The 55,417-nt window shown below is 72.5% G+C and carries 57 protein-coding genes (2 of these 57 cut by a window edge); 23 read left to right on the forward strand and 34 right to left on the reverse strand.

The window, feature by feature from the left end; genetic code table 11:
* Positions 1-422: the start of a helix-turn-helix transcriptional regulator gene (locus tag AB0883_RS03815; RefSeq protein WP_366639210.1), read on the reverse strand. The gene continues 430 nt to the left of window position 1, outside the view; the window shows 422 of its 852 coding nt (coding positions 1-422); its start codon is at positions 420-422; the stop codon falls past the left edge of the window.
* Positions 423-526: 104 nt separating this feature from the next.
* Here AB0883_RS03815 and AB0883_RS03820 point away from each other — a divergent pair, with 104 nt between their 5' ends.
* The 4 genes from AB0883_RS03820 to AB0883_RS03835 all read left to right on the forward strand — a co-directional run bounded on the left by AB0883_RS03820 (position 527) and on the right by AB0883_RS03835 (position 3,349).
* Positions 527-1,186 carry an NAD(P)H-dependent oxidoreductase gene (locus AB0883_RS03820; RefSeq protein ID WP_366639212.1) on the forward strand — a complete coding sequence of 220 codons (660 nt, stop codon included), beginning with the start codon at positions 527-529 and terminating at the stop codon, positions 1,184-1,186.
* 2 nt (positions 1,187-1,188) lie between these two features.
* Positions 1,189-1,485, forward strand: a complete 297-nt coding sequence (locus AB0883_RS03825) for a hypothetical protein (RefSeq protein WP_366639213.1) — start codon at positions 1,189-1,191, stop codon at positions 1,483-1,485.
* A 233-nt stretch (positions 1,486-1,718) separates the two neighbouring features.
* On the forward strand, positions 1,719-2,468 hold the full coding sequence (locus tag AB0883_RS03830) for a YebC/PmpR family DNA-binding transcriptional regulator (RefSeq protein WP_366639215.1): 750 nt from the start codon (positions 1,719-1,721) through the stop codon (positions 2,466-2,468).
* A 194-nt stretch (positions 2,469-2,662) separates the two neighbouring features.
* Positions 2,663-3,349 (forward strand): DUF402 domain-containing protein, encoded by a 687-nt coding sequence (locus AB0883_RS03835; protein ID WP_366639217.1) that lies wholly within the window; start codon positions 2,663-2,665, stop codon positions 3,347-3,349.
* A 201-nt stretch (positions 3,350-3,550) separates the two neighbouring features.
* Here the strand turns inward: AB0883_RS03835 and AB0883_RS03840 are convergent, their stop codons facing one another.
* The 7 genes from AB0883_RS03840 to AB0883_RS03870 all read right to left on the reverse strand — a co-directional run bounded on the left by AB0883_RS03840 (position 3,551) and on the right by AB0883_RS03870 (position 9,779).
* Positions 3,551-4,615, reverse strand: a complete 1,065-nt coding sequence (locus AB0883_RS03840) for an ABC transporter permease (protein ID WP_366639218.1) — start codon at positions 4,613-4,615, stop codon at positions 3,551-3,553.
* A complete protein-coding gene (locus AB0883_RS03845) occupies positions 4,612-5,505 on the reverse strand; it encodes an ATP-binding cassette domain-containing protein (protein WP_366639219.1) in 894 nt (297 codons plus the stop codon). Before AB0883_RS03845 ends, AB0883_RS03840 begins: the two co-directional genes overlap by 4 nt.
* An 81-nt stretch (positions 5,506-5,586) precedes the next feature.
* On the reverse strand, positions 5,587-6,279 hold the full coding sequence (locus AB0883_RS03850; RefSeq protein ID WP_366640270.1) for a response regulator transcription factor: 693 nt from the start codon (positions 6,277-6,279) through the stop codon (positions 5,587-5,589).
* Positions 6,280-6,302: 23 nt separating this feature from the next.
* Positions 6,303-7,589 carry a sensor histidine kinase gene (locus AB0883_RS03855; protein ID WP_366639220.1) on the reverse strand — a complete coding sequence of 429 codons (1,287 nt, stop codon included), beginning with the start codon at positions 7,587-7,589 and terminating at the stop codon, positions 6,303-6,305.
* Positions 7,590-7,749: 160 nt separating this feature from the next.
* Positions 7,750-8,697 carry a permease prefix domain 1-containing protein gene (locus tag AB0883_RS03860; RefSeq protein WP_366639222.1) on the reverse strand — a complete coding sequence of 316 codons (948 nt, stop codon included), beginning with the start codon at positions 8,695-8,697 and terminating at the stop codon, positions 7,750-7,752.
* On the reverse strand, positions 8,694-9,035 hold the full coding sequence (locus AB0883_RS03865) for a PadR family transcriptional regulator (RefSeq protein WP_089001033.1): 342 nt from the start codon (positions 9,033-9,035) through the stop codon (positions 8,694-8,696). Before AB0883_RS03865 ends, AB0883_RS03860 begins: the two co-directional genes overlap by 4 nt.
* A gap of 132 nt (positions 9,036-9,167) precedes the next feature.
* Entirely contained in the window at positions 9,168-9,779 is a 612-nt protein-coding gene (locus tag AB0883_RS03870) for a hypothetical protein (protein WP_366639224.1), read from the reverse strand.
* 195 nt (positions 9,780-9,974) lie between these two features.
* Between AB0883_RS03870 and AB0883_RS03875 the strand changes: the two genes are divergently transcribed.
* Positions 9,975-11,411: a serine/threonine-protein kinase gene (locus AB0883_RS03875; protein ID WP_366639226.1), complete on the forward strand. Its 1,437-nt coding sequence runs from the start codon at positions 9,975-9,977 to the stop codon at positions 11,409-11,411.
* On the opposite strand, the gene AB0883_RS03880 is transcribed toward AB0883_RS03875, so the two are convergent.
* From AB0883_RS03880 to AB0883_RS03890, 3 genes are all read right to left on the reverse strand, one after another.
* Positions 11,333-12,304, reverse strand: coding sequence for an NmrA/HSCARG family protein (locus AB0883_RS03880; RefSeq protein ID WP_366639228.1), 972 nt, complete (start codon positions 12,302-12,304; stop codon positions 11,333-11,335). The two genes, AB0883_RS03875 and AB0883_RS03880, sit on opposite strands and share 79 nt — an antisense overlap.
* A gap of 98 nt (positions 12,305-12,402) precedes the next feature.
* Positions 12,403-13,095, reverse strand: coding sequence for a hypothetical protein (locus AB0883_RS03885; RefSeq protein WP_366639230.1), 693 nt, complete (start codon positions 13,093-13,095; stop codon positions 12,403-12,405).
* A 29-nt stretch (positions 13,096-13,124) separates the two neighbouring features.
* A complete protein-coding gene (locus tag AB0883_RS03890) occupies positions 13,125-13,688 on the reverse strand; it encodes an RNA polymerase sigma factor (RefSeq protein ID WP_366639232.1) in 564 nt (187 codons plus the stop codon).
* A gap of 270 nt (positions 13,689-13,958) precedes the next feature.
* On the opposite strand from AB0883_RS03890, the gene dnaE reads away from it, so the two are divergent.
* On the forward strand, positions 13,959-17,489 hold the full coding sequence (dnaE, locus tag AB0883_RS03895; RefSeq protein ID WP_366639233.1) for a DNA polymerase III subunit alpha: 3,531 nt from the start codon (positions 13,959-13,961) through the stop codon (positions 17,487-17,489).
* Positions 17,490-17,511: 22 nt separating this feature from the next.
* Here dnaE and AB0883_RS03900 read toward each other — a convergent pair whose 3' ends face one another.
* Positions 17,512-17,937, reverse strand: a complete 426-nt coding sequence (locus AB0883_RS03900; protein ID WP_366639235.1) for a hypothetical protein — start codon at positions 17,935-17,937, stop codon at positions 17,512-17,514.
* 150 nt (positions 17,938-18,087) lie between these two features.
* Between AB0883_RS03900 and AB0883_RS03905 the strand changes: the two genes are divergently transcribed.
* The 5 genes from AB0883_RS03905 to AB0883_RS03925 all read left to right on the forward strand — a co-directional run bounded on the left by AB0883_RS03905 (position 18,088) and on the right by AB0883_RS03925 (position 22,526).
* Positions 18,088-18,723 carry a DUF998 domain-containing protein gene (locus AB0883_RS03905; protein ID WP_366639236.1) on the forward strand — a complete coding sequence of 212 codons (636 nt, stop codon included), beginning with the start codon at positions 18,088-18,090 and terminating at the stop codon, positions 18,721-18,723.
* Positions 18,724-18,764: 41 nt separating this feature from the next.
* A complete protein-coding gene (locus tag AB0883_RS03910; RefSeq protein ID WP_366639237.1) occupies positions 18,765-19,136 on the forward strand; it encodes a YciI family protein in 372 nt (123 codons plus the stop codon).
* A 59-nt stretch (positions 19,137-19,195) separates the two neighbouring features.
* On the forward strand, positions 19,196-20,437 hold the full coding sequence (locus AB0883_RS03915) for a DUF6596 domain-containing protein (RefSeq protein ID WP_366639239.1): 1,242 nt from the start codon (positions 19,196-19,198) through the stop codon (positions 20,435-20,437).
* A 64-nt stretch (positions 20,438-20,501) separates the two neighbouring features.
* Positions 20,502-21,413 carry a hypothetical protein gene (locus AB0883_RS03920; protein ID WP_366639240.1) on the forward strand — a complete coding sequence of 304 codons (912 nt, stop codon included), beginning with the start codon at positions 20,502-20,504 and terminating at the stop codon, positions 21,411-21,413.
* 75 nt (positions 21,414-21,488) lie between these two features.
* On the forward strand, positions 21,489-22,526 hold the full coding sequence (locus AB0883_RS03925) for an aminotransferase class V-fold PLP-dependent enzyme (protein ID WP_366639241.1): 1,038 nt from the start codon (positions 21,489-21,491) through the stop codon (positions 22,524-22,526).
* Between the two features lie 30 nt (positions 22,527-22,556).
* Here the strand turns inward: AB0883_RS03925 and AB0883_RS03930 are convergent, their stop codons facing one another.
* Complete coding sequence (locus tag AB0883_RS03930; protein ID WP_366639243.1) at positions 22,557-23,417, reverse strand: SPFH domain-containing protein; 861 nt, start codon at positions 23,415-23,417, stop codon at positions 22,557-22,559.
* A 309-nt stretch (positions 23,418-23,726) separates the two neighbouring features.
* Here AB0883_RS03930 and AB0883_RS03935 point away from each other — a divergent pair, with 309 nt between their 5' ends.
* From AB0883_RS03935 to AB0883_RS03960, 6 genes are all read left to right on the forward strand, one after another.
* On the forward strand, positions 23,727-24,488 hold the full coding sequence (locus AB0883_RS03935; RefSeq protein WP_121395361.1) for an ABC transporter ATP-binding protein: 762 nt from the start codon (positions 23,727-23,729) through the stop codon (positions 24,486-24,488).
* Positions 24,475-25,167: an ABC transporter ATP-binding protein gene (locus AB0883_RS03940; RefSeq protein ID WP_366639245.1), complete on the forward strand. Its 693-nt coding sequence runs from the start codon at positions 24,475-24,477 to the stop codon at positions 25,165-25,167. The genes AB0883_RS03935 and AB0883_RS03940 overlap by 14 nt, the downstream gene beginning before the upstream one ends.
* A gap of 40 nt (positions 25,168-25,207) precedes the next feature.
* Positions 25,208-26,467, forward strand: coding sequence for an ABC transporter substrate-binding protein (locus AB0883_RS03945; RefSeq protein WP_366639247.1), 1,260 nt, complete (start codon positions 25,208-25,210; stop codon positions 26,465-26,467).
* Positions 26,464-27,345: a branched-chain amino acid ABC transporter permease gene (locus tag AB0883_RS03950; protein ID WP_121395354.1), complete on the forward strand. Its 882-nt coding sequence runs from the start codon at positions 26,464-26,466 to the stop codon at positions 27,343-27,345. The genes AB0883_RS03945 and AB0883_RS03950 overlap by 4 nt, the downstream gene beginning before the upstream one ends.
* Positions 27,342-28,358, forward strand: a complete 1,017-nt coding sequence (locus AB0883_RS03955; protein ID WP_366639249.1) for a branched-chain amino acid ABC transporter permease — start codon at positions 27,342-27,344, stop codon at positions 28,356-28,358. Before AB0883_RS03950 ends, AB0883_RS03955 begins: the two co-directional genes overlap by 4 nt.
* 76 nt (positions 28,359-28,434) lie before the next feature.
* Positions 28,435-29,079, forward strand: coding sequence for a transcriptional regulator (locus AB0883_RS03960; RefSeq protein ID WP_366639251.1), 645 nt, complete (start codon positions 28,435-28,437; stop codon positions 29,077-29,079).
* Here AB0883_RS03960 and AB0883_RS03965 read toward each other — a convergent pair.
* The 3 genes from AB0883_RS03965 to AB0883_RS03975 form a co-directional block, all read right to left on the reverse strand.
* Positions 29,076-29,708, reverse strand: a complete 633-nt coding sequence (locus AB0883_RS03965; RefSeq protein ID WP_366639252.1) for a DsbA family oxidoreductase — start codon at positions 29,706-29,708, stop codon at positions 29,076-29,078. The two genes, AB0883_RS03960 and AB0883_RS03965, sit on opposite strands and share 4 nt — an antisense overlap.
* A gap of 110 nt (positions 29,709-29,818) precedes the next feature.
* Positions 29,819-30,181: an antibiotic biosynthesis monooxygenase gene (locus AB0883_RS03970; protein WP_366639254.1), complete on the reverse strand. Its 363-nt coding sequence runs from the start codon at positions 30,179-30,181 to the stop codon at positions 29,819-29,821.
* A 190-nt stretch (positions 30,182-30,371) separates the two neighbouring features.
* A complete protein-coding gene (locus AB0883_RS03975; RefSeq protein ID WP_366639256.1) occupies positions 30,372-30,968 on the reverse strand; it encodes a hypothetical protein in 597 nt (198 codons plus the stop codon).
* A 1,037-nt stretch (positions 30,969-32,005) separates the two neighbouring features.
* Between AB0883_RS03975 and AB0883_RS03980 the strand changes: the two genes are divergently transcribed.
* Both AB0883_RS03980 and AB0883_RS03985 read left to right on the forward strand, forming a co-directional pair.
* Positions 32,006-32,935 (forward strand): polysaccharide deacetylase family protein, encoded by a 930-nt coding sequence (locus tag AB0883_RS03980; RefSeq protein WP_366639258.1) that lies wholly within the window; start codon positions 32,006-32,008, stop codon positions 32,933-32,935.
* 61 nt (positions 32,936-32,996) lie between these two features.
* Positions 32,997-33,299 carry a DUF1540 domain-containing protein gene (locus AB0883_RS03985; RefSeq protein ID WP_151454877.1) on the forward strand — a complete coding sequence of 101 codons (303 nt, stop codon included), beginning with the start codon at positions 32,997-32,999 and terminating at the stop codon, positions 33,297-33,299.
* 136 nt (positions 33,300-33,435) lie between these two features.
* Here AB0883_RS03985 and AB0883_RS03990 read toward each other — a convergent pair whose 3' ends face one another.
* Complete coding sequence (locus AB0883_RS03990) at positions 33,436-35,442, reverse strand: protein meaA (RefSeq protein WP_366639260.1); 2,007 nt, start codon at positions 35,440-35,442, stop codon at positions 33,436-33,438.
* A gap of 150 nt (positions 35,443-35,592) precedes the next feature.
* On the opposite strand from AB0883_RS03990, the gene AB0883_RS03995 reads away from it, so the two are divergent.
* Both AB0883_RS03995 and AB0883_RS04000 read left to right on the forward strand, forming a co-directional pair.
* Entirely contained in the window at positions 35,593-36,441 is an 849-nt protein-coding gene (locus AB0883_RS03995; RefSeq protein ID WP_366639262.1) for an ABC transporter ATP-binding protein, read from the forward strand.
* The gene (locus AB0883_RS04000) at positions 36,438-37,283 is read left to right on the forward strand and encodes an ABC transporter permease (RefSeq protein WP_366639264.1); all 846 of its coding nucleotides are present in this window, start codon (positions 36,438-36,440) and stop codon (positions 37,281-37,283) included. Before AB0883_RS03995 ends, AB0883_RS04000 begins: the two co-directional genes overlap by 4 nt.
* 43 nt (positions 37,284-37,326) lie before the next feature.
* Here the strand turns inward: AB0883_RS04000 and AB0883_RS04005 are convergent, their stop codons facing one another.
* Positions 37,327-38,175, reverse strand: coding sequence for a 3-hydroxyacyl-CoA dehydrogenase family protein (locus AB0883_RS04005; RefSeq protein WP_366639266.1), 849 nt, complete (start codon positions 38,173-38,175; stop codon positions 37,327-37,329).
* A gap of 140 nt (positions 38,176-38,315) precedes the next feature.
* Positions 38,316-39,758, reverse strand: coding sequence for a UDP-N-acetylglucosamine 1-carboxyvinyltransferase (gene murA / locus AB0883_RS04010; RefSeq protein WP_366639267.1), 1,443 nt, complete (start codon positions 39,756-39,758; stop codon positions 38,316-38,318).
* Here murA and AB0883_RS04015 point away from each other — a divergent pair.
* Entirely contained in the window at positions 39,757-40,329 is a 573-nt protein-coding gene (locus tag AB0883_RS04015) for a cob(I)yrinic acid a,c-diamide adenosyltransferase (protein ID WP_366639269.1), read from the forward strand. The two genes, murA and AB0883_RS04015, sit on opposite strands and share 2 nt — an antisense overlap.
* 185 nt (positions 40,330-40,514) lie before the next feature.
* Here AB0883_RS04015 and AB0883_RS04020 read toward each other — a convergent pair whose 3' ends face one another.
* The 13 genes from AB0883_RS04020 to glyA all read right to left on the reverse strand — a co-directional run bounded on the left by AB0883_RS04020 (position 40,515) and on the right by glyA (position 51,461).
* Positions 40,515-40,970, reverse strand: a complete 456-nt coding sequence (locus tag AB0883_RS04020) for a DUF2550 domain-containing protein (RefSeq protein ID WP_366639271.1) — start codon at positions 40,968-40,970, stop codon at positions 40,515-40,517.
* A 12-nt stretch (positions 40,971-40,982) separates the two neighbouring features.
* Positions 40,983-41,267, reverse strand: a complete 285-nt coding sequence (locus AB0883_RS04025; RefSeq protein ID WP_121399587.1) for a F0F1 ATP synthase subunit epsilon — start codon at positions 41,265-41,267, stop codon at positions 40,983-40,985.
* 89 nt (positions 41,268-41,356) lie between these two features.
* A complete protein-coding gene (locus AB0883_RS04030; RefSeq protein ID WP_366639272.1) occupies positions 41,357-42,499 on the reverse strand; it encodes an LCP family protein in 1,143 nt (380 codons plus the stop codon).
* Between the two features lie 210 nt (positions 42,500-42,709).
* Positions 42,710-44,146 carry a F0F1 ATP synthase subunit beta gene (atpD, locus tag AB0883_RS04035; protein ID WP_088998665.1) on the reverse strand — a complete coding sequence of 479 codons (1,437 nt, stop codon included), beginning with the start codon at positions 44,144-44,146 and terminating at the stop codon, positions 42,710-42,712.
* Positions 44,146-45,075: a F0F1 ATP synthase subunit gamma gene (locus tag AB0883_RS04040; RefSeq protein ID WP_366639273.1), complete on the reverse strand. Its 930-nt coding sequence runs from the start codon at positions 45,073-45,075 to the stop codon at positions 44,146-44,148. Before AB0883_RS04040 ends, atpD begins: the two co-directional genes overlap by 1 nt.
* Before the next feature lie 10 nt (positions 45,076-45,085).
* Positions 45,086-46,741: a F0F1 ATP synthase subunit alpha gene (atpA, locus tag AB0883_RS04045; RefSeq protein ID WP_366639275.1), complete on the reverse strand. Its 1,656-nt coding sequence runs from the start codon at positions 46,739-46,741 to the stop codon at positions 45,086-45,088.
* 93 nt (positions 46,742-46,834) lie between these two features.
* On the reverse strand, positions 46,835-47,656 hold the full coding sequence (locus AB0883_RS04050; protein ID WP_357870793.1) for a F0F1 ATP synthase subunit delta: 822 nt from the start codon (positions 47,654-47,656) through the stop codon (positions 46,835-46,837).
* Positions 47,656-48,186: a F0F1 ATP synthase subunit B gene (locus AB0883_RS04055; RefSeq protein ID WP_121399593.1), complete on the reverse strand. Its 531-nt coding sequence runs from the start codon at positions 48,184-48,186 to the stop codon at positions 47,656-47,658. Before AB0883_RS04055 ends, AB0883_RS04050 begins: the two co-directional genes overlap by 1 nt.
* 31 nt (positions 48,187-48,217) lie before the next feature.
* A complete protein-coding gene (gene atpE, locus AB0883_RS04060) occupies positions 48,218-48,445 on the reverse strand; it encodes an ATP synthase F0 subunit C (RefSeq protein ID WP_121399594.1) in 228 nt (75 codons plus the stop codon).
* A gap of 93 nt (positions 48,446-48,538) precedes the next feature.
* The gene (gene atpB, locus AB0883_RS04065) at positions 48,539-49,360 is read right to left on the reverse strand and encodes a F0F1 ATP synthase subunit A (RefSeq protein WP_357870797.1); all 822 of its coding nucleotides are present in this window, start codon (positions 49,358-49,360) and stop codon (positions 48,539-48,541) included.
* On the reverse strand, positions 49,361-49,582 hold the full coding sequence (locus AB0883_RS04070) for a hypothetical protein (protein ID WP_121399596.1): 222 nt from the start codon (positions 49,580-49,582) through the stop codon (positions 49,361-49,363).
* A 164-nt stretch (positions 49,583-49,746) separates the two neighbouring features.
* The gene (locus AB0883_RS04075; protein WP_121399597.1) at positions 49,747-50,178 is read right to left on the reverse strand and encodes a hypothetical protein; all 432 of its coding nucleotides are present in this window, start codon (positions 50,176-50,178) and stop codon (positions 49,747-49,749) included.
* A complete protein-coding gene (gene glyA / locus AB0883_RS04080) occupies positions 50,175-51,461 on the reverse strand; it encodes a serine hydroxymethyltransferase (RefSeq protein ID WP_366639278.1) in 1,287 nt (428 codons plus the stop codon). Before glyA ends, AB0883_RS04075 begins: the two co-directional genes overlap by 4 nt.
* A 35-nt stretch (positions 51,462-51,496) precedes the next feature.
* Between glyA and AB0883_RS04085 the strand changes: the two genes are divergently transcribed.
* A complete protein-coding gene (locus AB0883_RS04085; protein ID WP_366639280.1) occupies positions 51,497-52,990 on the forward strand; it encodes an SDR family oxidoreductase in 1,494 nt (497 codons plus the stop codon).
* A 122-nt stretch (positions 52,991-53,112) separates the two neighbouring features.
* Here AB0883_RS04085 and AB0883_RS04090 read toward each other — a convergent pair whose 3' ends face one another.
* A complete protein-coding gene (locus AB0883_RS04090) occupies positions 53,113-55,224 on the reverse strand; it encodes a transglycosylase domain-containing protein (RefSeq protein WP_366639282.1) in 2,112 nt (703 codons plus the stop codon).
* A 116-nt stretch (positions 55,225-55,340) separates the two neighbouring features.
* Positions 55,341-55,417, reverse strand: the end of a protein-coding gene (locus tag AB0883_RS04095; protein ID WP_366639284.1) for a phosphotyrosine protein phosphatase. 535 nt of this gene lie beyond the right edge of the window; 77 of the gene's 612 nt are visible here — the last part of the coding sequence; its start codon lies beyond the right edge, outside the window — the gene reads right to left on this strand; the stop codon is at positions 55,341-55,343.

Here is a 55,417-nt window from a genome sequence, read left to right on the forward strand (position 1 = left end):
CGGTCGAACGGATCGTTCCAGGCCAGCAGGTCGCCGAGCCGGTTCAGCACGTACGCGGGGGAGTCCCGCAGCGCGTCGAGCACCGCGCCGACGGTCGGCCGAACCGTGCGGGAGACCGTCTGCCGCTCACCCGCACACAGGCTCCGGCCGTGGTTCGCCGCCGCCAACTGCCGCAGATGCTCGCGGTCGGCGTCGTCGAGCAACAGGGCGTCGGCGAGTGCGGCGAGGATCTCGGGCGACGGATGGGTGTCACGGCCCTGTTCCAGGCGGGTCAGGTATTCGACGCTGACCTGTGCGAGCGTCGCCAGCTCGGCTCGACGCAGCCCGGGTGTGCGCCGCCGAAAGCCTGCGGCGAGGCCGACCTGGGCCGGCTGCACGGCTTCCCGGCGGCTACGCAGGAACGCGCCCAGTTCTCCGTCCATCACCCGGCCATCCTGGCAGTGTTCCGCCGACGGAGGGTGGCCCTGTCGGGGCCACCCTTGCGGCGGTCTCCCCACGCCGCCGGACCGGTCGCAGGCTCGTCGGCATGGAGAACGCACAGACAGCAGGGCCGGTCCGGATCGGCCTGATCGTGGGAAGCACCCGTCCCGGCCGGCGTGGCCCGGCGGTCGCGGGGTGGGCGACGGAGGTCGCGGCGGGGCACGACGCGGTGCGTTCCGGTGGGGCGACCGTGACGGTGCTGGACCTGGCGGAGCAGCAGTTGCCGCTGCTCGACGAGCCGGTGCCGGCGATGTTCGGCGACTACCGGAACCCGCACACCCGCCGCTGGTCCGCCCTGGTGGGGGCCTGTGACGCGTTCGTGTTCGTCACGCCGGAGTACAACCACTCCGTGCCGGCCGTGCTGAAGAACGCCGTCGACTACCTCCACGCCGAGTGGAACGGCAAGCCGGCCGGAATACTCAGCTACGGCGTGCGGGGCGGCACCCTGGCCGGCGAGCACCTACGGCAGATCCTGACCGAGGTGCGGGCGATGGTCGTGCCCACCGCGGTCTCGCTGACCGTCTTCACCGACTTCGACTTCTCCGGGGCGGATCCAAGCGATCCGACGGCACCGGGGCGGATCGCGCCGGCGACCGAGCGGGCGGAAGCCCTGTCGGCGATGCTGACGGAGATCGTCGCCCAGGCGCACGAGCCGCGCCCGGGTGACCCGGTGGCGGCCGACGCCGGCGCGGAGCGGGTGGGATGAGCATGGAAACGATCATCATCAGCTACCGGGTCCGGGCCGGGCACCTGTCGGAGCACCTGCGCCTGCTCGGGGCCGTACACGAGGAGGTGGCCCGGACCCAGCCGGCCGGGCTGCGGTTCGTGACGCTCCAACTGGACGACGAGCGGAGCTTCGTGGACATCGCCGTGGCGCCCGAGCTGCCGGGCCCGTTGCCGGAGCTGGAGTCGTTCCGCCGCTACCGGCCCGGCTTGGAGGACCGGTGTGAACAGCGGTCCACCTCCGGGTTCAGAGTGCTGGGCTCGTACGGCTTCGGGACCTGACCACAGCCGCGTTTTCGTCCCGTCTGTCCCGTTGCGGGCGGGCGGGGCGGGGCGGCGGCGCGCGGCGCGGTGACAGCGACCCGCCGGGCGTCGGTAGGATTGCCGAGATTCGGCGGGGCCAGCTGCCCGTCACGGCTTTCCCGCAGGGCTGACCGGCACCACCGCGTGCGCCGGCGGGAGCGGGGCGTGCGCGGTCGGTCGATGCAGACGGCGGGTAGCAACGGAGGTAGCAGATGTCCGGCCACTCAAAGTGGGCGACGACCAAGCACAAGAAGGCGGTCATCGACGCCAAGCGCGGCAAGATGTTCGCCAAGCTGATCAAGAACGTCGAGGTCGCCGCGCGGACCGGCGGCGGTGACCCGGCCGGCAACCCGACGCTCTACGACGCCATCCAGAAGGCGAAGAAGAACTCGGTCCCCAACGACAACATCGACCGGGCCGTCAAGCGCGGCTCGGGCCTCGAGGCCGGCGGCGCCGACTGGCAGACCATCATGTACGAGGGCTACGGCCCGAACGGCGTCGCGATGCTGATCGAGTGCCTGACCGACAACCGCAACCGCGCGGCGACCGAGGTGCGGACCGCGCTGACCCGTAACGGCGGCTCGCTCGCCGACGCGGGCTCGGTGTCGTACATGTTCTCCCGCAAGGGCGTGGTGATCGTCCCCAAGGGCGCGACGACCGAGGACGACGTGATGATGGCGGTCCTCGACGCCGGCGCCGAGGAGGTCAACGACCTGGGCGAGGCGTTCGAGGTGGTCTGCGAGCCGACCGACCTGATCGCCGTGCGGACCGCGCTCCAGGACGCCGGCATCGAGTACGAGTCGGCCGAGTCGTCGCTGATCCCGAGCGTCAACGTCCCCCTCGACGAGGACGGCGCCCGCAAGATCTTCAAGCTGATCGACGTCCTGGAGGACTGCGACGACGTGCAGAACGTCTACGCGAACTTCGACGTCAGCGACGAGGTGATGGAGGCCGTCGGCTGATCCCGACGTCCCCGGTGCGCGGGCCGGCGCCGCCGCGACCGCCGTCGACTCCCGAGCGGGAGCCGACGGCGGGAGGCGGTGGCCCGCGCGTCGCCCCCGAACCGGCGCGTTCTGTCCGACATGCGACCGATTTCGTCGGACGCGCGGGGTTCGTGCTCGGGGGTGTGCCGTCCCGCGCTGGCTAGGCTGCGGAAGTGGATCTTCCGGGCGAGGCGGGGCGAAGCGGTGGCCGGGCGGGCGACGGCGGCCGGTTCGCGCCGGGCGACGTCGTGGTCCGGCGCGAGATCCTGCGCGGCGAGGTGTGGTTCGGCTGCCCGACGATCTGCGTCGAGGACTCGCCCGACCTGCTCGTGCTCTACCTGCCTCCGGGCGCGGAGTTCGGCTTCCCCGAGGCCGGCCGCTTCCCGTGCGGGCGGCACCCGTGGCAGGCCGCCGGGCACCGGGCGTGGAGCGGGCACGGCAAGCTCATGCTGCACCGCCCGGGTGAGGCGCATTCCGTGGACGTCTTCTGGGCCGGCCCGCAGCGCGCCTTCGCCGGTTGGTACTTCAACCTCCAGGAGCCGTTTCGGCGTACGCCGATCGGGGTGGACACCCTCGACCACGAGCTGGACCTCTGGTGGGGCGCCGGCGACGACCGCTACGTCTGGAAGGACGTGGAGCTGTTCGCCCAGCGCCTCGACGAGGGGCGCTACCCGGGGATGGCCGAGGCGATCCGGGCCGAGGGCGACCGGATCGCCGCCCTGCTCGACGCGGGGGAGCGCTGGTGGGACGAGGCCTGGTCGGCCTGGCGCCCGGACCCGGCCTGGCCGGTGCCGACCCTGCCGTCCGGCTGGGACACCGTCCCACCGTCCGGCTGGGACACGGCCCCACCCTCCCGCTGACCGCGCGCCACGGTGGCCGACCCGGAACCCCACCGTCCCTGCTGCTCGCCGCGGGCCGGTGTCTCCGAAACGATGATCGTCGCCCGGCGCCTGACGCGTCGCGCCGGTGGCGTCCGCCGCCGACCGGCGACGCGGCATCCGCCGTCGACCCGCGCGTGCCACGGCGGCGCCGACGGGCCGGTGGCCCGCCGGCGCCGGCGCTCAGCCCAGCGTCTTCTCCCGCGACCGCCACGCCGTCCGCACCGAGGTGCGGCCGTTGGTGCGCAGCAGGGAGCCCTCGTACACCCGGGCCCCGGCGGCCACGAACGCGGCGGCCGCGACCAGCAGCAGGGCCAGGGACACCAGCGGCTCCCAGCCGGCCGCGTCCCCGGTGAACAGCCGCAACGGCATCGCCGTCGGCGCGGAGAACGGCAGGTAGGACAGCACCCGCATGGCCGTCGCGTTGTCGTTCAGGAAGATCACCGCGAAGAACGGCAGCATGACCGCGAGCTGTACCGGCGTCGACACGCCCGCGATGTCCTCCTGGCGGTTCACCAGTGCGCCGGCCGCCGCCCACATGGCCGCGACCAGCACGAAGCCGAGCAGGAAGAACGGCAGGAACCAACCGATCGCCGGGGCCAGCAGCGAGAGCAGCCCGCCGCTGTCGCCGAACTGCACCCCGACGAGGGCGACCAGGGCGACCAGCGCGATCTGCCCGAGGGCCAGCACCGTGCCGGCGATCATCTTGCCGGCCAGCAACGCCCGTACCGGCACCGCGGCCACCAGGATCTCCACGATCCTCGTCTGCTTCTCCTCGACGATGCTCTGCGCGATCTGCACGCCGAAGGTCTGCGAGGTGACGAAGAAGATGAACGCGAAGGCGAACGGCACCAGGAAGGCCACCACCGGGTCCACGGCGTCGGGGTCCAGCAGCCGGACCGCGGGCTGCGTGCTCAGCGCCGCCACCACGTCGTCGGGGGCCTCGTCCATGGCGAGCACCGCCGGCCCGGAGACCACCGCGGCGTCGACGTCGCCGTCGCGTACGGCCTGCTCGGCGGCGCGGTCGTCGGCGACGGTACGCACCTCCAGCCCGGCCTCGCGCAGCGGGCCGGCCGCCGCAGCGGTCACCGCCACGCTCGACGGGCCGCCGGAGAGCAGCGGCGGCAGGATGGTCGCGGCGGCGGCGATCAGCAGGAAGAACAGGGTGCTGAACAGGAAGGTGCGGTCGCGCAGCTTGACCCGGATCTCCCGGGCGGCGACCAGCCGGGTGGCCTGCGTGGTGTTCACTGGGCGACCTCTCGGAAGATCTCGGTGAGGGAGGGGCTGACCGGGCGGAACGCGCGGACGGGGCCGCGCGCCAGCGCCGCGTGCAGCACCGGCTGCTCGTCCGTGCCGGGCGCGAGGTCGAACACGGCGCGCGCGCCGTCCAGGTCGACGAGCGTCACCCCCGGCTGGTCCCGCAGCCAGCCGGCGTCGGTCTCCACCACCAGCTCGTACCGGGGCACGGTGTAGGTGGCGCGCAACTCCTCCCGGCTGCCGGCGGCCCGGATCACGCCGCCCCCGATGATCACCAGGTCGTCGCAGAGCCGCTCGACGACGTCCAGCTGGTGGCTGGAGAAGAGCACGGGCGCGCCCGCGGCGGCCCGCTCCCGCAGGACCGCCACGACCGTGTCCACGGCCAGCGGGTCGAGCCCGGAGAAGGGCTCGTCGAGCACCAGCACCTCGGGGTCGTGCACCAGGGCGGCGGCGATCTGCGCGCGCTGCTGGTTGCCCAGCGACAGCGTCTCCAGCAGGTCGTCGCCGCGCTCGGCGAGCCCGACCCGCTCCAGCAGCGCGTCCGTGTCGCGGCGCGCGGCGGCGGCGCTCATCCCGTGCAGCCGACCCAGGTAGGCGACCTGGTCCCGGACGCTCATCTTCGGGTAGAGGCCGCGTTCCTCCGGCATGTAGCCGAAGCGCCGGCGGGCCTGCCGGCTCAGCGGCGCTCCCTGCCAGGTGATCTCGCCGGCGTCGGGGGCGAGCACCCCGAGGATGATCCGCATGGTGGTGGTCTTGCCGGCGCCGTTGCCGCCCACGAAGCCGGTCATCCGGCCGGCGGCCACGTCGAAGGACACGTTCTGGAGCACCCGCCGGTCGCCGAAGCTTCGGTCGACGCCGTCGAGGCGGAGCACATTGGTCACGGCGCCCACGCTAGATCGTCGGCCGCCGCCCGCCGTCCGTCCCGAGATCGAGCAGGACGTCCCCCTCGTGGCGGAGCCGGGTCAGCCGCCGGGGCGCACCACCCCGTGCTCGTACGCGAACACCACCGCCTGCACCCGGTCGCGCAGGCCCAGCTTGGCGAGCACCCGGCTGACGTGCGTCTTCACCGTCGCCTCGCCCAGGTGCAGCTCGGCGGCGATCTCGGCGTTGCTGGCGCCGCCGGCGACCAGGACCAGGACCTCCCGTTCGCGGGGGGTGAGATCCCGCAGCGCCGCCTCGGGAGCCGTCCTCGGGCCGCCCGGCGTGACGGGCTCGCCGGGGCGGGCGAAGGTGGCGATCACCCGCCGGGTGAGTTCCGGGGCGAGCAGACCGTCGCCCCGGGCGAGCACCCGGATCGCCTCGATCAGGGCCTCCGGGGTGCCGTTCTTGAGCAGGAAGCCGCTGGCCCCGGCGCGCAGCGCGGCGAACAGGTAGTCGTCCCGGTCGAACGTGGTGAGGATCAGTACGGCCGGCCCGCCCGGCCCGTCCTCCTCGGCGGTGATCCGCCGGGTGGCCTCCAGCCCGTCGACCCCGGGCATCTCCACGTCCATCAGCACGACGTCCGGACGCAGCGCCCGGGTCATGCTGGCGGCGCGCTCCCCGTCGGCGGCCTCCCCGACGACCTCGATGTCGTCCTCCACCTCCAGGATGACCCGGAAGCCGGTGCGGACCAGGTGCTGGTCGTCGGCGAGCAGCACCCGGACCGGACGGTCGATCCCGGGCACCTCGTCCCCGGCGCTCACGCGGGCCGCCCCACCGGCAGCGGCAGCGGGAACCGGGCCCGTACCCGCCAGCCGCCGCCGGCGCGCGGGCCGACCTCCAGCGCGCCGCCGTGGGTGGCGACCCGCTCGCGCATCCCGACCAGGCCGAGCCCGTCGGCGTTCGGGGGGCGGGTGGCCCGTCCGTCATCGGTCACGTCGACCTCCACCTCGTGTGCCAGGTAGCGGATCCGCACGTCGAGCGCGGTCGCGCCCTCGGCGTGCTTGAGCGCGTTCGTCACGGCCTCCTGGGCCACCCGGTACGCGGCCTGCGAGACCGACTCCGGCAGCGGCGTCGGGTCCCCGTACACCCCCATGGTGGCCCGCAGCCCGGCCTCGCGGGCACGCTCGACCACGGCCGTGATCTGGTCTATCCCGGCGGGCCCCGGCTGGTCCGGGCGGTCCGGTCCGCCGTCGCGGGCGCGGAGCAGGCCGAGCATCCGGCGCAGCTCGTCGACGGCCGTGCGGGCGGTCTCCTCGATCGCGCTCAGCGCCGTGCGGGCCTTGACCGGGTCCTTGTCGAACACCCGGCGGGCGGCGGCCGCCTGCACCCCCATCACCGACACGTGGTGGGCGACCACGTCGTGCAGCTCGCGGGCGATGCGGACCCGCTCGCCCACCACCGCGTGCTCGCGGACCTCGGCCTGCGAACGGCGCAGCTCCTCGGCCCGTGCCTGCACCTCGTGCTGACGCCGGGCGGCCAGCCACGCGGTTTCCCCGAAGAAGTACGCGAACCCGAAGTAGAGGCCGTTGACCAGCACCCCGTTCACCATCGCCGCGAGCAACGGGGGCACGGGTCCGACCGCGCGGGCGAACGCGTCGGCGGGGATGTTGGTGTAGGAGGTCGCGTAGTAGAGCCCGAGCCACAGGAACATGGTGGCGATGACGCCGATCCGCAGCCGCCGGGACAGCCGCCGGTCCCGGCCCCACGCGCCCAGCGTGTAGAGGGCGGCGAACAGCGCCCACGAGGCGAGCTGCGTCTCCGGGGCGGAGCGGGCCTGCGCGGCGATGAACGCGACCGAGACCACCAGCGTGACGGCGGCGGGGAACCGGCGTCGCCAGATCAGCGGCAGGGTCACCGCGACGGTCCAGAAGATCTGCTCCGGGCCGGACGGCGGCGGGCCGAGCAGGAACGCGCCGGCGCTGCGGGCCAGGGTCAGGCTGAACAGCGCCAGAACGGTGGCGGCCAACCCGATGTAGACGTCCAGCCGGCGCTGCTCCGGGGTGGGCCCCGGGCGCCGCCAGCCCTCGTCGGTGTCGCTGTTCATCCAGGTCAGGATCTCATCCCGCCGGCCGCCGCCGGTCCGGCACCCGGCCGGCTTCCCCGCCACGGCCACCGCCGGCGCGCCGCGCCCCGTCGAGTGGCCGGCGTCGGCACGCGCCACGGCCCGGCACGCGGGGGCGCGCCGGGCCGTGGCCGTGGTGGGATCAGGTGCGGTTGCGGTACGTCTTGACGGCGCTGTCGAGGATGTCCCAGAGCGTCACCAGCACCGTGCCGGCGATCACGGCGGTCGCGACCAGGTTCAGGTTGTCGCCCTCGCCGAGCCACTCGAAGCGGGCCACCAACTCGGGGTTGAGCAGCCGGTCGGTCGACATCAGCCAGACCACCGGCACCGCGAACGTCAGGTCGAGCACCGCGTTCACCGCGACCAGCGGCCAGGTCCAGCGCCCGGCCCGGTACTTGGCGATCTCCAGGCCGATGGTGGCGACCAGCACCGCGATCAGGAACGGCAGCCAGAAGCTCCACAGCGCCGGGTCGAGGATCGGCAGGTTCTCACCGTCGGTGGGAACGAACGAGCGGAAGTGCTGCATCGGCAGGTAGATGATGATCAGTGCCAGGAAGGTGACCGAGGCGGCGATGTCGGTCAGGGTGATCTGCCGCCCGGCCGTGTCCTCCGGGAGCTGGTCGACGTTCCACTCGGGCAGGTGCAGGGGGGTCTTGGTGCGCTCCAGCACCGCGAAGACCACGGTCACCCAGAAGGCGATCTGGACCGCCACCTGGATGGCGGCGGAGATGCCGGCGCCGATCCCCTCACCCGCGTCGCCGCCGTCGGCGACCTCCAGCAGGCCGACCAGCACGCCGGCCATCGCCGGGATGAAGCTGAGCAGCAGCTTCATCAGCCGCGACCAGGCCAGGTAGTAGGCCGGGCCGATCAGCTGCAACCGGCGGTCGGCGTAGCGGGCGGCGAGCTTGTCCGGGTCGCCCAGCTCCGTGAGCACCTCCCGCTCGGCGGCGGCGGCGTCCTGCCCGCCGGCCGTGCGGCCCTCGACCATGTCCTCGATCGAGGCGCGCAGCTCGGTGGCGATCTCCTCGCGGCGCGCGACCGGCACCGAGCGCAGGGTCGCGGCGAGGTATCGGTCGGTCAGGGTGTTCATCGGTCGGCTCCTTCGATCAGCCCGGTCAGGGAGGTCTGCACTGTGGCGAGGTCGGTGAGGAGGCGGCCCAGCACCGACTCGCCCTCCTCGCTGGTCCGGTAGAACTTGCGTGGCCGGCTCTCCTCGGTGTTCCACTCGCTGGTCAGCAGCCCCTGTTCCTCCAGCCGCCGCAGCAGCGGGTAGAGCGTGTTGGCGTCGACCGGAAAGCCGTGGTCGGAGAGGCGTTGCAGCAACGCGTAGCCGTAGTCGGGACGGCGCAGCGCGACGAGGCTCGCCACCACCACGGTGCCCCGACGCAACTCCTGGAGGTGCGTTCGCAGGATCTCATCGCTCACCATGTGTCACACCATACTGTGTGGCACACACTATTGTCCAGCGACACATCATCGCGTCCGTCAACATCAGTGTGTTCGGGCGAAGCGGACGGCGGCGGACCCCCGGAGGGATCCGCCGCCGCGTGCGTCGGTCGCTCAGCAGGACCGGCCCTCCCGGAAGCCGCGCTCGACGACGGACGCCGGGCCGACCTGGAGGTAGCCGACCCCCGGCCGGATCGGGTGACCGGTGAACAGCTCCACCCGGGGGCCGACGCGTACCAGGTACGCCGAGGCGTCGCCCGCGTCGTTGCGGATCATCGAGCCCCGCGGGCCGTAGATCTCCTCCAGGGCGGCGAAGGACATGCCCACCGCCGCGCCGGCGGGGGTGCGCGGCGGCGCGGTGGCGGTGCCCACCCCCACCAGCCGCCCGTCGAGGAAGGTCAGCAGGACCTTCCCCGCCCAGGCCCCGGTGACGCCGGTGTGGACCGTGCCGTCGCAGTCCGGAGCCACCCAGTCGATGAGGCCGGCCGCCGACAGGCGCGCCAGGTCGGCCCCGATCCGGAACGGCCCGGCGCCCCGGACGCTGATGACCTCGACCTCGTCCCGCCCGGCGGCGGCAGGGCCGGGATCGACGCCGGGGCGGTCGGTCGGGTGCCCGGCGGCGACGGCCGGCCGGGGCGCGGCGGCGGCCGGGGCCGCCAGGGCGATCGGCACGAGCCCGGCCGTGGCCAGCAGGGCGGTGACGACGGTGTACGAGAGACGGTGCACGGGGATCTCCTCCTCGGTGGTGCGGATGTCCTCGTCCTCTTGGTCTCCCGGCCGACCGGATCGGTTCGTCGGGTTCCCGACCGACGCGCTGCGGGACGGCCCAGGCGCGCCGCCGAGGGCTGCCGCCGCACCGACGCGCCGTCTACTGTCGAGGCGGAACGGCGGCCGGCGGTGCCGGTGCCGGGGGGTGGTGCGGTGACCAGTCCGGAGCGGATCGGGCCATACCGGATCGAGCGACTGCTGGGCACGGGGTCGTTCGCGACGGTCTGGCTCGGCCACGACCCGGTGCTCGACTCCCGGGTGGCGATCAAGGTGCTGGCCGAGAACTGGCACCACGACCTGCGCGTACGGGAGCGGTTCCTCGACGAGGCCCGCCTGCTGCGCCGGCTCGACGACGAGCGGCTGATCCGCGTCCACGCCGCCGGCGAGCTGACCGACGGCCGGCCGTACTCGGTCATGGCCTGGGCCGACGGCGGCAGCCTGCACGACCGGCTGGCGGCCGGCCCGGTGCCCCCGACCGCCGCCCTGGCCCTGCTGACCGAGATCGCCGCCGGGGTCGCCGTCCTGCACCGCCACGGCGTGGTGCACCGCGACCTGACCCCGGGCAACGTCCTGTTCCGCTCCGGCCCGGACGGCGAGCGGGTGCTGATCGCCGATCTCGGGCTGGCCAAGGCCCTCGCCGCCGCCTCCGGTCTCACCGCCCGGGCCGGCACCCCCGGCTACATGGCCCCCGAACAGGACGACCCGCTCGCCGTCGTCGACACCCGCACCGACGTGTACGGCCTGGGCCGGCTCGGCCTGCGGCTCCTCGGCGCGGACGCGGAGCGCGTGGCGGGCGACCTGCCGCACCCGGGCGGGGCGGTCCGACTGCGGCAGGGCGTGCCGCCGCAGGTGGCGGCCGTGCTGCGCCGGGCCACCGCACCCCGGCCGGTGGACCGGTACCCGGACGCCACCGCCTTCCGCGCCGCCCTGCGGAGCGCCGCCACCGCGCCTGCCCGCGCGGATCCCGTCCCGCCCGGCCGGGCCGCCGCCCCACCGCCGCGCCCGTTCGCGGGCGGACCGGCGCGTGCGGGGGACCGGCGGCCGGGCCGACGGCGGTTCGGGGCGGTGGCTCTGGGCGTCGCGGCGCTGTTCGCGGTCGGGACCACGGCGGGCGACGCCGCGACCGCCGGATGGGACGCCGACACCGGGACGAGCGGGCCGCTGACGGTCCGGCTGCCGCCCGGATGGCAGGCCACCGGCACCGGCTGGGCCGGCCGGTACGGCCCCGACGGCCGGCTCGAACCGGCCCTGGTGATGTCGCCCGACCCGCACCGGTGGGCCGCCGACCCCACCGTGCCGGGTGCCTTCGTCGGGCTGTCGGCCAGCATCGCCGCGCGCACCAGCCCGGCGGGATTCGTTGCCGAGCGCGCCCATACGGCGTGTGCCGCCCTGCCGGTACGCCGCATCCGGCAGGCGGGCGTGGACTGGGTGGTGGCGCGGTTCACCTGCGACCGGGGCCGTCCCGAGGTCGTCGAGGCCGCCGGGCTCGCGCCCGGCCGCGCCGGCCTGGTCTACGTGCAGATCACGCCCCCGGCCGGCAGCCGAGCCGACTTCGTCGACACGCTGCTCGCCGGGGTGACGGTGAGCTGACCCTCCTGGGGCCCGCCCGATGCCGTGGGCTTCCCGGGCCGGTCACCCTGCGCTGCTAACGCCGCCGCCCGGCCGAGGCGGCCCCGCAGGAACTCCTCGAACGTCAGCAACCAGGGGAACCGGTCCCGCAGGCCGGCGATGTCGGCCTGGTATCCGCTCTCGGCGAACCACCCGTACATGCGGTGCTCGATGGGTTGCGGCTCCAGCCGGGTGGGGGTGCCGGTGAGCGCCTCGTAGATCTCGGCGACCCGCGTGAGGGTCAGCTCGTCCCCGGCGATCTCGATCTGGGCGCCGAGGAAGTCGGCGGGGTGGGTGAAGACGTGCGCGGCGACGCGGCCGATGTCGTCGGAGGCGATCAGCTGGAGCGGCCGGTCGGGCAGGACCTGCAGCCTCAGGACCCGTTCTCCCTGGGCGTCGGCGTAGTGGAGGAGGTTGTCCATGAAGAATGCCGGCCGCAGGATGGTCGCGGGCAGGTCCAGAGCCTGGATGTGCCGCTCGATCTCGGCCTTGGTCTCGAAGTGGTCGATGCCGGTCCGCCGCTCCGCGCCGCCCACCGAGCTGTAGACCAGGTGCGCGACGCCGGTCTCCCCGGCCACGTCGGCGACGGTTCTGCCCTGCCTGATCTCGGCCGCGAGGGCGTCCGGACCGAGCGCCAGGGCCTGGACGCTGAAGACACCGTGCACGCCGCGCATCGCCGCGCGGAGCGAGGTGGCATCGTCCATGTCCCCCTCGACCAGGGTGGCGCCCTGCTCCTCGAGGAGGCGCGCGGCCGGCTTGGCCCGATCGCGGACGAGCGCCCGCACCTGCCAGCCGGACTCGAGCAACCGGTGGGCCGTGGCGCCGCCCTGGTTGCCGGTCGCGCCGGTCACGAGAATCGTCTTCCGCTCCGTCATGACGGTCCAGCCTAGGGAAGGGGCTGGTCAGCCCGGCCTCAAGGGGGACGCCCATCGGCGCAGGTGCATGCCTGGCCGCCGCCGCCCGCGCGTCGGTGCTAGCGCACGACCACGGTGACCGTGTGCGTGGTGCCGCCCTGCGGGATCAGCACGTCCACGGTGCCGGGGCGGACGAACCGGATGTCGACCACCCCGCCCTCGTAGCTGCGGGAGACCAGGTCCTCCCGGTCCACGGTCACCTCGCCCGGGCCGATGCCGATGATCCGCAGCACGCCGCCGGTGGCGAAGCAGAGCGAGGGGAGCAGCGCCAGTTCGGTCTCGGCCAGCACCACGTCGTGACGCACCGCCCCGAAGCAGGTGCCGGGCGGCCCGCTCGGCGACCGCGTCGCGCCCGGCGTACGCCCGGCGGCGGTCGTCGGGGGCGCAGCCGGCGGGGGCCGCCGAGCCGGGGGGACGACGGCCGGCGGGCTCGGCGGACGACCCGGTGTGCTCGGCGACGGCGGCAGGGCCGACGACGGCAGGGCCGACGGGGAGGGCGAGGCCGGGCCGGGGGAGCGGGCGGCCGGTGCCTGCACGGGCAGCGGCGAGACGGGCGCGTCCCCGCCGCCGCACCCCGCGACCGGCACGGCCACGATCATGGCGACCACCGCGATCCTGGCGAGCCGCGGCGCGGCGGACCGTGAGCCGCCGGAGCCGCGCGACGCGCCCCGGCGGACGCCGTCCCCGCCGGCGCACTCCGACTGCTCGCCCGCCCCGGCCTCCGCCGCCGTCCGCCGACGGCCCGAAGTCACCGCCACCCTCCGCCGGCGGCCCGGCGCGGTCACCGCCGCCCCTCGCCGGCGGCGGGCTCCCCGGACAGCCGGTGCCGCAGCTGCCGGCGGGCCTCGTGGATCCGCGACTTGACGGTGCCCTCGGGCAGGCCGAGCAGGCCGGCGATCTCCCGGTAGCCCAGCCCGAGGACGTCGCGCAGGGTCACCGCCTCGGCGAGTTCGGGGCGCAGCGCGTCGAGCGCGTCGAGCAGGTCCAGCCGGGTGCCGGCGACCACGCTCGTCCGGCGCGGGTCCACCGGTTCCGGCAGCGGCACGCCGCCGGCCTCCACCAGCCAGCGCCGCCGCAGCACCCGGTACGTGGAGCGGGCCCGGTTGGCCGTCAGCCGGTACAGCCAGGTGTGGAACGACGACCGGCCCTCGAACCGGCCGATGCCCCGGACCAGCGCGAGCAGCGCGTCCTGGCACGCCTCCTCGGCGTCCTCGCGGTGGGGCAGCAGGCGGGCGCAGAGGCGCAGCACCTCCGGGCGGACCGCGACCAGCAGCGCGTCGAGCGCCGCGGGATCGCCGCGCGCCGCCGACTCGACCAGCTCCTCGACACCGTCCGGGAGGGGCATCAGGTCGTCCAATGCTCGCCGGATACCGTCCGTCCAGGCTACGGCCGCGACCGCCGGCCGGGGCGCCCCGAGTCCGGGAACCGACTGCCGGAAGCCGTCGCGGGGCCCCGCCGACCGTCGGCGGCCGGCGCGCGGCGGGGCGGCCGGAGAGACACGCCACCCGGCCCGACCCGGACCGCGCGGCGTCTGGAGCCGCGTCTCGCGGCGGCGATAGGGTAGGCCGTCCGAGCTCGACCATCCCATGATCCGACCCGGGGGGGGGCGCCACGCATGGGCGATTCGTTCGCGCATCTGCACGTGCACACGGAGTACTCGATGCTCGACGGGGCGGCCCGGCTGAAGGACCTCTTCGCCGAGGTCAAGCGGCAGGGCATGCCGGCGGTGGCGATGACCGACCACGGCAACATGCACGGCGCGAACGACTTCTACAAGCAGGCGATGGCCGCCGGCGTCACCCCGATCCTCGGCATCGAGGCGTACGTGGCGCCCGAGTCGCGGTTCCACAAGCAGCGGGTGCGCTGGGGCCGGCCGGAGCAGAAGAGCGACGACGTCTCCGGCAGCGGCGGCTACACCCACATGACCATCTGGGCGAAGAACAAGACCGGCCTGCACAACCTCTTCAAGCTCACCAGCCGGTCGTACACCGAGGGGTTCTTCGTCAAGTGGCCGCGGATGGACGCGGAGCTGCTCGCCGCCAACTCCGACGGGTTGATGGCCACCACCGGCTGCCCCTCCGGCGAGGTGCAGACCCGGCTGCGCCTGGGCCAGTACGACGAGGCGCTCAAGGCCGCGGCGCGGTACCAGGAGATCTTCGGCAAGGAGAACTACTTCCTGGAGATCATGGACCACGGCATCAGCATCGAGCGCCGGGTCCGGCAGGAGCTGCACGACATCTCCCGCAAGCTGGACATCCCGCCCGTGGTCACCAACGACTCGCACTACACGCACGAGTCCCAGGCCGAGGCGCACGACGTGCTGCTCTGCGTGCAGACGGCGGCGAACGTCGCCGACCCGAACCGGTTCCGGTTCGACGGCAGCGGCTACTACATCAAGTCCGCCGACGAGATGCGCGCCGTCGACAACTCCGACCTCTGGCTGGAGGGCTGCCGCAACACCCTGCTGGTGGCCGAGAAGGTCGACCCCACCGGGATGTTCGAGTTCCACAACCTGATGCCCCGCTTCCCCGTCCCGGAGGGGGAGACCGAGGAGTCCTGGTTCCGCAAGGAGACCTTCGCCGGGCTGGCCCGGCGCTACCCCGGCGGCATCCCGGAGGGGCACGTCCGGCAGGCCGAGTACGAGCTGGGCGTCATCATCCAGATGGGCTTCCCGTCGTACTTCCTCGTGGTCGCCGACTTCATCCAGTGGGCCAAGAGCCAGGGCATCGCGGTGGGCCCCGGCCGTGGCTCGGCCGCCGGCTCGCTGGTGGCGTACGCGCTGGGCATCACCGACCTCGACCCGATCCCGCACGGCCTGATCTTCGAGCGGTTCCTCAACCCCGAGCGGGTCTCGATGCCGGATGTCGACATCGACTTCGACGAGCGTCGGCGCGGCGAGGTCATCAAGTACGTCACCGACAAGTGGGGCGAGGACAAGGTCGCCCAGATCGCCACCTTCGGCACCATCAAGGCGAAGGCCGCGATCAAGGACTCGGCCCGGGTGCTCGGCTACCCGTACGCGGTCGGCGACCGGATCACCAAGGCGATGCCCCCGGCGGTGATGGGCAAGGACATCCCGCTGGAGGGCATCTTCGACCCCAAGCACCCCCGCTACGCCGAGGCGGGCGAGATCCGGGGCATGTACGAGGCCGAGTCGGACGTCAAGAAGGTCATCGACACCGCCCGGGGCATCGAGGGGCTGATCCGGCAGACCGGCGTGCACGCCGCCGGCGTCATCATGTCCGCCGAGCCGATCGTCGACCACATCCCGCTGATGCGTCGGGACTCCGACGGGGTGATCATCACCCAGTTCGACTACCCGACGTGCGAGTCGCTCGGGCTGTTGAAAATGGACTTCCTCGGCCTGCGCAACCTGACCATCATCGACGACGCGGTGAAGAACATCCAGCTCAACCACGGCAAGGAGCTGGACCTGCTGGCGTTGCCGCTGGACGACAAGCCCGCGTACGAGCTGCTGGCCCGGGGCGACACCCTGGGCGTGTTCCAGCTCGACGGCGGGCCGATGCGCTCCCTGCTGCGGATGATGAAGCCGGACAACTTCGAGGACATCTCCGCCGTCCTCGCGCTGTACCGGCCGGGTCCGATGGGCGTGGACTCGCACACCAACTACGCGCTGCGCAAGAACGGCCTCCAGGAGATCACCCCGATCCACCCGGAGCTGGAGGAGCCGCTGCGGGAGATCCTCGCGCCCACCTACGGCCTGATCGTCTACCAGGAGCAGGTGCAGCGCGCCGCGCAGATCCTCGCCGGCTACACCCTCGGCCAGGCCGACCTGTTGCGCCGGGCGATGGGCAAGAAGAAGAAGGAGATCCTCGACAAGGAGTTCATCCCCTTCCGGGACGGGTGCCGGGAGCGCGGCTACTCGGACGAGGCGATCCAGAAGGTCTGGGACGTGCTGGTCCCGTTCGCCGGCTACGCCTTCAACAAGGCGCACTCGGCGGCGTACGGGCTGGTGTCGTACTGGACCGCGTACCTGAAGGCGCACTACCCGGCCGAGTACATGGCGGCGCTGCTCACCTCCGTCGGCGACGACAAGGACAAGATGGCGCTCTACCTGTCGGAGTGCCGCCGGATGCGCATCCAGGTGCTGCCGCCGGACGTGAACACCTCCGCGGGGCCGTTCACCCCGGTCGGCAAGGAGATCCGCTTCGGCCTCGGCGCGGTGCGCAACGTCGGCGCCAACGTCGTCGCCGCGATCATGCGCTGCCGGGACGAGAAGGGCGAGTACGCCGACTTCTACGACTTCCTGTCGAAGGTCGACGCCGTGGTCTGCAACAAGAAGACCATCGAATCGCTGATCAAGGCCGGGGCGTTCGACTCGCTCGGGCACTCCCGCAAGGCGCTGCTCACGGTGCACGCCGAGGCGATCGACGCGTACGCCGACGTCAAGCGCAAGGAGGCCGTCGGCCAGTACGACCTCTTCGGCGCCGGCTTCGGCGACGCGGAGACCAACAGCACCACGGTCATGCCCGTGATCGGCGACGGCGAGTGGGACAAGCGCGACAAGCTCGCCTTCGAACGCGAGATGCTCGGCCTCTACGTCTCCGACCACCCGCTCTTCGGCCTGGAGCACGTGCTGGGCGCGGCGGCGGACTGCACCATCGCCGCCCTGTCGGAGGAGGGCACCGTCCCGGACGGGGCCGTGGTCACCCTCGCCGGCATCCTCTCCGGGGTGCAGCGGCGGGTCACCAAGCAGGGCCGGGCCTGGGCGTCGGCCACCCTGGAGGACCTCGCCGGCGGCGTGGAGACCCTCTTCTTCCCCAACACCTACGAGGTGATCGGGCAGTACATCGCCGAGGACGCCATCGTGGTGGTCAAGGGCCGGGTGGACCGGCGCGACGACACCCCACGGATCATGGCGATGGACATGTCCATGCCGGACGTCAGCAGCAACCCGGCGAACAAGCCGGTCACCCTGACCATCCCGGTGCACCGGTGCACCCCGCCGCTGGTGGAGCGACTCAAGGAGACCCTGGTCCTGCACCCGGGCGACACCGAGGTGCACGTCAAGCTGCTCAACGGCGGCCGGACCACCACCCTGCGGCTGGGACCGTTCCGGGTGGCGGCCACCACCGCGCTGATGGGTGACCTGAAGAGCGTCCTCGGCCCCGCCAACGTCAGCTGACGTCGGCGGGGCCGGGCCGGGGTCAGACCCGCGTCATGGTCGAGGGGTAGCCGCCCCCGCCGGGGTAGACCCACTCGCCGGTCACCGTCGCGCCGTCGGCGCTGAACGTGCCCTCGTAGTACGCCGGGCTGCCCTTCGCGCCGCCCCAGATCGTCAGCTTGTCGCCGGTCAGCTCGTAGACGTAGTCGAGGGTGTTGCCGGTCGAGTCGTAGAACCGCGACACCACGTCCGCGCCCGCCGGCTCGCCGAACGGGCGCAGGTTGCCGATCACCTCCAGGCCGGTGACGGGCTGGCCGAACTGGGTGAGCGCGACGCGCTGGAGCAGGAAGAACCGGCCTTCCATCCACTCGTACGTCACGGTCCCCTCGGCGCCGCCGGTGACCGCCCAGGTGCCGACCAGGCGGTCCAGGGCCGTCAGGTCGGCGCTCGGCTGGTGGGTCTCAGACATCTCGTCCTCCTTGATGGGTCGTTGCCGGTACCTCGGAGGCGGCCGGCGGGTCTCGACACGCGCCTGATGTGCCCCCGATCACTTTCCGGTCGTGTCGAGATCCCGGGGCCAGCCACGAGGTAGCGGCAGGAACCCACCAAGGAGGAACCCATGGCCACCCTCGCCGTCCCCACTGCCCGCCGCTCGCCCGACCACCTGTTGCTCGCCGGTGCCCTCGCCGGACCGGGCTTCTTCGCCTCGGCCGTCGTCCAGATGTTGACCCGGGAGGGCTTCGACATCACCCGGCACCCGATCAGCCAGCTCGCCACCGGCGGCCTCGGCTGGATCCAGATCGCGACGTTCGTGCTCGCCGGCCTCGGCGGGCTGGCGCTGGCCGCCGGAATCCGGCGCACCCCCACCGAGGGGGTCGGCCGGCGGGCGCTGCCGATCCTCGTCGGGATCTTCGGCGCCGGGCTGGTCGCCGCCGGTGTGTTCACCATGGACCCGGAGTACGGCTTCCCGGTCGGCACCCCGGACGGGCCGGTCGCGCGGATGTCCTGGCACGGCGTCGCGCACTCGGCCTCGGCGGCCGTCGCCTTCACCGCGCTGGCCGTCGCCGCCATCGTGCTGGCGGTCCGGCACGTGCGCCGCCGGGCGGTGCTGCCGGCCGTGCTGAACGGCGTCGCCGCGCTCGTCCTGCTGATGCCCATGTCGCCGGACCGGATGAGCATCCAGATCGCCGTGAACGGCCTCGTCGCCTTCACCTGGACGACGGTGCTCGCCCTCTCCCTGCGCCGCCCCGCCTGACCCACGTACCGTCGACCAGGCCCGACCAAGGAAGAGGAATCGTGAAGTATCTGCTGCTCAGCTACACCCCGGCTGCCGCCTGGGACGCCGCGACCGCCGACGTCCCGTCCGAGGAGGCGATGGCCGCGTTCGCCGCGTACCAGAGGTTCGAGCGGGAGCTGACCGAGACCGGCGAGTTCGTGGGCAGCGAGGGCCTCGGCCACCCCGTGGTCAGCGCCACCGTCCGCCCGGGCCCGGCCGGCGTGATCGCCACCGACGGGCCGTTCGCCGAGCTCAAGGAGGTCCTGGCCAGCTTCGCCGTGATCGACGTGGCGAGCCGGGAACGGGCCGTCGACATCGCCTCGCGGATCGTCGAGGTGCTGGGTGAGCCGATCGAGATCCGACCGATCATGGGCGAGGACTTCGCGGCGTGACCCACCCGCGCGGGCCCGCGAGCGGAGGTCCTGGAGAGGGTGCGAACGGCGGTGCCGGCGTGACCGCCGACGTCGAGCACCTGCTGCGCACCGAGGCGCCGCAGGTGCTCGGCGCGTTGGTGCGGCGCTTCGGTCACTTCGACGCCGCCGAGGACGCGGTGCAGGAGGCGCTGCTCACCGCGAGCCGGACGTGGCCGGTCGACGGCGTGCCGGAGAACCCGCGCAGCTGGCTGATCCGGATCGGTTACCGGCGGATGGTCGACCTGCTGCGCTCCGAGGGGGCCCGGCGCCGGCGCGAGCAGGAGGCCGCGGCGGCCGAGCTGGCCATGCGGGAGCCGGCCCGCCGGGCGTACCCCCCGCCGGAGACCGACGACAGCCTCACCCTGCTGCTGCTCTGCTGCCATCCGGCGTTGAGCACCACCTCCCAGGTGGCGCTCACGCTGCGCGCGGTGGGGGGTCTGACGACCGCCGAGATCGCACACGCCCACGGGACGACCGAGGGCACCATGGGCACCCGGATCAGTCGCGCCAAACAGCAACTGGCCCGTGCCGGCGCCCGCTTCACCCCGCCGACCGACGCCGACCGGCACGACCGGATGATCGCGGTGACGCGGGTCCTCTACCTGGTCTTCAACGAGGGATACACGGCCTCCGCCGGTGCCGAACTCGCCCGCGTCGACCTGACCCGCGAGGCGATCCGGCTGACCCGGATGCTCCACCACTGCCTGCCGGACGACGCCGAGGTCACCGGGCTGCTCGCGCTGATGCTGCTCACCGAGTCGCGGCGCACCGCCCGCACCGGCCGCGACGAGGAGTTGGTGCCGTTGGACGAGCAGGACCGGACGCGGTGGGATCCCGACCTCGTCCGCGAGGGCACCGAGCTGATCGACAGCGTCTGGAGCCGGCGCGAGGTGGGCCCGTACCAGTTGCAGGCGGCGATCGCGGCCGTGCACGCCGGCGCCGGGTCGCCGGAAAACACCGACTGGCCACAGATCGCGGCGCTCTACCTGTGGCTGGAACGGCTCAACCCCACCGCGCCGGTACGGCTGAGCCGGGTGGTCGCGGTGGCGCGGGCGTACGGGCCGGCCCGGGGGTTGGCCCTGCTCGACGACCTCAACGGGCGCTTCCGGCTGGATCGGGAACCGCTGACCCGGCGACGGGAACGCGCGGTGCGGGCCCACCTGCTCGAGACGACCGGCGAGGCGGCCGGCGCGGCCATCCTGTACCGCGAGGCCGCCGCCCTGACGGACAACCAGGTCGAGCGGCGGTACCTGCTCCACCGCGCCGACCGCCTCGACTGACCACGGCACCACCGTCCCACGAGCGACCAAGCGGGGCCGCGGCGGATGCGGCAAGATCGCGGGCATGACCGTGCCCGCCGGGGAGGCCGTCGCGAGCCCGCTGCGGGTTCGCGACCTGGTGCCGGACTTCCTGGCGTACGCGCGCCGCGCCGCGCACGTCCCCCGGCAGCGGTGGCCAGAGCTGTGGCGGACGCACTACCTGGCACCCCACCGCGACCTGTACGCGGCCCTGGACCGCCGGGGCGACTGGTCCGGGGTGAGCGATCTCGAAGGTGTCCTGGAACGGCTGCACGGGCGGGAGGCGGTGTTCGCCGCGCGCGCGGAGCGGCTGGCCGCGCTGCTGCCCGCCACCGTCGCCGGGGTGGGCCGGGCGATGGGCTGGCCGGGCGACGGGGATCCGCTCGACTGTGTCCTGCTGGTCGGGCTGGAACAGGCCAACGGCTGGGCCGACGAGTTCCGGGGCCGGCTCGCCCTGTTCCTCGCCGTCGAGCGGCTCGGCGAGCCGGAGCACGACGGGCTGCTGGTCCAGCACGAGGTGGCGCACGTGGTGCACGACCGGCTGGCCCACATCCGGGACTGGCCGGAGCACGGGGTCGCCCACGCGCTGCTCACCGAAGGGCTGGCCACCCGGGTGACGGCCGAGCTGGACCCGCGACGACCGGACGACGAGTACCTCTGGATGGGTGCCACGCACCGGCGGTGGCTCGCCGACTGCCGGCGCCGCTGGCCGGAGATCCTGCACCGGATCGCCGCCGACGTGGACGCCACCGACCTCGACCGGTACGCCGCCTGGTTCCTCATGCGCGACAGCGCCCACCGGGGCGACCTGCCGCGCCGCTGCGGCTACCTGGTCGGCCTGGAAGTGGTCCGACTCCTCGGCGAGCGCCATCCGCTGCACGAGATCGCCGCCTGGGACCTCGACCGGGGGCTCGACGAGGTGCGACGAGGTCTGCACGCCCTGCGGGCGGCGGCCTGAGCGCGCCCCACCCGGGGCCGCGAGCGCGGGATTGGCCATCGGAGGTACCCGGCGCGGGTGACTAGCGTCGGCGGCGTGGACATCACACAGGCGCAGAAGTTGTGGCAGCCGCAGCCGGGTTGGCTGAACACCGCCAGCTACGGGCTCCCGCCCGAGCCGGCGTGGGACGCGGTGCAGGAGGCGTTGGCCGACTGGCGGGCCGGGCGCACGTCGTGGGAGGGCTGGGGCCGGGCCACGGAGCGGTCGCGGGCCGCCTTCGCCGGTCTGGTCGGGGTGCCGGTCGCCGACGTCGCGGTCGGCAGCACGGTCTCGCAGTTGCTGGCCCCGGTCGCCGCCGCCCTGCCCGCCGGCGCGACCGTCGTGGTGCCGGAGGTGGAGTTCACCTCCAACCTCTTCCCGTGGCTGGTGCAGGCCGAGCGGGGCGTGCGGGTTCGCCCCGCGCCGTTGGCCGGGCTCGTCGACGCGATCGACGCCGACACCGACCTGGTCGCGTTCAGTCTGGTGCAGTCGGCCGACGGCGCGGTCGCCCCGTACGCCGAAGTGGTTGCGGCGGCCCGGGCGCACGGCGCGTTCGTCGCGGTCGACGCCACCCAGGCGTGCGGCTGGCTGCCCTTCGACGGGAGCCTCGCCGACGTGGTGGCGGTCGGGGCGTACAAGTGGCTGATGGCCCCGCGCGGCTCCGCGTTCGCCTACCTGGCGCCCGCGCTGCGGGAGCGGCTGCGCCCCGACGCCGCCGGCTGGTACGCGGGGGACGACCCGCACGCCTCCTACTACGGCCTGCCGCTGCGCCTGGCCGCCGACGCCCGCCGCTTCGACATCTCGCCGGCCTGGTTCAGCTGGGTCGGCACCGCGCCCGCACTGGAACTGGTCGCCGAGATCGGCGTGCCGGCCGTGCACGCGCACGACGTCGCCCTGGCCAACCGGTTCCTCGCCGGGCTGGGCCGGCCGCCGGGGGAGAGCGCGATCGTCGCGGTGGAGGTGCCCGGCGCGGCGGAGCGCCTGGAGCGGGCCGGCGTCCGGGCGGCGGTCCGGGCCGGCCGGGTGCGGGCGTCCTTCCACATCTACTCCACCGAGGACGACGTCGACCTCGCCCTGGACGCGCTCACCGGCTGACGCCGGGGCGGGGTCGACGTCGGCCGGCCGTCACTTGGCGCCGGTGATGATCCCGGGGTTGATGCAGAGGCCGGGGTTGCTGCCGTTGCGCTCGGCGATCTCCAGGCACCGCGACACCTTGTCGACCTTCGCGTTGGTCTCGGTGATCTGCTTCTGGATGGCGGCGTTCTTCCGGTCCTGCTCCAGGTTGCGGGTCTGGGCGAGCTTGTCCTGGAAGGCCTTGATGTTGCCCTCGGTCTTGTCGTCGTGGTTGACCCGGGTGATCGTGACCGACAGGATGTCGACGTCGCTGGCGAGCCGCGACTCCGCGCTGGTCTTGATGCTCTCGGCGAAGGGCTTCAGGTCCACGTTCAGGCTGCCGGTGTTCGAGTCGATCTTCTCCAGCGGGTTGTACGTGGCGAAGGCGTCGTTGACGGCGCTGTCGAGCTGCACGCCCACCCGCTGACCCCGGAAGCTGTCGAAGTCGCCCTTGTAGTCCATGAACTGCTTCGGCGCGTTCTCCGGCTTGACCTGCCATTCGACGAGCACCTCGACGCAGGCGTCGGCGAGCGTGCCGGTGCGGACCCGGACGCAGTGGTCGCCGCCGATGTGGTCGTACTTCTGCCGGCCCGCGTCCCACTCGCCCACCTTCTGCCAGGGGGCGACCCACTTCAGGCCGGAGCCGGTGACCTTGCCCGTCGGCTTGCCGAAGCTGGTGACGATGCCGACCGAGCGGATCGGCACGGAGTGGGCGCTGGAGCCGACGGTGAACACGACCGTCCCGACGAGGCAGGCGAGCGCCGCCAGGGCGGCGGTCCGCTTGGTCGACCTGTTCGGGGCGGCGAGGGCGAGCAGGCCGGATATCGCCAGGCCGACGGCGAAGATGATCGCAACAGTGAAGCCGAAGGGCATTCGCTCGGCACCTTTCGCGGGAGGGGGCCATCACCCTAGGGGCATCCGTCAAGGCGGAGCGCAGGTGGGGCGCGGCGTGGCGCGCCCACATGGGCGTGGTACGGAACGACCCGGCAGTCACCATTGTCGATGCCGACGGGCGGGGTGGCCGGGCGGCGGAATGGAGTTCCCGCACGGTCCGGCGTCCCGGAATGTGGCTGCCATCGACATAGTTCGACATCCCGGCGCCGCCGTAGGTTTCCAGCACACGACGGCCATGTGACCCCGGTCACCGATCAGGCCGTCGCCGGACCTACGAAGGAGTAGGCGATGGCCGGGCAAGCGCTCCTGTCGGCCCGCGGGCTGACCCGTGACTTCCGGGGTTTCCGGGCGGTCGACGGGGTCGACCTCGACATCGCGGCGGACAGCGTCCACGCGCTCGTCGGTCCCAACGGCGCCGGGAAGACCACCCTGTTCAACCTGCTCACCGGCTTCCTGCGGCCCAGCGGTGGGCGCATCGAGCTGGACGGCCGCGACGTGACCGGGCTGCCCCCCGAGCGGGTCGCCCGGCTCGGCGTGGCCCGGTCGTTCCAGATCACCAGCCTCTTCCCGCAGCTCTCCGCGCGGGAGCACGTCGAGTTGGCGTTGCAGAGCCCGAGCGGACTGGGCTGGCGGTTCTGGCGTTCGGCGAAGCTGATGCGCCGCTACACCGACCGGGCCGGCGAACTGCTCGACATGGTCGGGCTGGCCGAGCTGTCCGAGGCCCCCGCCGAGGCGCTGGCGTACGGGCGCAAGCGGGCGCTGGAGCTGGCCATCGCCCTCGCCCTGGACCCGAAGGTGCTGCTGCTCGACGAGCCGACCGCCGGGATGGGCCTGGAGGACGTCGACCGCACCGTCGAGCTGGTCGCGCGGGTCCGGCGGGGCCGGACGGTGGTGCTGGTCGAGCACAACATGAGCGTCGTCGGGCGGCTCGCCGACACCGTCACCGTCCTACAGGCCGGCAAGGTCCTCGTCGAGGGCCCGTACGAGCAGGTGCGCGCCGACGAGCGCGTGATCACCGCCTACCTGGGAGCCGCTGATGCTGCGCATTGAGAACCTGTCCGCCTGGTACGGCGAGGCGCAGGTGCTGCGGGAGGTCAGCCTGGACGTCGCCGCCGGCGAGGTGGTCACCCTCGTCGGGCGCAACGGCGCCGGCAAGTCCACCCTGCTGCGCTGCGTGATGGGCCTGCACGCCGGCCAGCGCGGCAGGATCGAGCTGGACGGGCGGGACGTCGGGAAGCTGGCCGCGTACCGGCGGGCACGGCTGGGGCTCGGCTGGGTCCCCGACGACCGGGGCAGCTACGCCACGCTGAGCGTGACGGAGAACCTCACCCTGCCGCCGACCGTCGGGCCCGACCCGTGGCCGCTGGAGCGCGTGTACGAGGCGTTCCCCGCCCTGCACCAGCGGCGGGACTCGGCCGCCACCATGCTCTCCGGCGGCGAGCAGCAGATGCTCGCGCTGGCCCGGGTGCTGCGGATGGGCGCCCGGCTGCTGCTCTGCGACGAACCGACCGAGGGACTCTCGCCGCTGCTCGTGCAGCAGGTCGGCGACCTCCTGCGCGAGGCCAAGCGGCACGGGGTGACCGTGCTGCTGGTCGAACAGAACCTGCACTTCGCCACCGGCGTCGCCGACCGGCACTACCTGCTGGCCGAGGGACGCGTCGTGGAGGCGTTGGACAACTCCGAGGTGCGCTCCCGGGAGCGGGAGCTGCTGTCGTACCTCGGCATCTGAATTCCGATTCGACGACCCGCGCGGCGCGCGGGGTGGAGGGATGGGCATGCGTAGGACGGTGGGTGTGGCCGCCGCTTCGGCGGCGGCGATGGTGCTGGTCGCGGGCTGCGGCGGCGGTGGTCCGCAGTCGGGCGGGGACCAGAAGCTGACCGGCGGCAAGATCGTGCTGGGCGTGCTGAACGACCAGTCCGGTGCGTACTCCGAGCTGTCCGGCAGGAACTCGGTCAAGGCCGTCGAGATGGCCATCGCCGACTTCAAGGCGAAGCACGGCGACAGGGCGGTGACGAAGGACATCACCGTGGAGACCGCCGACCACCAGAACAAGCCCGACATCGCCAACACCAAGGCCCAGGAGATGTACGACCGCCAGGGCGTCGACCTGATCCTCGACGTGCCCACCTCGTCGGCGGCGCTGCGGGTGGCCGACGTGGCGAAGGAGAAGAAGAAGCTCTACTTCAACATCGGCGCCGCGACCACCGACCTGACCGGCAAGAGCTGCAACAGGTACACGTTCCACTACGCGTACGACACGTACATGCTGGCCAACGGAACGGGCAAGGTCACCACCGAGCAGGTCGGCAAGAACTGGTACATCCTCTACCCGAACTACGCCTTCGGGCAGGACATGGAGAAGAGCTTCTCCACCGCCATCACCGCCGCCGGCGGGCAGGTCGTCGGCAAGGACGGGGCGCCGTTCCCGAACACCAGCGGCGACTTCTCCACCTTCCTGCTCAAGGCGCCGACGCTCAACCCGAAGCCGCAGGTGCTCGGCACCATGCAGGCCGGCGCGGAGCTGGTCAACGTGGTCAAGCAGTACAACGAGTTCAAGCTGCGGGAGAAGGGCGTCGGGCTGGCGGTCGGCCTGATGTTCATCACCGACATCCACTCGCTGACCCCGGCCGCGCTCGCCGGCACCACGTACACCGACGCCTGGTACTGGAACTTCGACGCGAAGAACCGGGAGTTCGCCGACCGGTTCCAGAAGGAGACCGGCACCCGGCCGTCCTTCGCGCACGCGGCCAACTACTCCGCCGCCACCCAGTACCTGGAGGCCGCGCAGGCCGCCGGCACCGACGACGCCGACACCATCGTCGACGCGCTGGAGGGCAAGACCGTCGAGGACGTCTTCCTGCGCAACGGCAAGATCCGCGCCGAGGACCACCGGGTCGTGCACGACGCGTACCTGGCCCAGGTGAAGCCGCAGTCCGAGGTCACCGAGCCGTGGGACTACGTCAAGGTGCTCAAGACCATCCCGGCGGCCGAGGCGTTCGCCGCCCCGTCCTCGGAATGCAAGCTGTGACGGGCTTCCTGCAGAACACGTTCAACGGGCTGGTGAGCGGGGCGTTCTACGCCCTGCTCGCCCTCGGGCTCGCGGTCATCTTCGGCATGTTGCGGGTGGTCAACTTCGCCCACGGCGCGTTCTACATGCTGGGCGCCTTCGGCGCGTACGTGCTGCTCACCGAGGCGGGCGTGCCGTTCTGGGCGGCGTTGGTGATCATGCCGGTGGGGCTGGCCCTGGTGGGCATGGCACTGGAGCGTGCCTTCATCCACCGGCTCACCCGGCTCGACCCGCTCTACAACTTCCTGCTCACCTTCGGCCTGACGCTCATCCTCCAGGACCTGGTGAAGCTCCGCTACGGCGTGCAGTCCAGCCCGTACGAGACCCCGTCCGCGCTCAGCGGGTCGGTCGACTTCGGGCTCTTCGACTTCCCCACCTACCGGGTCTTCATCCTCGGCTTCGCGGTCGCCGTCTGCGTCGGCGTCTGGTGGGTGCTCACCCGTACCCGGATCGGCATGGTGGTCCGGGCGTCGACCGAGCGGCCCGAGCTGACCCGGGCGTTCGGCATCGACGTCGGACGCTGGGTCACCCCGGTCTTCGGCTTCGGCATCGGCCTCGCCGGGCTCGCCGGGGTGCTGGCCGCGCCGATGCGGGCCGTGAACCCGCTGATGGGCGCCGACCTGATCATCGTGGTCTTCGCGGTGGTGGTGATCGGCGGGTTGGGCTCGATCTTCGGCTCCGTCGCCGCCGGCTTCGGCATCGGCCTCGTGCAGGCGTGGGGCGAGGCGTACCTGTCCGACTTCCCGATCGTGTCGCAGACGATCGTCTTCATCGTGATGGCCGTCGTGCTGCTCTGGCGCCCGGCCGGGCTGTTCGGCCGTGAGGAGGCACCGGCATGACGAGCACCGTCGACACCGAGACCGACGCCGGTCGCCCGGCGCCGAGGTCCGGGCTGGTCGCCGTGACCCGGGCCCCCGGCTGGGTCCGGTACGCGCTGCTCGCCGTCGGGCTGGTGGTGGCGTTCTGGCTGCCCAACGGGCTCTACCCGGCGGTGGCGGTGGACATCCTCTGCTGGGCGCTGTTCGCCGTCGCCGTGGACCTGCTGCTCGGCTTCACCGGGCTGATGTCCTTCGGGCACGCGGCGTTCTGGGGCGCCTCCGCGTACGTCACCGGGCTGACGGCCATCCACCTCGGCCTGCCGTTCCCGGCGGCGGTGCTGGCCGGGGCGCTCGCGGCGGCCGTGCTCGCGGTGCCGATCGGCTACCTGGCGGTGAAGCGGACGGGCATCTACTTCGCCATGGTCACCCTGGCGTTCGCGCAGATGGTCTACTACGTCGCCAACGAGTGGCGCTCGGTCACCCGCGGCGAGAACGGCCTGCAAGGGGTGCCCCGCGAGCTGTTCGGGCTGGACCTGACCGACGACTACTACTTCTACTACGCGATCCTGCCGATCGTGCTGCTCGGGCTGGCCGCCGCCTGGCGGATCGTGCACTCGCCCTTCGGGCGGGTGCTCGTCGGCATCCGCGACAACCCGGCCCGCGCCCGCGCGCTCGGCTACCCGGTGCACCGCTACAAGCTGACCGCGTTCGTGCTGTCGGGCTTCATCGCCGGGCTCGGCGGCGGGCTGTTCGCCGTCGGCCACCGCTTCGTCTCCCTCGACGTGCTGCACTGGACCACCTCCGGCAAGGCGGTCATCGTGGTGGTGCTCGGCGGCATCGGCACGCTCTGGGGCGGGGTGCTCGGCGCGGGCATCCTGGTCCGCCTGGAGGACTGGCTGTCGTTCTCCGGGTTCGAGGCGATCGGTCTGGTCACCGGCGGGATCTTCGTCCTCGTCGTGCTGGTGTTCCGGCGCGGCATCTGGGGCAGCGCCGCGGCCCTGGCGACGCGCTGGGCGGCGTCCCGCCGGCGGTAGTCGCACCCGGGCGCATCCATCCGCGCCCCTCCCGACGTACCCCCGGGTAGTGAACGTCTACCCGGGGGTACGTCTGGTGCTGTCAGATCCCATGCCGGTCGGGGCCGTCGAGACCGCGCGTAAGCAACTCTCGCTGGCCGCCGAGGACCTCGACGCCAACCGGGTCGCCGCGCTCGTCGTCGAGGTGGCCGACGAGTGGGGCGCGGCGGCGCTGTGGGAACAGGTCTGCGCGCCGATGCTGGCCGCGCTGCCCGGGCACACCGCCATCGAGGTCGCGGTCGAGCACGCCCTCGCCGAGGGCCTCCGCGTCGGCCTGGACGTGTTCCGGCGCGTGCCGGGCCGTCCGCTGCCCACCGGCGGCGTGCTGCTGGCCGGCGCCGAGCAGGAGACGCACTGCCTCGGCCTGCACGCGCTGGCCGCCGCGCTGCGCGAGCGGTCCCGGGGCAGCCTGCTGCTCGGGCCGGCGCTGCCGTGGACGGCGCTGGCCAGTGCCGCCCGTCGCGTCCGCCCGCGCATCGTCGTGGTCTGGGCGCAGACGCCGGTCACCGGGCGCGCGTACCGTCTGGTGCGCTTCGCCCGCGACTTCCCGGCGATCCGGGTGTACGGCGCCGGCCCGGGCTGGATCGAGCCGCTCGGCGCGCCGGCGACCCGGCTGGCCACGCTGCTCGCCGCCGTCGCCGCCTGCGCCGCGCCTGCCCTGACCGCGCCGCGCCGGTTCTAATCCGCGGGTACGGCCGGACGGCCGCTGAGCAGGCGGCGGAGCCGTTCGGGGGACTGGACTCCGGAGATCGGGGGCCGACCGTCGATCACCAGCGAGGGGACGCCGGTGACGCCGCACTCCACCGCGCGGCGCTCGTCGGCCCGGACGCGGTCCGCGTAGGCGTCACCGGCCAGCAGGGTGCGGACGTCGGCGACGTCCAGCCCGGCCTCGACTGCCAACCGTTCCAGGGTGTCCGGGGCGGCGATGTCGAGGCCCTCGGTGTGATAGGCGCGCAGCAGCCGTTCCATCATCTCGTCGGCGAGGCCACGGTCGGCGGCCAGGTGACCCAGCCGGTGGGCGTCGAACGTGTTCACCGGTCGCGCGAGGTGCAGGTTGAGTTCCAGGCCCTCGGCCGCGCCGAGGGTGCGGATGCGGGCGATCCTGGCGGGCGCGGCGTCCGCCCACCAGTCCGCCATCGCCTCGGCCGCCGTCCGGCCGGGGGTCCTGCCCTCGTGCGGGGCGAGCTCGTAGCTGCGCCAGACGACCTGTGTCCGGTGACGGTCCGGGACGCCGGTCAGGGCGGCGGCGAGGCGCCTCTTGCCGATGTAGCACCAGGGGCACAGCACGTCCGCGTACATCTCGATCTTCATGAGTTCCTCCGCGTGCGGCACGACCCGCGGTCGCTGCCGGCTCGGGCGAGTCGGATCCGTTTCCTGCGGCGCCGAGGCCGATCAGGCGGTCTGCCTCGGCGTCGGGGAGGTCAGGCGTCGGTCTTCCGCGGTCCGGGCCCGATCTCGCGGACGACCGTGTAGGTGGGGATGCCGCTCATCCGGGGTTCGGCCCTGCCGGACAGGCCGTCCAGCGCCTCGGCGATGGCTGCCGCCCGGCCCTCGGCGTCGGAGGTCGCCACGAAGTTGTCGTAGTCCGCCCTGCTCGCCCAGCGCACGATGTTGTAGACGCGGGTTCCGTCGGTGCTGACGTGGAACCGGGCCGACCGGTAGCCGGGATGGAAGCGGACCCACCGCTCCTGGACGTCCGCGAAGGCGGCCACCAGTTCCCGCTGCGTGTCGGGCCCGTCGACCGTGTAGTCGATGATCGAGTAGAAGCTGGTGTCAGCGCTCATGCGTGCTCCCCCGCGTCGGACTTGTCAGAGGCCGTGGGTCCCGACTGAGATCCTCGAACCTCATCCGAACTTGAAGTCAAGCCCCTCGCGCGATGACGACCGGCGGATGTGCCGCCGGCCGGCACCGAGTCAACGGTGCCGGCCGGCGATCCCCCTTGTGGTGGAAGGTCTGTGTCAGTTGTTGTGCGGGTCAGCTGTTCCAGTGTTCGGCGACGAGGTCGGCGGCCTGCTGCTCCCACTGGGCGTAGTGGTCGGGGTACGCCGACACCTGCACCGTCTGGGCGGCCTTCGTCAGGGGCATGTCCTGCCACCCGTCGACCTGCTTGAGGCCCTTGAGGAACGCCGTCGTCGAGTACTCCGGGTCGGTGATCTGCTCGACCGTGCCCCACCCGCTGGAGGGGCGCTGCTGGAACAGGCCCTGCGAGTCGTGGTCGTTGCGGTCGCCCAGATGACCCAGGTTCTCCAGCTTCGACTCCTGCAGGGCGGTCGCGATGGAGACCACGGCGGCCCGCTCGTCCATACCGGCCTTCTTCGTCGCGGCGATGATGGCCTTGACGTTGGCGACCTGCTCGTCGGACAGGTCGATACGCGACTGCGCACCCTGCACACCATGCGGGACCAGCTTGCCCATGTCCGGCTTGTCCGCCGCCACGGCGACGGCGACAGCGGTGGTGTCCACGGTCGGGGCGCTGGTGTGGGCGGTGTCGGTCATCGGGCCGGCGGCCACGCCACCGGCGAACGCCAGACCGGCGATACCGAGCACGCTGTTACGGAAGATCGTGTTCATCGCAGATGCTCCATTCGGGGGTTGGCACCCACGCCGAGGGGGATCGGCTACGCGGATGCAAGCACCGTCCGGCGCCCATGAACTCGGGGATTCTCCAGCGGGGCTGGAGGGGATCTCCGGCGTCGTACCGGAGGAAAGATCAGGTCGGCCCTACCGGCCGGATGTCCGAGCCGTGGAGGCCCGCATCGGGGCCTGTCTCGCGGGGGCGGGGGATGCCCTCACGTCGGCCGGACCATGTGTAACGACCACCGGCCCGCCATCATTCCGGGGCCCCGACACGCCATCCTGTCGGGCGGCGCGGCCTTGCCTTGCTCGGTCGTACGCAGGGTGTAACGACCCCGGCCCGGCCACGATTCCGCCCCCACGATGCCCCCGATCACACCCCCGAACCGGACACCACGCCTCATCACACGCGCACAAGGTTGATCAACCACCGACACCCCCCGGACGACAGCCCTTGAAACCGGACAACCGGCGCACCGGATCCGCCCGCGCCTCCGGGATCTTGGTAGGCAAACGCCCCTCAGAGGGCCCTTACCTACCAAGATCTCCGCCTGCCCGGGCATGCGGCGTCGATCATGCAGTTTGTGGTGCCCCACAGAAGGCGCAATCCAGGGCACGCCCACCGCAACTGCATGATCGACTCGACGAACGGCGCGGCACGTCGAGCCACGCTCGTCGAGGCCCCGCCGCACCGGCCCCGCAGCGGACGGACGCGAGAGCGGGCACCGACGGGGTGTGGCCCGCCGTGCCCGGCGCAGGGATCAAGCCTGACCGCCCGGAGCCGGGCACGGCGGGCCACACCCCCACCACGACGCACCGCACCCATCCCACGGCGGGCCACCCCCACCAAGGCGGGCCACACCCCCACCACCACGCACCGCACCCACCCCACGGCGGGCCACACCCCCACCACGACGCACCGCACCCACCCCACGGCGGACCACACCCCACCACGGCGGGCCACCCCACCACGCCCCCGCACCCACACCCCACGGCGGGCACACAGGAACCCCGGACGCTGACATCATCTCCCGGTGCACGTGAAGATCCCCCGCGTTCCGCTCGTCGCGACCCTCGCCGCCGTGGTCGCCGCCGCGGCCCTCCTCGCCGCCCCGACGCCGGTGCGTGCGCCGGCCAGCGCCGGCATCGTCCGCGTCGTTGTAGGGGGCCGAGCCCCGCAGACCTCGCCCGCCCCGCGACCGACGGCCACGGACCCCACCGCCCCGCAGCCGACGACCACGGACCCCACCGCGCCCGCGGCGACGGTCCCCGGCGCGACTCCGGTCGGGACCAGGCCGCCCGTCGTCGACCACGGGCCGCGTACGGGGAACAAGGTGGCGCTCACCTTCGACGCCGACATGACGGACGCGATGCGGTACCAACTGCGCAGCGGTGCGGTGCGGTCGTACGCGAACCTGAAGATCATCGACCTGCTGGAACGGGAGCGGGTGCCGGCCACCTTCTTCCTCACCGGCAAGTGGGTCGAGCAGTACCCGGACGTGACCCGCCGGCTCGCCGCGAACCCGCGCTTCGAGCTGGCCAACCACACGTACGGGCACCTGGCCTTCACCCCGGACTGCTACGGCCTGCCCCGCATCGCGGAGCGGGAGATGACCGCCGACGTGGCGCGGACGTTCGACGTGGTGGCCGCGTACGGGGGGCGGCAGACCCGGTACTTCCGCTTCCCCGGGCTGTGCCACGACCGCAGGGCGCTGGCCGCGCTGGCCCCGCTGGGGGTGACGGTGGTGGACGGCGACGTGGTCAGCGGCGACCCGTTCGCGAAGTCCTGGCGGCCGGTGGTGCGTGCCTCGCTGGACGGGGTGCGTCCCGGCTCGGTGATCGTCCTGCACGTGACGGAGGCGAACGCGCCGATGACGGACGAGGCGCTGCCGCACATCCTGGCCGGGCTGGCGGAGCGCGGCCTTGAGCCGGCCCCGCTGTCGGAGGTTCTCGGAGTGGGGTGAACCAGGCTCGGCAAAACCCACAAAAGCCTAAAATCGGGGCACGACTCTATAGGAGGTCACCATGACCGCAGCAGTGGAGATGCCCCGCGTCCAGGAATGTGTCGTGGCGGCGTGCTCGTACAACCACACCAACGACTGCCACGCCTTCGCCATCACCATCGGCAGCCCGGACCACGCGCACTGCCACACCTTCGTGGAGATGCCGGCGGTCCGCGGCGGGGTGGACGGCGGCATGACCGCGCAGGTCGGTGCCTGTCAGCGCGCGGACTGCCAGCACAACGAGCAGCTGGAATGCCACGCGCCGTCGATCAAGGTCGGCCCCGACAACGACATGGCCGACTGCATGACCTACGTCAGCCGCTGACCTAGCCGGGGCGCGCCGGACCGGCGCGCCCCACGGGCGGGACCACACCACCGGAGGACAAAGCCCCTGGCGACGCGCGCCGCGCCGGCCCCGGGCACGCCCGGCACGTCGGCCAGCGCCGCCACGGGCTCCCCCGTCAGCGCAGGCCGTTGGCCTCCCGCACCACGGTGACCAGTTCGTCGATGATCCCGGTCAGCGCGAAGTCCTTCGGCGTGAACACCCGGGCCACCCCGGCGGCGCGGAGCTGCTCCGCGTCGCCGGCGGGGATGATCCCGCCGACCACCACCGGCAGGTCCGGCCGACCGGCCGCGCGCAGGCCGTCCAGCACCGCCGGCACCGCCGCCAGGTGCGAGCCGGAGAGCACCGAGAGGCCGACCAGGTCCACGTCCTCCTCCACGGCGGCGGCGACGATCTGCCCGGCGGTCAGCCGGATGCCCTGGTAGACCACCTCGAAGCCGGCGTCGCGGGCGCGTACCGCGATCTGCTCCGCGCCGTTGGAGTGCCCGTCGAGGCCGGGCTTGCCGACGAGCAGCCGCAGCCGGCCGCTGCCCAGCTCGCGGGCCGTGGCGGCGACGCGCTCCCGGACGGCGGCCAGGGTGGCGTCCCCGCCGGCCCCGGCGGCGCCGGTCAGGCCGGTGGGCGCCCGGTACTCGCCGAAGACCCGGCGCAGCGCGCCGGCCCACTCGCCGGTGGTCACCCCGGCCCGCACGCACTCCAGCGTCGCCGGCATCAGGTTCGTCGTGGTCGCGGCGTCCGCGCGCAGCCGGGCCAGCGCCGCGTCGACCGCCGCGTCGTCCCGACCGGCCCGCCACCGGCGTACGGAGGCCGTGGCCGCCGCCTCGACGGCCGGGTCGACCTGCTCGACCGACTCGGCGCCGGCGGCGGTCAGCGGCGACGGTTCGGTCTCGGTGAACTTGTTGACGCCGACCACCACGTCGGCGCCGGACTCCATCCGGCGGCGCCGCTCCGCCAGCGAGGCGACCAGCGCGCTCTTGAGGTAGCCGGTCTCGACGGCCGCGACGACGCCGCCCATCTCCAGCACCTTCTCCAGCTCGACCCGGGCCCCGGTGACGATCTCCTCGACCAGCGCGGTCATCACGTGCGAGCCCTCGAAGAGGTCCGGGTACTCCAGCAGGTCCGACTCGTACGCGAGCACCTGCTGCATCCGCAGCGACCACTGCTGGTCCCACGGCCGGGGCAGCCCGAGCGCCTCGTTCCAGGCGGGCAGCTGGACGGCGCGGGCCCGGGCGTCCCGGGAGAGGGTCACGCCGAGCATCTCCAGCACGATGCGCTGGATGTTGTTCTCCGGCTGCGCCTCGGTCAGGCCCAGCGAGTTGACCTGCACGCCGTAGCGGAACCGCCGCTGCTTCGGCTCCGACACCCCGTAGCGCTCGCGGGTGATCTCGTCCCAGAGCGCCCCGAAGGCCCGCATCTTGGCGATCTCCTCGACGAAGCGCACCCCGGCGTTGACGAAGAAGGAGATCCGCTGCACGACGTCGCCCATCCGCTCGGCGGGCACCTGCCCCGAGTCGCGGACCGCGTCGAGCACCGCGACGGCGGTGGAGAGCGCGAAGCCGACCTCCTGCACCGGCGTCGCGCCGGCCTCCTGGAGGTGGTACGAGCAGATGTTCACCGGGTTCCAGCGCGGCATCTCGCGCAGCGCGTACGCGACGACGTCGGCGGTCAGCCGCAGCGACGCCGCCGGCGGGAAGATGTGGGTGCCCCGGGAGAGGTACTCCTTGATGATGTCGTTCTGCGTGGTGCCGGCGCAGCGGGACAGCGCCGCGCCCTGCTCCTCGCCGACGGTGCCGTAGAGGGCGAGCAGCCACATCGCCGGCGCGTTGATGGTCATGGACGTGTTCATGTCGGCCAGCGGGATGCCGTCGAAGAGGGCCCGCATGTCGCCGAGGTGCGCCACCGGCACACCCACCCGGCCCACCTCGCCGGCGGCGAGTTCGTGGTCGGGGTCGTAGCCGGTCTGCGTCGGCAGGTCGAAGGCGACCGACAGCCCGGTCTGCCCCTTCGCCAGGTTGCGGCGGAAGAGCGCGTTGGTCGCCGCGGCCGAGCTGTGCCCGGCGTAGGTGCGCATCACCCAGGGGCGGTCGCGCTCGGGCAGCCGGCCGGGGAGAGCCTTCTCGTCCATGGCGGGAGTCTAAGTTACCGTTCAGTCACCAGGGCTGTGGAAAACCACACAGCTCCATGGAGCGGAAACCCGGGTGCGAAGCGCCCGACATGGGCGCGACCACCACACCCCGGCCGGCCCGCGGCGGTGGCCAGGTCGCACACTTGACGCATGCATGACGAGCTGGCGATCTCCGTGCGGGGTTTGCGCAAGGCGTACGGGGACAACGTCGCCGTGGCGGGCGTGGATCTCGACGTCCACCGCGGCGAGGTCTTCGCCCTCCTCGGCCCCAACGGCGCCGGCAAGACGACCACCGTGGAGATCCTGGAGGGCTACCGGCGGCGCGACGCCGGCGACGTCGACGTCCTCGGCAGCGATCCGGCGCGTCCGGCCCCGGACTGGCGGGCGCGGGTGGGCATCGTGCTCCAGGGCACCGGCGAGTTCGACGAGCTGACGGTCGCCGAGGTGGTGCGCCACTTCGCCGGCTTCTACGCCGACGCCGACGACCCGGACAAGGTCGTCGAGCGGGTGGGCCTGGCCGGCAAGGCGAAGGCCCGCACGCACACCCTCTCCGGCGGGCAGAAGCGCCGGCTCGACGTGGCGCTCGGCATCGTCGGCCGCCCCGAGCTGCTCTTCCTCGACGAGCCGACCACCGGTTTCGACCCGGAGGCGCGCCGGGAGTTCTGGGACCTGATCCGCGACCTGGCCGCCGCCGGCACCACCATCGTGCTCACCACCCACTACCTCGACGAGGCCGAGGCCCTCGCCGACCGGGTCGGCGTGATCGCGGGCGGCCGGGTGGTCGAGGTCGCCGCCCCCGACCAGCTGGGCAACCGGCGGGAGGCGCTGGCGACGGTCTCCTGGCGTACGCCGGAGGGGGCGCGGGAGACGGTGGAGAGCGCGACGCCGACGGCGCTGGTGGCGGAGCTGGCGGCGCGCTTCGGCGGCGAGGTCCCGGGTCTGACGGTGACCCGGCCGACCCTGGAGGACATCTACCTGCGGATGATCGGACACCGATGACCACCACGACGAAGCCGGTCGCGCCGGCCACCACGGCACCGTCCCGGCGGCCCGGTCCGGTCGCCCTCAGCCTGCGGCAGAGCCGGCTGGAGATCACCCAGTTCCTGCGCAGCCGGGAGTCCGTCGTCTTCACGATGGGCTTCCCGGTCATCATGATCCTGATCTTCGCGGCGATCTTCGACGACGAGATCGCCCCCGGGGTCAGCTACACCCAGTACTTCATCACCGGCATGATCGCCACCGGCCTGATGACGGTGAGCTTCCAGAACCTGGGCATCTGGATCCCGATCGAACGGGACCGGGGGGTGCTCAAGCGCTACCGGGGCACGCCGATGCCGAAGTGGGTCTGGTTCGCCGGCAAGGTGATCATGGTGGTGGCGATCGGCATCGCCGAGACGGTGCTGCTGCTCGCGGTCTCGGTGGCGCTGTTCGACCTGGAGCTGCCGGGCACCGCCGCGAAGTGGCTGACGTTCGGCTGGGTGTCGGTGCTCGGCGTCACCGCCTGCACGCTCTGCGGCATCGCCATCTCGTCGCTGGCCCGCACCGCCCGCAGCGGCTCGGCGGTGGTCACCCCGGTCGCGCTGGTGCTCCAGTTCATCTCCGGCGTGTTCTTCGTCTTCACCGAGCTGCCGACCTGGATGCAGCAGGTGGCGGCGCTCTTCCCGCTGAAGTGGATGTGCCAGGGCCTGCGCTCGGTCTTCCTGCCGGAGGCCTTCGGCGCCCGCGAGCCCGGCGGCTCGTTCGAGCTGGACCGGGTCGCCCTGGTGCTCGTCGCGTGGTGCGTGATCGGCCTGGTGCTCTGCCTGACCACGTTCCGCTGGACGACCAAGCGCGACGGCTGACCCGGACGGGGGCGGGCCACCGCCCCCGTCCGGCACCCCGAGCTCAGTACGTGTAGAAGCCCTTGCCGCTCTTGCGGCCGAGGTCGCCCGCGGTGACCATGCGCTGGAGCAGCTCCGGCGGGAAGAACTTCTCGTCCGCCGTGTCGGTGTAGATGTTCTTCGAGGCGTGCAGCAGCACGTCCACGCCGGTCAGGTCCGTGGTGGCCAGCGGGCCCATGGCGTGACCGAAGCCGAGACGGCAGGCGGTGTCCAGGTCCTCGGCCGACACCACGCCCGACTCGACGAGCTTGACCGCCTCGACGACCAGGGCCGCGATCAGCCGGGTGGTGACGAAGCCCGCGATGTCCCGGTTGACCACCACGACGGTCTTGCCGATCTCCTCGGCGAACGACTTCGCCGTGGCCAGGGTCTCGTCGCTGGTCTTGTAGCCCCGCACCAGCTCGCAGAGCTTCATCATCGGCACCGGCGAGAAGAAGTGGGTGCCGACGACCGCCTCCGGGCGCTCGGTCACCGCAGCGATCTGCGTCACCGGGATGGCCGAGGTGTTGGTCGCGAGCACCGCGTCGGCCTTGCAGATCTTGTCCAGCGCGCGGAACACCTCGTGCTTGATCTCCAGCCGCTCGAAGACCGCCTCGACCACGATGTCCGCGTCGGCCGCCGCCTCCAGGTCGGTGGTCGGGGTGATCCGACCCAGCGCCGCCTCGACCTCGGACGCCTCGATCCTGCCCTTCTCGGCGAACCTGGTCAGCGACTTCCGGATGCCGTCCATGCCCCGCCCGGTGGCCGCGTCGTCCAGGTCCCGCAGCGTCACCTGCCAGCCCGCCTGCGCCGCCACCTGGGCGATGCCCGAGCCCATCAGCCCGGCCCCGACGACCGCGAGTCGACCCGCCATCTGCTTCTCCCTCGCCTGATTGAGTGTCTGCCAGCACCCTAGTCGGCGAGCCTGAACGGATGCTAAGGCGTGTGGCCGAAGGTGACGGCCCGGCGGGGTCCTGCGCCCTCGGGACGAGGTGTCGGTCGGGCGCGGCGGGCTCAGATGGTCAGGTCCGGCTCCTCCGGCGCGGTGCCCCGCTCCACCTCGACCCCGAGCGCGCGCAGGTCGGCCGCGAAGTCCGGATAGCCCCGGTCCACGTGGTGCACGTGGGACACCTCGGTGACCCCCTCGGCGCAGAGCCCGGCGATGATCAGCCCGGCGCCGGCCCGGATGTCGGTGGCGCGGACGGGCGCGCCGGAGAGCCGGTCCCGGCCCCGGACCACCGCGTGGTGGCCGTCGGTCTTGATGTCCGCGCCCAGCCGCATCATCTCGTTGGCGAACATGAACCGGCCGTCGAAGATGTTCTCGGTGATCAGGGAGGCCCCGTCGCTGACCGCGGCCAGCCCGATCGCCATCGGCAGCAGGTCGGTGGCGAAGCCCGGGTACGGCAGCGTGACGACGTCCACGGCCTTCGGGCGGTCGTCCATCCGGATCCGGAACGCGTCGCCCCGGGTCTCGACCAGGCCGCCGGCGGAAACGAGCTTGTCGAGCGCGACCTCCAGGAACGCCGGCTCGACCCCGGTCACGGTGACGTCCCCCCGGGTCATCGCCGCGCCGAACGCCCAGGTGCCGGCGACGATCCGGTCCCCCACCGTGGCGTGCCGCACCGGCCGCAGCCCCGGCACTCCCTCGATGTGCAGGGTGGAGGTGCCGGCGCCGGAGATCCGGGCACCCATCTGGTTGAGCATCGTGCAGATGTCGACGATCTCCGGCTCCCGGGCGGCGTTGTCGATGACGCTCGGCCCCCGGGCCAGCACCGCCGCCATGACCAGGTTCTCGGTCGCCCCGACGCTGGGGAAGTCGAGCACGATCTCCGCGCCGTGCAGCCCGTACGGCGCCGACGCGATCACGAAGCCGTGCTCCCCGGAGATCTCGGCGCCCATCCGGGTCAGCCCGGAGACGTGCATGTCCAGGCCCCGCGAGCCGATGGCGTCGCCGCCCGGGTGGGCCACCCGCACGTGCCCCCGGCGGGCCAGCAGCGGGCCCAGCACGCAGATCGAGGCGCGCAGCCGGCGTACGAGGTCGTAGTCCGCCTCGGCGCCGGGCCGCTCAGGCACGTCGATGACGACCGACCGGGACCGGGCCACCCCGCCGTACGCGACCATCGGGTCGACCGGGTCGTCGGCGTCGAACCGGACGCCGCAGCCGAGCCGGCGGAGCACCTCGCCCATGATCGCGATGTCGGTGATCCGGGGCACGTTGGTGATGACGCTGCGGCCCGGGGCGAGCAGCGCGGCGGCCATCAACTTCAGCGCCGAGTTCTTGGCGCCCACGACGTGCACCGAGCCGGCCAGGCGCGCGTCGCCGCGCACCCGGATGACGTCGAGGTCGTGGACCGCCGGGTCACCGGCGTCGCCGGACCCCACCCCCGCCGTCCGGACGGCGGTGCCGCCCGGGCGCTCCGGGATCGTCAGGTCCGGTATCCGTAGGCTGTGCGTCATGGCCGTCCACCTCACGCGCATCTACACCAAGGCCGGCGATGCCGGCATGACCAGGCTGAGCAACAACGAGCAGGTGCCGAAGACCGATCCGCGCATCTCCGCGTACGCGGACGTCGACGAGTGCAACGCCGCGATCGGCGTGGCGCTCGCCCTGGGGCAGCTCGACGACGAACTGCGGGCCGTCCTGGCGTCGGTCCAGAACGACATGTTCGACGTGGGCGCCGACCTGGCCACCCCGGTCGAACCCGATCCGAAGTACCCGCCACTGCGGGTCACCGAGGCGTACGTCGAGCGTCTGGAGGGCTGGTGCGACGAGTACAACGCACGCCTGAGCAAGCTCGACTCCTTCATCCTCCCCGGCGGCACCGCGGGTGCGGCGCTGCTGCACGTGGCGCGGACGGTCGCCCGACGCGCCGAGCGGGCGGCGTGGGCCCTGGTCGCGCACGACCCCGAGCGGACCAGTTCGCTCCCGGCAAAGTATCTCAACCGGCTTTCCGATCTGCTCTTTATCCTGTCAAGAACGGCAAATCCGGACGGAGATGTGCTATGGGTGCCGGGCGGTAACCGCTGACCACGCGGCCCTCGTGCCCACCGGAGACGCCGGTGGGCACGCTGCACCACGTCGAGGTCCGGATGCCCGATCTGCTCGCCGCTACACGCGGCTGGGGTCGGCCGCCGGACAGCGGGCGTTACGAGGTCGAACTCGCCGCGGAGGACTGAGACGGATCCCTGGAAACACCCGCCGCGAGGCGCGAGTCAGGCGGCGGGCCAGTCCTGGGAGGCCAGACGCGGCGAGACCGCCCCCGGAGGGGCGGCCTCGAGCCAGGAGAGGAACCCGGTGACGGTGGACCGGGCCATGGCGATCTCCACCGGGGCGTGGTCACTCGTACAGCGGAGGATGACCCAGTCGGCGGGCATCGAGAGGCGCTCCTGCCCCTCGGGCAGCCGCCGCCGCTCGACGGCCAGCCCCTTTCGCGAGAGCACCCGGGTGGGGCGGATGGCGAAGCTGAACAGCCGGTACCAGCGGAGTTCGTCGCCGACGAAGCGGCCGAAGCCGGGAGACCAGCCTCGGCCGTCGAGCATCGTGGAGGTCCGGACGCCGAGCCGGATGATGCCACCGCTACGGGTGACGACGGCCCGCCGGGCGAAGAGGATCAGGAGTGCGCCGAGGATGACGGCGACGCCGATTCCGATCCCTTCGACGATCTCCATCGGCGTTTCGGCTCAGCGGCTCTGCGCGGCGGAGACCGGGGTGGCGCTCTCGGCCAAGACGGTGACGCCCTCGCCGGTCACCGACAGGAAGCCACCTGCCACCTCGTAGGAGACCTGCTCGCCGCCGGGAAGCTTGATGCGCACCTGGCCGGGCTCGGCAAGCTGGCCGAGCAGGGGCGCGTGCCCCGCCAGCACACCCAGCTCGCCCTCGGTCGTGCGGGCGACGACCATCTCGGCCTCGCCGGACCAGACCTTCTCCTCGACGGCTACGAGCTCGACGTGAAGCTGCTTTGCCACGCTGTCTCCTTGCTGCGGCGGCGGATTGTCGAAAGTCTAGTCGTGCCGCCGACCCGTCCCCAACGCGGGTGGCGAGACCTGCGCCACGACTACTTCGCCTTGTTCTGGAAGTCGGGGTGCTCCAGCAGGAACGCGTCGAGCTGCCCCTTCTGTAGGGCGGCGAAGAAGTCGTCCACGGCGGGCTGGAACTTCTCGCCCCGGTAGTCCCCGTTCTCGATGACCGAGCCGCCCGGCAGCTTGATCATCTGAATCGTCTCCGGACGGATGTTCTTGAGGGCCAGGCCGAAGTCGACCACGCTGTTGCCCCGGCCGCTGAAGATGAGCGACTGCCCGGCCGCCCGCAGCACCCGGTCCAGCTTGATCGGGTTGGTCACCACGTCGGCGCTGAACGCCTGGCCGGCCATGGCCTTGACGAACTGCTGCTGGTGCCGCTGCCGCCCGTAGTCACCGTCGGGGACGCCGTTCTTCGGGTAGCGCTGGCGGACGTAGTCGAGCGCCTGCCAGCCGTTGAGGTGCTGGTTGCCCTTCTTGTAGACCGCCTGCGGGCCGACGTAGCCGTCGCCGTTCGGGTTGCCCTTGCGGTGCTTGCCGTCCGGCTCGCGGTGCTCGGAGCGCACCTCGCGCTCGATGTACATGTCGACGCCGCCCATCGCGTCGACGATCTTCTTGAAGCCGTTGAAGTTGATGATCGCGCCAGCGTCGAAGCGCGTGATGCCGGTGACGTTCTGCACCGTCGTCGCCAGCAGCTCGAAGCCGCGGGCCGCGTCGGGGTTGCCACCGGGCACCCGGCTGCCGTACGACATCGCCGCGTTGAGCCGGTCGGTGCCGCCCTTGAACTCCGCCCTGCTGAACTCGGGTATCTCCACGATGAGGTCACGCGGCATCGAGAAGAGGTAGGCCCGGTCCATCTCCGCCGGCACGTGCAGCACCATCACCGAGTCGGCGAGCGGCGGCATCTCCGGGTTGCGCGGGTCGATGCCCACCAGCAGGATGTTGAGCGGGCCCTTGATGTCGCTCCTGCGCTCCTTCGCCCCGGCGGCCTGGTCGCCGAAGAGGTCGGCCTTGCCGACGGCGCCCTCGTAACGGGCCATCAGCGCCTCGGCACCGACCAGCACGGCCCCGCTGAGCAGCATCAGGACGGCACCGAACACGGTGCAGACCCGGGCCCAGCGCGGCACCCCCGACCACCTGGACGGCGTGCCGCCGCCCTTGTCGGCCTTACCCACGATCATCTCCGTTCGTCACGCCCACGATCAGGAGACGGGCGCATGCAGCCGATTCGTTGCGGATCGACGCCCACGTGGGGAGTGGGCGGATCGACGGTACCTCGCGTCCGGCATGATCGCCGACCACGCGGAACAGGGCGCGGCGATCACCCGGTCCGAAGACGGACGAAAGGCCGCCCCGGCAGTGCCGGGGCGGCCTTTCGCAGGACCGACAGGTCAGCCCTTCATCAGCTCCGCCGCCTTGCGCTCCAGGTCCTCCAGACCGCCGCACATGAAGAAGGCCTGCTCGGGGAAGTGGTCGTACTCGCCCTCGCTGATCTTCTTGAAGGCCTCGATGGTCTCCTGGATCGGGACCGTCGAGCCCGGCACGCCGGTGAACTGCTCCGCCGCGTAGGTGTTCTGCGACAGGAAGCGCTCGATGCGCCGCGCGCGCTGCACGGTGATCTTGTCTTCCTCGGAGAGCTCCTCGATACCGAGGATGGCGATGATGTCCTGCAGGTCCTTGTACTTCTGCAGGATCCGCTTCACCTCGGTCGCCACCGCGAAGTGCTCGGCGCCGACGAACTCCGGGGCGAGGATCCGGGACGAGGACGCCAGCGGGTCCACGGCCGGGTAGATGCCCTTGTCGGAGATCGACCGCTCCAGGTTGGTGGTCGCGTCGAGGTGGGCGAACGTGGTGGCCGGGGCGGGGTCGGTGTAGTCGTCCGCCGGCACGTAGATCGCCTGCATCGAGGTGATGGCCTGGCCCCGGACGGAGGTGATCCGCTCCTGGAGCTCGCCCATCTCGTCGGCCAGGGTCGGCTGGTAACCCACCGCGCTCGGCATACGGCCGAGCAGGGTGGAGACCTCCGAACCCGCCTGGGTGAAGCGGAAGATGTTGTCGATGAAGAGCAGCACCTCCTGCTTCTTCACGTCGCGGAAGTACTCCGCCATGGTCAGCGCGGAGAGGGCGACCCGCAGCCGGGTGCCCGGCGGCTCGTCCATCTGGCCGTAGACCAGCGCGGTCTTGTCGATGACGCCGGACTCGGTCATCTCGGCGATGAGGTCGTTGCCCTCGCGGGTGCGCTCACCCACGCCGGCGAAGACCGAGGTACCACCGAAGTTCCGGGCGACACGGGTGATCATCTCCTGGATGAGCACCGTCTTGCCGACGCCGGCACCGCCGAACAGGCCGATCTTGCCACCCTTGACGTACGGGGCGAGCAGGTCGATGACCTTGATGCCGGTCTCCAGCATCTCGGTCTTCGGCTCCAGGTCCGCGAAGGCCGGGGCCTTGCGGTGGATGCCCCAGTGGTCGTCGGGCTGGAGCGTCTCGCCCTCGGTCAGGTTGAGGCACTCGCCGATCGCGTTGAACACGTGGCCCTTGACCGTGTCGCCCACCGGAACGGTGATCGGCGAGCCGGTGTCGCGCACCTCGGTGCCACGGACCAGGCCGTCGGTCGGCTGCATCGAGATGGCGCGGACCATGTTGTCACCCAGGTGCTGGGCGACCTCCAGGGTCAGCGTCTTCTCGCCGCCGGAGAGCGTCACGTCCACGTGCAGGGCGTTGAACAGGGCCGGCATGGCGTCGCGCGGGAACTCGGCGTCGACGACCGGGCCGATGACCCGGACCACGCGACCCGTGGCCGTCTTGGTCTCTACTGGGGCAGTCATCACACTTCACTTCCCGACGCGGCGAGCGCGTTCGCGCCGCCGACGATCTCGCTGATCTCCTGGGTGATCCCGGCCTGGCGGGCCGAGTTCATCTCACGCGTGTACTTCTCGATCATCTCTTCGGCGTTGTCGGTGGCGCTCTTCATCGCCCGCCGACGGGCCGCCGACTCGCTGGCCGCCGACTCCAGCAACGCCGCGTAGATCCGCGTGTTGATGTACTTCGGCAGCAGCGCGTCGAGCAGCGCCTCCGCGTCCGGCTCGAACTCGTAGGACGGCAGCGCGCCCTCGGCGCGCGGCCGGTCCTCCACCTGCATCGGGCCGATGACCTTGGTGACCGGGGTCTGGGTCATCAGGGAGTGGAACTCGGTGAAGACGATGTGCAACTCGTCGATCCCGAGCACCCCGTCCGCCCCGGCGCCGCCCTCGACGTCGTCCGCACCGGCGGTGAACGCCTTGATCAGCGTCTCGCCCACGGTGCGGGCGTCGGCGAAGGTCGGCTGCTCCGAGAACCCGGTCCAGTTGGCCTCGATCGGCCGGTCACGGAACCGGAAGAACCCGACACCCTTGCGTCCGATGACGTAGAGCACCGGCTCCTTGCCGTCGGCCCGCAGCCGGGCGATCAGCGACTCGGCCATCTTGATGGCGTTGGAGCTGTAGCCACCGGCGAGGCCACGGTCGGAGGTGACCAGCAGGACACCCGCCCGCCGCACCTTCGGACGCGGGGTGAGCAGCGGGTGGTCGATCCGCGCGTTGGACGCCAGCGCCGTGAGCACACCGGTGACCGCCTGGGCGTACGGCAGGGACGCCTCCACCCGGGCCTGGGCCTTGGCGATCCGGCTCGTCGCCACGAGCTCCATCGCCTTGGTGATCTTCTTCATCCCCTTCGCCGAGCGGATCCGTTGACGAAGAACGCGTACCTGGGCCGCCATGGATCAGCCCTTACTGGTTCTCGGCCGGGCGGTCGCCCGCGCCGTCCCGGTAGCGGGTCACCGTCTCGCGGTTCTCGTCGCCCTCCAGCGGCGAGGCCGGGGCCTCGTTGATCCGCCGCTCGTCGGACTTGCCGAGGAAGACCTGCTTGAAGTCGGCGATGGCGGCGTCGAGCGAGCCGATGATGTCGTCGTTCCACTGGTGGTCGGCGATGCTGGCCAGCACGCCCTCGTGCTTGTGGCGCAGGTACTGGAGGAACTCCGACTCGAAGCGGCGGATCTCCCCGACCGGGATGTCGTCCAGCTTGCCCTCGGTGCCGGCCCAGACCGAGACCACCTGCTCCTGCACCGGGTACGGCGAGTAGTTCGGCTGCTTGAGCAGCTCGACCAGGCGGGAACCGCGGTCCAGCTGGGCGCGGGAGGCCTTGTCCAGGTCGGAGGCGAAGGCGGCGAACGCCTCCAGCTCGCGGAACTGGGCCAGGTTGAGCCGCAGCGAACCGGAGACCTTCTTCATCGGCTTCACCTGGGCGGCGCCACCGACCCGGGAGACCGAGGTGCCGACGTTGATGGCCGGCCGGACGCCCTGGTTGAACAGGTCGGTCTCCAGGAAGATCTGGCCGTCGGTGATGGAGATGACGTTGGTCGGGATGAAGGCCGAGATGTCGTTGGCCTTCGTCTCGATGATCGGCAGGCCGGTCATCGAGCCGCCGCCCAGCTCGTCGGAGAGCTTCGCGCAGCGCTCCAGCAGGCGGGAGTGCAGGTAGAAGACGTCACCCGGGTACGCCTCACGGCCCGGCGGGCGACGCAGCAGCAGGGACACGGCGCGGTACGCCTCGGCCTGCTTGCTCAGGTCGTCGAAGACGATCAGGACGTGCTTGCCGCCGTACATCCAGTGCTGCCCGATGGACGAGCCGGTGTAGGGGGCGAGGTACTTGAAGCCGGCCGGGTCGGAGGCCGGGGAGGCGACGATGGTGGTGTACTCCATCGCGCCCGCCTCCTCCAGGATGCCCTTGATCGAGGCGATCGTGGAGGCCTTCTGGCCGATGGCGACGTAGATGCAGCGGACCTGCTTCTTCGGGTCGCCGGAGCGCCAGTTGTCCCGCTGGTTGAGGATGGTGTCCAGCGCGACCGTGGTCTTGCCGGTCTTCCGGTCGCCGATGATCAGCTGACGCTGACCGCGGCCGATCGGCGTCATGGCGTCGACGGCCTTGAGACCGGTCTGCAGCGGCTCGTCGACGGACTGCCGGGACATCACGTTCGGGGCCTGGAGCTCCAGCTCGCGGAAGCCCTCGTTGGCGATGTCGCCGAGCCCGTCGATCGGCTGGCCGAGCGCGTTGACCACGCGGCCGAGGAAGGCGTCGCCGACCGGCACGGAGAGCACCCGGCCGGTGCGCTTGACGCGCTGGCCCTCTTCGAGCTTGGCGGAGTCACCGAGAACGACGACACCGATCTCCCGGACGTCGAGGTTCAGCGCCACACCCAGGGTGCCGTCCTCGAACTCCAGGAGCTCGTTGGTCATGGTCGAGGGGAGACCCTCGACGTGGGCGATGCCGTCGCCGGTGTCGGCGACGGTGCCGACCTCCTCGCGGGAGAGTTCGGACGAGTAGGAGGAGACGTAGCGCTCCAGGGCGCCGCGGATCTCCTCCGTCGAGATGGTCAGCTCGGCCATCCTCTGCTTCCTTAAGTATCAGGGGCCCGGGATACCTAGTACCGACCGGTCCGAATGGCGTCTATGTCACAGGCACTGGGCGGCGCTGCCGCCTCAGCGCTTCGCGAGCGCGTTGCGGCTCTCGTTGAGGCGGCGCAGGACGGTGCCGTCGTACAGGTCGGAGCCGACCCGTACGCTCACGCCACCGAGAACCGAGGGGTCCACCGTCTGCTTGACGGAAACCTCTCGACCGTATATCGCGGAGAGGCTGGCGCCCAGCCGGCGCTCCTCCTCTTCACTCAACGGGGCCGCGGCGGTCACGTACGCCACCTGCCGGTCCCGCCGCTCGGCGGCCAGCTCGACCAGCCGGCTGAGCGCACCGGAGAGGTTGCGTCCACCGAAACCGGCGAGCGCGACCCCGATGAGGTAGCCGGTGATCGGCCGGGCCTTGCCGACGAGCAACTGGTCGACCAGCGTGGCCCGCCGGTCGGCGGGGACCGCCGAGTCGGAGAGCGCGCTGGACAGCTGCGGCGAACCGGCGACGACCTGCCCGAAGCGGAACAGCTCGTCCTCGACCTCGCCCAGCTCGCCGGCGGAGTCGGCGCTCGCCAGGAGCGCGTCGATGCCCAACTGCTCGGTGGCGCTGAGCAGTTCCGACGGCACCGACCAGCGGCCGGCGACCAGGGAGGCGACCAGGTCCAGCGCCTCGGCGCCGACCTTGCCGCGCAGCAGTTCGCCGAGCAGCCCGGCACGGTCGGCCCCGGAGCGGGCCGGGTCGGAGAGCGCGCGGCGCAGCCGCGGTTCGCGCCGCAGCAGGTCGGCGACGGAGAGGATGTCGCCGGCGGTGGTGGCCACCGCCGACGGCTCCGCGCCGCGGACGTACGCGTCGAGGTGCTCGACCGCGACCTTGTACGACTCCCGGCTGGCGGCCTGCATCAGCGGGCCCCCGCGCTCTCGAGGTTGCTCAGGAACCGGTCGACGGTGCCCTTGCGACGCGCCTCGTCGGCGAGGGACTCCCCGACGATCTTGCTGGCCAGGTCGACCGCGAGCGTGCCGACCTCCGTGCGCAGCTCGCGCACGATGGTGGCCCGCTCGGCGGCGAGCTGCTCCTTGCCGGCGGCGATGATCCGGTCGGACTCCTCCCGCGCCTTGGCGAGGATGTCCTGGCGGATGCCCTCGGCGTCGGCGCGGGCGTCGTCCCGGATCCGCGCCGCCTCGGTACGCACCTCGGCGAGCTGGGCCCGGTACTGCTCCAGCACCTGGTTCGCCTCGGCCTGGGCGGCCTCGGCCCGCTTGAGGCCACCCTCGATCGCGTCGACCCGCGCCTGGTACATCGCCTCCATGCGGGGCATGACGAACTTCAGCAGGACGAAGCAGAGCAGGGCGAAGGCGATGGTCCCGATGACCATCTCCTGCCAGATGGGCAGGATCGGGTTGTGCTCCACACCTTCTGCGGCGATGAACATGTCAGACCTCCGGGTCGGGAGAGAGCTCTCGTCAGCCCTGGACGGCGAAGGCGAGCACCAGGCCGAAGAGTGCGAGCGCCTCGACCAGGGCGAAGCCCAGGACCAGCCAGGTGCGGTTGTAGCCGGCGGACTCCGGCTGACGCGCGCTCGACTGGATGTAGGCCGCGAAGACCAGGGCGACACCGATACCGGGGCCGATGGCGGCGAGGCCGTAGCCGATGGTGTTGACGCTGCCGCCGATTTCGGCAAGAACAGTCATTGCGGGTATTCCTCCTGTTCGACGCGTGAGTTCTCACGCGTACGCGGGTCGGTACCAGAAGCTTGGTCGGGCCGGGCGGCCCGCCGAGCCCGATCAGTGCTCGTCGGCGAGCGAACTTCCGATGTAGTTCGCGCTCAGCGTGACGAAGACGTAGGCCTGCAGCACGGCGACCAGGACCTCGAAGAAGGCCATCACGATCGCCATCAGGAAGGAGAAGACCGAGGTCACCTGGATGAACAGGCTGCTCGAGTTCAGCATCACGAAGCCGCCGACGGTGAAGACCAGCAGCAGCAGGTGGCCGGCGAACAGGTTGGCGAAGAGCCGCAGGGCCAGGGTGACCGGCCGGACGATGAACGTCTGCAGGAACTCGATCGGGATCAGCAGGATGTGCATGGGCCACGGCACGCCCGGGATGATCAGACTCATCTTGAGGTACTTGCCGAGGCCGTGCTTGCGGGCGCCGATGTAGAGGTACATCACGTAGGAGATCAGCGCGAGCACGATCGGGAAGGCGATGTGCGAGTTGGGCGAGATCTGCAGGCCGGGCACGATGGCGAAGAAGTTGGTCAGCACGATGAAGCTGAACAGCACCGTGAAGTAGGGCGCGAAGCGGATGCCCGCGTTGCCCATCTGCTCGCGGGCGATGTTGTCCCGGACCAGGCCGTAGACCGACTCCGCGTACCACTGGGCCTTACCGGGGACCAGCTTGGGCTTCCGGTAGGCGAGCATGAAGAAGATGATCAGCAACGCGACCGCGAGCCAGACCATGATCCCGAACTTGGTGACCCAGGGGCCAGCCACGTCCGGCGGGTAGAAATCTCCGACGCTGGGGGGCCAGGGAAGCCCCTCGGCGGCGACGAGCTGTCCACTCACCGTGTCATCCTCCGCACTCGACAGACCCGCGCGTGCTGGCACTCAAGCACTGAGCCTCTTCATGATCAGGTAAATCGCTCCGGCCGCGCCGAAGATCATGCCGACGGCGGCCCCGACGCCGGTGGGCAGATCGAGAAGTCGCTCCGCCAACCACCCGAGGAAGCCCCACACCACGATGCCGGCGAGGAGGTAGCCCAGAACGGCCCCTGCCACGCCTTCCGACGAGTGCTCGTCGGACCTGCGGGGGTGTGGGTCTTCGGCCATGACGTGGCGAACAATATCAGCAGGGACGCGCGGGAGTGTGCGGCACCCCCCACACTGCGGACAGCGTGCGGGCCGTGGTGCGGGCGCGAAAGTCGTTGGTCAGGTTACTCCCGTGCGGCCCGCCGCGGCAGCCCGAAATGCCGGACGCAGATCCGACAGAACGTTCACTCACCGCGTCGCTCGAATGTGGGCAGCGGCGTACGCAGGGCCCACGTCAGGTGGGCGCCCGTCCAGACCACCACGGCCGCGATGATCGCCACCCCCATGTCCGGCAGGCCGGGCCAGCCGGTGGCCGCCACGGCGGCCATCACCACCCCGAGCACCACGATCTTCGTGGCGTAGGTGACCAGCCCCACCGACATGATCATCCGGGGGTTGACGGCGTCGGCCCAGGCCACCGAGACGCCGGAGACCAGGTAGCTGGCGATGACCAGCGCGATCCCGGCGGCCACCCCGGCCGCGCCCGTGGCGCCCCTCAGCACCGCCGCGGTCGGGACCGCGACCAGCGCGAGGACCGCGCAGGCCAGCAACGGCAGGCGAAGGTGCGGCAGCCGGGCCCGGATGGCACCCGGCTCGCCCGCGCGTGGCGCGCTCATCGGGGGTACGCCGGGAAGGCGGCGACCAGCTCGGCGACCTCGCCGGCGATCCCGGCGAGGGAGTCGGCGCCCCCGGGGGCGGCGGGATCGGTGCGCACGGCGCGGGCGATCAGCGAGGCGACCTGGCGCATCTCCGGCTCGCGCATGCCCTGCGTGGTGACGCTCGGGGTGCCCACCCGGATGCCCGAGGCGACCATCGGCTTCTGTGGGTCGTACGGGATCGCGTTCTTGTTCAGGGTGATGGTGGCGGCGTCGCAGCGTGCCTCGGCGTCCGCGCCGGTCACCCCGGCCTCGCGCAGGTCGATCAGGGCGAGGTGGGTGTCGGTGCCCCCGGAGACCGGGCGCATCCCCTCGTCGGCCAGCCCGGCGGCGAGCGCCCGCGCGTTGGCCACCACCCGGTCGGCGTAGGCCCGGAACTCGGGCTGGGCGGCCTCCCGCAGCGCGACCGCCTTGGCGGCGACGACGTGCATCAGCGGGCCGCCCTGGGTGAACGGGAAGACCGCCTTGTCGATGCGCTGGGCCAGCGACTCCCGGCACAGGATCATGCCGCCGCGCGGCCCGCGCAGCACCTTGTGCGTGGTGAGGCAGACGACGTCGGCGTGCGGCACCGGCGACGGGACGGCCTTCCCGGCGACCAGCCCGATGAAGTGCGCGGCGTCGACCATCAGGTACGCCCCGACCTCGTCGGCGATCTCGCGGAACCGCGCGAAGTCGATCAACCGCGGGTACGCCGTCGCGCCACAGATGATCATCTTGGGCCGGTGCGCGAGGGCGAGGTCGCGTACCTCGTCGTAGTCGATCAGCTCGGTGTCGCGGCGGACGGTGTAGCCGACCGTGTGGAACCACTTGCCGGAGAAGTTGACCCGACTGCCGTGGGTGAGGTGGCCGCCGTGCGGCAGGTCCATGGCGAGCACCGTGTCGCCCGGCTGGACCAGCGCGGCGTACGCGGCCAGGTTGGCGCTCGCCCCCGAGTGCGGCTGGAGGTTGGCGTGCTCGGCGCCGAAGAGTTCCTTCGCCCGCGCGATGCCGATCTCCTCGGCCCGGTCGACCTCGGCGCAGCCGCCGTAGTAGCGCCGGCCCGGGTAGCCCTCGGCGTACTTGTTGGTCAGGGTCGAGCCGAGCGCGGCCAGCACCGCCGGCGAGGTGAGGTTCTCGCTGGCGATCAGTTGCAGTCCGCCCCGGAGCCGGTCCAGCTCGCCGAGCACCACCCCGGCGATCTCCGGGTCGGTCGCGCGGAGCTGGTCGAAGTCCGGCCCCCAGAAGGTGCTCGTCTCAGTAGCCACAACGCCAGAGTCTATTGGGCCGCACACTGGAGACCGTGAGATGCCTGGTCACCGGAGCGACGGGTTACATCGGCGGGCGGCTGGCGCCCCGGCTGCTGGCCGAGGGGCACACGGTGCGCTGCCTCGCCCGCAAGGCGGGACGGCTGCGGGACGTGCCGTGGGCGGTGCGGACCGAGATCGTCGAGGGCGACCTGCGCCGGCCGGAGACGCTGCCGGCCGCGTTCGAGGGCGTGGACGTCGCCTACTACCTGGTGCACTCGCTCGGCCAGGCCGGCTTCGAGGCCGCCGACCGGGAGGCCGCCACCCGGTTCGCCGAGGCGGCGCGGGTCGCGGGCGTACGCCGGATCGTCTACCTGGGCGGGCCGGAGCCGGCAGCGGACTCGGAGGTCCCGTCGGCGCACCTGCGCTCGCGGGCCGAGGTGGGGCGGATCCTGCTCGACAGCGGGGTGCCGACGGCGGTGCTGCGGGCGGCGGTGATCATCGGATCCGGGTCGGCCTCGTTCGAGATGCTGCGCTACCTGACCGAGCGGCTGCCGGCCATGGTCACCCCCCGCTGGGTCCGCAACCGGATCCAGCCGATCGCCGTCCGGGACGTACTGCGCTACCTGGCCGGCTGCGCCAGCCTGCCGCCTGAGGTCAACCGCGCCTTCGACATCGGCGGGCCGGACATCCTCACCTTCGAGGACATGATGCAGCGGTACGCGCGGGTGGCCGGGCTGCGCCGGCGGACCATCGTGCCGGTGCGACCGCTGACGCCGTCGCTCTCCTCGCACTGGGTCGGGCTCGTCACGCCGGTGCCCAACGCGATCGCCCGGCCGCTGGTGGAGAGCCTGGTCCACGAGGCCGTCGCCCACGAGCACGACATCGCCGCGTACGTGCCCGACCCGCCGGAGGGGCTGACCGGCTTCGACCAGGCGGTCGCGGCGGCCCTGACGAAGGTCCGCGACGGCGAGGTGGAGACCCGCTGGTCGACCGCGAGCGGCCCCGACGCGCCGGCCGAGCCGCTGCCCAGCGACCCGGAGTGGTCCGGCGGGACCGCCTACACAGACGTCCGCGAGCGGGCGGTGCACGCACCGCCGGAGGAGCTGTGGCGGGTCGTCGAGGGCGTCGGCGGGGAGCACGGCTGGTACTCGTTCCCACTGGCCTGGTCGGTGCGCGGCTGGCTGGACCGGCTGATCGGCGGCGTGGGGCTGCGCCGCGGCCGGCGCGACCCGCACCGCCTCCAGGTCGGCGAGGCGCTGGACTTCTGGCGGGTGGAGGAGATCGTGCCCGGCGAGCTGCTGCGGCTGCGCGCCGAGATGCGGCTGCCGGGCCGGGCCTGGCTGGAGATGCGCGTGCTCCCCGGCGACGAGGGCGGCAGCCGTTACCAGCAGCGCGCGGTGTTCCTGCCGCGCGGGCTGCCCGGACACGCGTACTGGGGCGCGGTGGCGCCCTTCCACGCGGTGGTCTTCGGCGGGATGGCCCGCAACATCGCCCGCCAGGCCGAGCAGGCGGCCCGACGGCCCGCAGCCGCCTCGCCGCGCCGCTGAGGCACGCGGACCCGGTCGCCGGCCCGGCGGCTCAGTCGCCGGCGCGGACCCGGTGCCGGCTCGGCGCTCAGTGCCGGCTCGGCGCTCAGTGCCGGCGCGGCGCTCAGTGCCGGCGCGGGCGCTCAGTTGCCGGCGCGGGCGCCGGTGAGTTGGAAGGCGGTCGCCTCGCTGGGCGGCACGAAGTCGCGGACCGGCTCGTCGCGCAGCGCGAAGGCGAGCACCTCCCCCACCGCCTCGACCAGCTGCCCCTGCACCCGCTGGCCGACCGCGTCGCGCGGGTCGTCGGGGTTCGCGGCGATCGAGGCGACCGCCAGCTGCGGGGTGAAGGCGACCACGGTCTCCGTCGCGTACCCGTCCGAGCTGCCCGTCTTGCCCGCCACCGGCCGGCCGAGCTGCCGGTGCAGCCCCTCGGCGGTGCCACGGGCGCACTCCCGGTACATCGACTGGTCGCCGACCGCGCAGCGGGCCGCGTCGGCCGCCGCCCGGGCCACGTCCGCGTCCACCGCCTGCCGGCAGTGCGGCCGCGCGGCGGCCACCGGGCGGCCGGCGGCGTCGGCGATCGAGACGACCGGCAGCGGCGCGCACCACGAGCCCTCGGCCGCCACGGCGGCGTACGCGCCGGCCAGGTCGAGCGGTGTGGTGGCGGAGACGCCCAGGGTGAACGGCCCCCACTCGCGTGCGCCGTGTCGGGCCAGCCGCGCGTCGTCCTCGGAGCGGAAGACGATGCCGAGCCGCTCGGCCATCTCCACCACCCGGTCCGCGCCGACCCGCTCGGTCAGCCAGGCGAAGTACGTGTTGACCGACTCGCCGAAGGCGGTCCACATCGTGTGCCGGCCGTCCATGGAGGCGCTGGCGTTGCGCGGGCACCAGTACCCGTCGCAGCTCGCCGCCCCGCTCGCCGAGTAGTCCGTCACGATCCGCTCCGGCGCGTCGAACTCCGTGCTCAGCGGCAGCCCGGACTCCAGCGCGGCCAGCATCGTGAAGACCTTGAACGTGGAGCCGGCCTGGTAGCCCTCGATCGCCCCGCCGCCGGCGACCAGCTGGTTCACCGTGTTCGGGTGGTTCTTCTGCCCGGCCGGGTTGGCGGCCACGCCGTAGTTCCGGTTCACCGCCATCGCGAGCACCCGGCCCGTGCCCGGCTGGACCACCGCCGTCGGCGCCGCCCGGCGGTCGTCCACCGAGTAGATCCGGCGGACCTGCTCGGTGGTGGCGCGCTGCACCGCCGGGTCGAGCGAGGAGACGATGGTGAACCCGCCCCGGCGCAGCGAGAGCTGCCGCTCGTCGACCGTCGCGCCGAACGCCGGCTGGGCGTTCCACCAGCGGGTGAGCCAGTCGCAGAAGAAGCCCCAGTCGTTGTGCTCCGCCGGCACCGCCGTGCAGTCGTTCGGCGTCTGGCTGGGGCGCAGCCTCAACTGCTCGGCCCGGGCCCGGTCCGCCGCCTCGGCTGGGACCTGCCCGGACTCCACCAGCCGGTCCAGCACGTACGCCCGGCGGGCGAGCGCGGCGTCCGCGTCGCCGTTGATCGGGTCGTCGGTGTGCGGGGAGCGGACCAGGCCGGCCAGCAGCGCCGCCTCGGCCAGGGTGAGCTCCGCCGGCGGCTTCGAGAAGTAGCGGCGGCTCGCGGCGGCCACCCCGTACGCGCCCGCCCCGAAGTAGGCGATGTTGAGGTAGCGGGCGAGGATCTCGTCCTTGGTCAGCTCCCGCTCCAGGGCCAGCGCGTACCGCATCTCCTGGATCTTGCGCGCGGTGGTCAGTTCGGTGGCGGCGGCGCGCTGCCGCTCGCTCAGCCGGGGGTCGTTGCTGAGCACGTTGCGGACGTACTGCATGGTCAGCGTGGACGCGCCCTGCCGGGTCTCCCCGGCACCCCGGTTGACGGTGAAGGCCCGCACCACGCCGCGCAGGTCGACGCCGCTGTGCTCGTGGAACCGGGCGTCCTCGGCGGCGATGACCGCCTGCCGCATCACCGGCGCCACGTCGGCCAGCGGCACGTCGACCCGGTCCTCCTGGTAGAAGGAGGTGATCAGCGTGGTGCCGTCGTTGGCGTAGAGGTTCGAGCGTTGGGGCGTGGGCGGCGTGCGCAGCGTGTTCGGCAGTTCCGAGTACGGCGCGGCGAGCGCCGAGAACCCGATGCCGAAGACCAGCGCGGCCGGGAGGGCCGCCACCGCGAGCGCCAGCCCGGCCAGCACGCCGGCGAGCAGTACGGTGAACAGTTTGTCGAGGCGTGCCCGGGTCATCAGCTCTCCCCGCAGGAGCCGGTCAGGACCCACCCAGAATGACCCGAAAGTCCCTCTTGACCGCCCCTTTCCCCCAAACCCGCAGGGAACTCACGCGGGCGGGTACCTCGGGCGGGTTACGGCAGGAGCACGGCGGCGAGGGGGTGCACGCTCTCCTCGATCTCGTCGGCGACCCGGCTGAAGCACTGGTCGC

Origin of the sequence: Micromonospora sp. NPDC047812 (assembly GCF_040704175.1) — a bacterium.
Lineage (GTDB): Bacteria > Actinomycetota > Actinomycetes > Mycobacteriales > Micromonosporaceae > Micromonospora.

Bases quoted from the DNA above. Each gene is read 5' to 3' on its own strand.
- AB0883_RS03820 (WP_366639212.1), top strand. From the start codon at position 527: ATGGAGAACGCACAGACAGCAGGGCCGGTCCGGATCGGCCTGATCGTG.
- AB0883_RS03825 (WP_366639213.1), top strand. From the start codon at position 1,189: ATGGAAACGATCATCATCAGCTACCGGGTCCGGGCCGGGCACCTGTCG.
- AB0883_RS03830 (WP_366639215.1), top strand. From the start codon at position 1,719: ATGTCCGGCCACTCAAAGTGGGCGACGACCAAGCACAAGAAGGCGGTC.
- AB0883_RS03855 (WP_366639220.1), bottom strand. From the start codon at position 7,589: ATGAACAGCGACACCGACGAGGGCTGGCGGCGCCCGGGGCCCACCCCG.
- AB0883_RS03860 (WP_366639222.1), bottom strand. From the start codon at position 8,697: ATGAACACCCTGACCGACCGATACCTCGCCGCGACCCTGCGCTCGGTG.
- AB0883_RS03865 (WP_089001033.1), bottom strand. From the start codon at position 9,035: ATGGTGAGCGATGAGATCCTGCGAACGCACCTCCAGGAGTTGCGTCGG.
- AB0883_RS03880 (WP_366639228.1), bottom strand. From the start codon at position 12,304: ATGACGGAGCGGAAGACGATTCTCGTGACCGGCGCGACCGGCAACCAG.
- AB0883_RS03890 (WP_366639232.1), bottom strand. From the start codon at position 13,688: ATGCCCCTCCCGGACGGTGTCGAGGAGCTGGTCGAGTCGGCGGCGCGC.
- dnaE (WP_366639233.1), top strand. From the start codon at position 13,959: ATGGGCGATTCGTTCGCGCATCTGCACGTGCACACGGAGTACTCGATG.
- AB0883_RS03900 (WP_366639235.1), bottom strand. From the start codon at position 17,937: ATGTCTGAGACCCACCAGCCGAGCGCCGACCTGACGGCCCTGGACCGC.
- AB0883_RS03905 (WP_366639236.1), top strand. From the start codon at position 18,088: ATGGCCACCCTCGCCGTCCCCACTGCCCGCCGCTCGCCCGACCACCTG.
- AB0883_RS03920 (WP_366639240.1), top strand. From the start codon at position 20,502: ATGACCGTGCCCGCCGGGGAGGCCGTCGCGAGCCCGCTGCGGGTTCGC.
- AB0883_RS03930 (WP_366639243.1), bottom strand. From the start codon at position 23,417: ATGCCCTTCGGCTTCACTGTTGCGATCATCTTCGCCGTCGGCCTGGCG.
- AB0883_RS03935 (WP_121395361.1), top strand. From the start codon at position 23,727: ATGGCCGGGCAAGCGCTCCTGTCGGCCCGCGGGCTGACCCGTGACTTC.
- AB0883_RS03940 (WP_366639245.1), top strand. From the start codon at position 24,475: ATGCTGCGCATTGAGAACCTGTCCGCCTGGTACGGCGAGGCGCAGGTG.
- AB0883_RS03945 (WP_366639247.1), top strand. From the start codon at position 25,208: ATGGGCATGCGTAGGACGGTGGGTGTGGCCGCCGCTTCGGCGGCGGCG.
- AB0883_RS03955 (WP_366639249.1), top strand. From the start codon at position 27,342: ATGACGAGCACCGTCGACACCGAGACCGACGCCGGTCGCCCGGCGCCG.
- AB0883_RS03965 (WP_366639252.1), bottom strand. From the start codon at position 29,708: ATGAAGATCGAGATGTACGCGGACGTGCTGTGCCCCTGGTGCTACATC.
- AB0883_RS03970 (WP_366639254.1), bottom strand. From the start codon at position 30,181: ATGAGCGCTGACACCAGCTTCTACTCGATCATCGACTACACGGTCGAC.
- AB0883_RS03975 (WP_366639256.1), bottom strand. From the start codon at position 30,968: ATGAACACGATCTTCCGTAACAGCGTGCTCGGTATCGCCGGTCTGGCG.
- AB0883_RS03985 (WP_151454877.1), top strand. From the start codon at position 32,997: ATGACCGCAGCAGTGGAGATGCCCCGCGTCCAGGAATGTGTCGTGGCG.
- AB0883_RS03990 (WP_366639260.1), bottom strand. From the start codon at position 35,442: ATGGACGAGAAGGCTCTCCCCGGCCGGCTGCCCGAGCGCGACCGCCCC.
- AB0883_RS03995 (WP_366639262.1), top strand. From the start codon at position 35,593: ATGCATGACGAGCTGGCGATCTCCGTGCGGGGTTTGCGCAAGGCGTAC.
- AB0883_RS04000 (WP_366639264.1), top strand. From the start codon at position 36,438: ATGACCACCACGACGAAGCCGGTCGCGCCGGCCACCACGGCACCGTCC.
- AB0883_RS04005 (WP_366639266.1), bottom strand. From the start codon at position 38,175: ATGGCGGGTCGACTCGCGGTCGTCGGGGCCGGGCTGATGGGCTCGGGC.
- AB0883_RS04015 (WP_366639269.1), top strand. From the start codon at position 39,757: ATGGCCGTCCACCTCACGCGCATCTACACCAAGGCCGGCGATGCCGGC.
- murA (WP_366639267.1), bottom strand. From the start codon at position 39,758: ATGACGCACAGCCTACGGATACCGGACCTGACGATCCCGGAGCGCCCG.
- AB0883_RS04020 (WP_366639271.1), bottom strand. From the start codon at position 40,970: ATGGAGATCGTCGAAGGGATCGGAATCGGCGTCGCCGTCATCCTCGGC.
- AB0883_RS04030 (WP_366639272.1), bottom strand. From the start codon at position 42,499: ATGATCGTGGGTAAGGCCGACAAGGGCGGCGGCACGCCGTCCAGGTGG.
- atpD (WP_088998665.1), bottom strand. From the start codon at position 44,146: ATGACTGCCCCAGTAGAGACCAAGACGGCCACGGGTCGCGTGGTCCGG.
- AB0883_RS04040 (WP_366639273.1), bottom strand. From the start codon at position 45,075: ATGGCGGCCCAGGTACGCGTTCTTCGTCAACGGATCCGCTCGGCGAAG.
- atpA (WP_366639275.1), bottom strand. From the start codon at position 46,741: ATGGCCGAGCTGACCATCTCGACGGAGGAGATCCGCGGCGCCCTGGAG.
- AB0883_RS04050 (WP_357870793.1), bottom strand. From the start codon at position 47,656: ATGCAGGCCGCCAGCCGGGAGTCGTACAAGGTCGCGGTCGAGCACCTC.
- AB0883_RS04055 (WP_121399593.1), bottom strand. From the start codon at position 48,186: ATGTTCATCGCCGCAGAAGGTGTGGAGCACAACCCGATCCTGCCCATC.
- atpE (WP_121399594.1), bottom strand. From the start codon at position 48,445: ATGACTGTTCTTGCCGAAATCGGCGGCAGCGTCAACACCATCGGCTAC.
- AB0883_RS04070 (WP_121399596.1), bottom strand. From the start codon at position 49,582: ATGGCCGAAGACCCACACCCCCGCAGGTCCGACGAGCACTCGTCGGAA.
- AB0883_RS04075 (WP_121399597.1), bottom strand. From the start codon at position 50,178: ATGAGCGCGCCACGCGCGGGCGAGCCGGGTGCCATCCGGGCCCGGCTG.
- AB0883_RS04090 (WP_366639282.1), bottom strand. From the start codon at position 55,224: ATGACCCGGGCACGCCTCGACAAACTGTTCACCGTACTGCTCGCCGGC.